Here is a 55,309-nt window from a genome sequence, read left to right as displayed (position 1 = left end):
AGCAGTTCTTCGATCCGTTCGCGAGTTTCGTCCGGCACCGTGATCCGGGCCAGTGTGCGCTGGGCTGCATTGAAGGCCATCGGGTCTTCCTCGATGGTGATGCCAAGGCGCTTTTTCATCGGTCCAGGCAATGTGTTGTCGAGCGTCATGGCGAACCATTCGCCCTTGCCGGTGGAAGCGTCGATATCCTGGAACTGGAAAAAATGCGTGCCGAGTGCGACTTCCGGCCGGTCGATCAACACGGGTGTTTCGAACAACGGCTCGAAATCGCGGCGAACGAGAAGCTGGCCGTTTGGCGGCTTGCCCTTGCCCGCCTTGGCGTAGAGTGCATCGATGAAGGTGGCGGTCATCTTGCCGTCGACAGCTAGTTGTTCCGCAGTCTGGAACGCTTTGATGGCGTCAGCGGTCTGCATACCGGCATAGCCGTCGGCGAGCCCGGCTGCATAACCAAGCTCGTTGAGCAGGCTCTGGATGTCCATGGTGATTTCGCGTGTGCCGCGATGGGTGATCAGCATCCGGATCGGCGGCTGCTTTTCCATCTCGACGGCGGCCGGTTTTTCCGGCGGGGGCTCGATCGTGGCAACTTCGACGGATTGCGTCTGGACCTGCGAAACGCTCAGCCGCAATGTAGCGTCCGATAGCAGTTCCGGCTCTTTCCCTTTGGGCTGGAACAGGAACGGATCGGAGATGGCGGCCGGCGTCAACTGGCGATCGGAGACCAGCACATGCAGGCCACGGCCGGTCATCTTGAAGAGTTGCTTGGCAAAGGCATCCGGCATCCGTATGCAGCCATGCGAGGCCGGGTAGCTGGGAACGTGGTTGGAGGCGTGCAGCGCAATGCCTGACCAGGTCAGCCGCTGCATGAACGGCATCGGCGCATTCGAATAAATGTTCGACTTGTGGGAGCGGCGTTTTTCAAGGATCGAGAAAATGCCGGTTGGCGTCGAATGGCCGGCCTTACCGGTCGAGACATTGGAGGTGGCGACCACCGTATCGCCGTCATAGACCACGAGTGACTGCTGGTCCCTGGAAACCACGATCTGCAGAGGAGCTTGCTCGCTTGCAAACGCAACGCTGGCAGACAAGGCGAGGGCGAAGCCGAGACCAAATGTAAAACGCAAAACCATCAGGAACATCCGGACGCAAGAGACAGAAGATGAGCCTAGTTTGATAGGTTTAAGGAAGCTTTGCCGTTCCGTCTGGAACACGAGAATGTGAAGCCTGCTACTTTCGCCGGTCCTTGCCGAACGTATAACCGGTCTCGACCGTCGCCTTGCCGAACTTATCGCGCAGCGTATTGATCGCAGCTTCCGCAGCCGCGCGCCGCGTCGCCTGCGTATCGACGAGATCCGGCGGATCGGCCAGATCGGGATTGGAAAGGTCGGAGACGCCGATCCCGATCAGCCGGAATTTTGTCCCGTCGGTTTCCTTGTCCAGAAGCTGCATGCCGGTGCGGAAGATGCGGTCGGCAAGCCGGGTCGGGCTGTCGAGGCGGCGGTTGCGCGTCCGGCTCTTGAAGTCGGCGGTCTTCAGCTTGAGCACCACCGTCTGGCCGGCAATGTCGGCCTTGCGCAGCCGGTGGGCCACCTGTTCGCTCAACCGGCGCAGATGTGTGACCAGATCGTCATAGTCGCACAGGTCATCGTTAAAGGTGGTCTCCGAGGAAACGCTCTTGGCTTCGCCGTTGATTTCAACGCTGCGCTCATCCTGGCCACGCGACAGCCGGTAGAGACGCTGGCCCAATGTGCCATAGCGCTTCATCAGGACGGTTTCGTCCATTGTCTGCAACTGGCCTATGGTGCGGATGCCGTCGCGCTCCAGGGTTGCCGCAAAGGCCTTGCCGACGCCCCAGATCAGCGTCACCGGCCTGTCCTTGAGGAAATCCAATGCTTCGGCAGCGCCGATCACCGAAAAGCCGCGCGGTTTCTGCAGGTCGGACGCCACCTTGGCGAGGAATTTGCAATAGGACAGGCCGACCGAAACAGTAATGCCGATCTCCTGTTCGACCCGGCGGGCAAATCTGGCCAATGTCCGGGCAGGGGGATCATGATGCAGCCGCTCGGTGCCCTGGAGCTCCAGAAATGCTTCATCAATCGACAACGGCTGCACCAGCGGCGTCAGTTCCTGCATCAGAGTGCGCACCTGGCGGCCGACCCGCACGTATTTTTCCATGTCCGGTTTGATGACAACGGCTTGCGGGCAAGCCTCCAGCGCCTTGAACATCGGCATGGCGGACCGTACCCCGTGAATGCGAGCGATATAGCAGGCGGTAGAGACGACGCCGCGCTTGCCGCCGCCGATGATCACAGGCTTGTCGGCCAATTCGGGATTGTCGCGTTTTTCGACCGAAGCATAGAAGGCATCGCAATCGATATGGGCGAGTGTCAGCTGATAGAGTTCGGAATGATAGAGCAGGCGCGGGCTGCCGCAGGCCCGGCACCGGCGAATGCCGGCCGGTTGGCCTGTGAGGCAGTCTCGGCAAAACCCCGGAAATTGCTGCGCGTCTGTTTGCATCGATCGGAACAAAAGTTGAACATTTTCACGATACGCCCTAAGCTGACGAGTCTCAAGGTATGGAGAGGCAATCTTGATGGGCTTCAAGGGAAAGATAAACGGCGGCTGTTCTTTTGCCCGGGATCGGTTCGTTGCCCGCCGTTTAACCCACCAGATGGGCACGGATGATCCTGTCCGCATCCGTCCAGCAGTCCGCCTTGGCGATTCCGCCGCCCGGGTCCGGCGCCATGGCCCGGAATTGGGCGTTTGCCATCAGGTTGATCAGCAGACAATCAGGCGCATGGGTCTGAACGGACTGCAGGTTGCGCAGGATATCATCGATGAAGACCAGCGGCACATCCCTGGCATCGTGCAGGCGCTTGATGATCGGGCCCTTGGGTTCTTCGCTGGCAAGCAGGGGATAGTTCAGGCCATGGCGGTCGAGCAGTGCCCGGCGCACGCTGGTGTGGCGGGGTGGCATCGCCGTGAGAAAGACGACATCGGCATCGGTGGAAAGCCCGGCCAAGGTATCGACTGCGAGATCGGCAGGTGTCTGCCACTGGCCCTGCAGGCGAAAGAACGTCTCCAGCAGTTCGCTCGTCATCGCATCGTCGACCGGCAAACCAGTGTCAAGGTCGATGACATTGCCATGCAGGCGGAAGGAGCGGGGCAAAAGATCACGGCCGCAGGAGCGCAGGAAGTTGCGAAACGGCGTCAGGAATTCGAGCACGAATTCGTCGATATCGCAGACGATCAGCGGCCTGTCCGTCAGACGGATATGGTCGAAATCGAGGATATCCGTCACGGTCAGAAATCCCCGGGATTGTCTGGTCCCGACAGCATGAGATGCGCCCGCACCACATCCTCGGGCCGTGTGCCGGTTGTCTCGCAAAAGGCCAGCAGCGTCGGTTCGTGGCCCATCAGGAAATCGACGACGCCGGTAAGGAAGCCTGTATCGGCGGCGGCGTGGCGCAGCGACGATGGATCAGTGCCCGTCAATGCCAGGAAACGCCCCAGCAGTTCCGGCTCGTTTGCAAGCCAGCCGAGGATGGCAATCGCTGTTTCTTCGGATGAGGTCACGCGCATTCGTCCTTGTCGGATTGAGGTAATTTTTTACCGGATATTACCGGTTTTTCAACCAAATCGCTGTAGCTTCAAGCTTCCGGGGCCGTGAGCTCAGTCGCGCCGCAACTTATAGCGATGTGATGGTCATGCAAGCCGGAACCGTAAATCAAGGGATCGAAATGCCCAAGCAGGTTATGATTGTTGAAGACAATGAGCTGAACATGAAGCTCTTTCGTGACCTGATCGAGGCATCGGGGTACACGACCATTCAGACCCGAAATGGTATGGAAGCCCTTGATCTTGCTCGTAAACATCGGCCAGACCTGATCCTTATGGACATCCAGCTTCCGGAGGTTTCCGGGCTTGAGGTGACGAAATGGCTGAAAGAAGATGACGAATTGCATGTCATCCCCGTGATAGCCGTTACGGCCTTCGCGATGAAGGGTGATGAAGAGCGTATCCGGCAAGGAGGCTGCGAAGCCTACGTTTCCAAGCCGATCTCGGTGCCGAAATTTATTGAGACGATCAAAACTTATTTGGGCGATGCCTGATGCGGCGCCAGGGGCTTCCAATAAGAAGCCCCTTAACGATATTCTTGCGCATGAGACGAATTTGAAAGTTGAACCGGCTTTCTGTTTCAAGCGCTTATAGGCAGGAAAGATTGCATGACTGCACGGATCCTTGTCGTCGATGACATACCGGCCAACGTCAAGTTGCTCGAGGCACGGCTTGTCGCCGAGTATTTTGACGTCCTGACGGCATCCGATGGTTATGAGGCTTTGGCAATCTGCGAGAAGCAGCCGGTGGATCTCATCCTGCTCGATATCATGATGCCGGGCATTGATGGATTCGAGGTCTGTGAGCGGCTGAAGTCGAACCCGCGCACCGCGCATATTCCCGTCGTCATGGTGACAGCTCTCGATCAGCCGTCGGATCGGGTGAGGGGGCTGAAAGCCGGCGCCGACGATTTTCTGACCAAACCGGTCAACGACCTGCAGTTGATGTCACGGGTCAAAAGTCTCGTCCGGCTGAAGAATGTTAGCGACGAACTGCGCCTTCGCGCCGAAACTGCCCACAATGTCGGCCTGCAGGATATGACCGCATTGGATCGGCCCGACGAGTTCGGCAATGTCCTGCTTGTCGATGGCCGGGGGAGCTCGCAGGAGCGCATCATCCGGGCCTTGAAGCCGATTGCGGAAGTGACGGCGATGTCGGATCCGCAGGCAGCCTTGTTTGAGGCCGCCGAAAACAGTTTCGATCTCGTCATCGTCAACTCGAATTTCGATGACTACGATCCGTTGCGGCTCTGCTCGCAACTTCGTTCGCTGGAGCGCACGCGCTATATTCCGCTCCTCATCATCGCCGAGCAGGGGCATGACGAGATGGTGGTTCGCGCACTCGATCTGGGCGTCACCGACTATTTGATGCGGCCCGTCGATCCGAACGAACTGGTTGCCCGCAGTCTGACGCAGATCCGCCGCAAGCATTGCAATGACCGGCTGCGCGCCAGCGTCAAGCAGACGATCGAGCTGGCGGTCACGGACGGGCTGACCGGCCTGCACAATCGCCGCTATCTCGACAATCATCTGAAGCTTCTGATCGATCGCGCTCTTGCGCGCGGCCGGCCGCTGTCGATCTGCATCACCGATATCGATCGCTTCAAGAGCGTCAATGATACCTATGGTCATGACGCTGGAGACGAGGTTCTGCGTGATTTTGCTCATCGTGTGCGCTCGACGGTGCGTGGCGCCGACCTTGCCTGCCGGTTTGGCGGCGAGGAGTTCGTTGTCGTGATGCCGGATACACCGGCGGATGCGGCCGCAGCGATCGCCGAGCGCTTGCGCTCCATTGTCGAAGACAGGAGCTTCGTTCTGCCGAATTCCGATAGGCGTCTCTCGATAACGGCGTCACTTGGCATTGCGACGCTAAACCCGGAAGGCGATACAGCGGAGGCTTTGCTGAAACGTGCGGATACGGCGCTGTATCAGGCCAAGAACAATGGCCGCAACCGGGTAGTAGCCGCTGCTGCCTGAGAGGGATTTGAGCGGGATATCGGCCTTTTGCGCGGTTTTCCACAGGAAAAAGACGGGCTTGTTCGGACGGCGCGATAAGCTGACCGGAAAGCGTGCTCGTGGATGGTTTGTCGCGCAAAAGTAGTCAGATTGGCCCGTAATCTCTGCCATGTAGACGGGAAAAATCACGGGTGATTTCTAGTATCACGAAATAAAATATACAATTCAAATATTTAAACATTTCGATTGCCTTAATGAGGCTTTTCGCATTGCCATTTCGTCATTCTATGAAAAAGTAATACTACATTTAAAAACAATCTTTCGAGGATCGGCTCACCGCAGAATCAGCTCTGGATGGTCCATTAGGTAATGGTTAAATTAACCATGGCCGGGCGCTCTTGCGCGCCGTAGTTAAGAATTCATTGATTTTTTTTTGTTTTCAGTCAATTCTCTGGGGCAAGGGAGAAAGCAACTCCCATCAGTTACCCCATGATGTCAGGTCCGCCGCATCTCCTGGGTCGTGGGGTTTGTCGGCTGATCTGTTGCCAATGCGGTTCCTCGTGCCGCGGTAGCGGTCAGCCGACGCCCATTAAAACGCTGTCCCTGTCGTGGGGGCAGCGTTTTTGTTTTAGGGCCTAATCCCGGCTGTATCGCCGTTTCACCCGTACCACACTGGGCGACAAGAAAAAGGCGCCAGGCTTTTCAGCCGACGCCTTCTTAACTCCACAAGAAAAACCAGATCTTACTTGATCTTGGTTTCCTTGAATTCAACGTGCTTGCGTACGACCGGGTCGTACTTCGTGAAGGACATCTTGTCCGTCTTCGTACGGCTGTTCTTCGTGGTCACGTAGAAAGTACCCGTGTCGGCCGTCGACAGCAGCTTGATCTTGATTTTTGCAGCTTTCGCCATGGTCGTCCTGCCTTTATAAAAAAACAAAGCCGCGGACTTCCAAGGGAAGGGTCCCGGCAAACTTGGCGCGAAACTACAAATCGCACCCGAAAAGTCAAGTCCGTTTTGGGTTGAAAACGATTCTCACCACGGAAAGTACCACATAAAGCCCGAAGAATCCGGCGATTGCCCAGGCAAAACCGTTATTCCCAGAAATATCCATGGCGGCACCGATGGCCTGCGGTCCTGCCACCGTTCCCACCGCATAGGAGAAGATGAAGGCGGCATTGGCGGCGGCGAGATCGGCACCGGTCAGGCGCGAACCGAGATGGCTGAGACCGACCGTATACAGGCCGGAGACGCTGCCGCCCCAGAACAAGAGCACGACAGCCATCAGCCACCAGTTGCCCTGCAGGAGGGGCAGGCACAGCGCGCCGATCAACCCGACAACGGTCATCAGGGCCAAAAGGTTGCGCCGGTCCTTCATGCGGTCGGACAGCATGCCCAGCGGAATCTGAAAAATCACATTGCCGATGCCCATGACGGTCAGGAGCAAGGCTGCCTGCGATTCGGTGAAGCCACTGCGGGTTCCGTAAATTGGAAAGAGTGACAGGCCACCTGATTCGACAGCACCGAAAATGAACACGGCGGCGGTGGCGGTCGGCACCAGGAACACGTAACGCATGAAATGCAGTTCGGGTTTTTCGTCCAGAACCGGGCTTTCGTTGCGGGCTAGGAAGATCGGTATGGCTGCCAGCAGAATAACGCTGGCGCCAAAGGCAAATGGCAGGATGCCCTCGCTGCCGAGGATTGAGAAGAGCAGGGGGCCCGCGGCAAAGCCGAGCGACAGGACAGTGCCGTAAATCCCCAGGACGAGCCCGCGGCGGCTCGGTGGGGCTGTGGCGTTGATCCAGAACTCGGAAAGGACAAACAGCACCGTGATCGCGCCGTGAAAGACGACACGCAGCGGAAACCACAGCAGGAAATTTTGGATGTAATAGAAACCGAGCGCACTGATCGCGGCAAGGACGATAGCGAGCAGCATGGTATTGGCGACGCCGAAACGGTGGGCGATCTTCGCCGTGACGGTCGCTGCCGCCATCGAGGCAAGACCTGCCATTGCCGAGTTCAGGCCGATCATCGTCGAGGAGATACCGCGCTTTTCCATGATGATGCTGAGCAGCGGCAGGCCGAGGCCGATTGCGATGCCGACGGCCGTGATGGCGGCAACGGCGGCAACCAGCGATGGCCAGTGTATTTCCTCAACCGGCGCAGGCGTGCCGGACGGCGGCTGTGACATGCAATGAAATTCCCTAAAGGAGGTCGCGGACAAAGCGCCCATGACGGGTGTAATAGAACGGTACCGGTCTTCCGAAGGGCAGAGATGCGTCCGATTGAAGGCTTGCCCTCAAGTCGCCAAGGATGATTTCGGTAATGTCCGGCAACTGCACTGCCGAAACATCGTTCACATCAATCCATCTCAAGTCTTCAAGCTCCCGGCTGTCGCGGATATCACCCGGATCGATCCCCGCTTCGTCCGTGAACAGGGCGAAGAAATGGGTGTCGAAACGGCGCGGATGTCCCGGCGGCGTAATCGCCCGTGCCATATAGCGCAAGTTTGTCAAATCGGGAAGGAAAGGTAACAGAGTGTTTCCGCAGCCTGAAGAACCGACTGCGATGCTCGCCTCTTCATGCAGTTCGCGAATGGCGGCAAGCGCGATGGCGCGAAGGCGGCTATGGGAGGCAGAATGCTTGTAACCGGTTTTCAACCGCTCCAGCACAGCGGGTTGCATATCGCCGCTAAAGGGGAGCTTGTGGTCGTCCCTGTCCCGGCGGCCGCCGGGAAAGACATGCAGGTTTGGCATGAAGACATGCGCCTTGTGCCGGCGCCCGACGAGGACGCGCACATGAGCCTGCGAGCGGTCGAGCAGCATGATCGACGCGGCATCGCGCGGCCGCGGCGACCGTATTTTGACATTATCGAGGGAGGGGCCGTCGTCCGGCCCGCCACTACTGGCTGTCACGCAGTCCGGTCCGGGACCGGCAGGGCGTCTGCCGGTTCGTCAGCATGGCCGCCGAATCCGTGCATCTTCAGAGCCCATTGCAGGCCGACGACACCGCCCTTGACCGGCTGCATCATCGCGAGCGAGCCGATGATCGTGATCGGCACCCAGATCGCCAGATGACCCCAGTTCGACATCGGCAGCAGCATTTCGGTTGCCATGAAGCCGCCGAGCACGATGTGGCCCATGATGGTGACGACGATATAGGGCGGAAAATCATCGGCGCGATGCTGGTCCAGCTGCTCGCCACAGGCCGAGCATTCATGCACGGTCTTCAGGAAGCGGCCAAACAGCTTGCCGCTGCCGCAGGCCGGGCACTTGTTCAGAAGTCCGCGCTTGATCGATCGTCCAACCGGACGATCGGCTTCGCGTGTCTGCTCGAAGCGGACTGTTTCCGGAGTGCTGCCAGTTGCCTGCATGTCCATATCCTCAACCTGTGGACGCAAGGCGCATCCCTCACATCCTCTATCGCTTGCCGCGCGGTGGTCGCGTTCCCGGCATCTTGCGAGCGCCGCTGCGATCCCTGCGGCCGGACTTGTGGAAGGAGCGCGTTGCCGTCGGCATCTTGCGTCCTTCGCTGATCATCTCGAAGCGGAGCGCGCCGGCAAGCGGCACGGCTTCCACCAGTTTGACGCGGATCTGATCGCCAAGACGATAGCCAAGTCCGGTTTTTTCGCCGGAAAGGGCCTGGTGGGCTTCGTCATAGATGAAATAATCGCGTCCCAGCGTAGATATAGGCACGAACCCGTCTGCGCCATAGGCCGGAAGAGTGACAAATAGTCCCGCCTTGGTCACACCTGATATGCGTCCGTCGAATTCCTCGTTGACCCGGCCACTCAGGTGATGGGCAATCAGCCGGTCGATGGTATCACGCTCGGCGGCCATTGCCCGGCGTTCGAACGTGGAAATCTCGGCTGCAATATCATTGAGTGCCGCTTCCTCGGCCGGCGTGATGCCGCCTTCGCCAAGCCCCAGCGTACCGACCAGCGCACGATGCACGATCAGGTCGGCATAACGGCGGATCGGCGAGGTGAAATGGGCGTATTTCATCAGGTTGAGGCCGAAATGGCCGATATTTTCCGGGCTGTAGATTGCCTGGCTCTGCGAACGCAGCACCATCTCGTTGACCATGGTCTCAAACGGCTTGTCTGCAGCCTGCGACAGGATGCCGTTGAAATGGTTGGAACGCAGGTTGCCGCCCTTGACCAGCGAAAGGTCGAGCGTCGCCAGAAACTCGCGCAGCGTCTCCTGCTTGGCGAGCGACGGCGCATCATGGACACGGTAGACCAGCGGCTGGCGCTTGATCTCGAGCGTCTCGGCTGCGGCCACATTGGCCTGGATCATCATCTCTTCGATCAGCTTGTGGGCATCGAGCCGGTCCGGCACGAAGACGCGATCGACAGTGCCGTCGTCTTTGAGGACGATCTTGCGCTCGGGCATGTTGAGTTCGAGCGGTTGGCGCCGGTCGCGGCCGCGCGTCAGGATCGCATAGGCGTTCCAAAGCGGCTTCAGGATCGGCTCCAGCAGCGGTCCGGTCTGATCGTCCGGATTGCCATCGATCGCGGCCTGCGCCTGGTTGTAGGAGAGCTTGGCAGCACTCTTCATCATGATGCGATGGAAGGTGTGGCCAGCCTTGCGGCCTTCCTTGGAAAACCGCATGCGAACGGCAAGCGCCGGCCGATCGACGCCCTGCTTGAGCGAGCAGAGTTCATTGGAAATCCGCTCCGGCAGCATCGGCACGACGCGGTCGGGGAAATAGACCGAATTGCCGCGCTTGGCTGCTTCCTGGTCGAGCGCCGATTTCGGCCGCACATACCAGGAGACATCGGCGATCGCGACGGTGACGATGACGCCGCCTTCATTGTCGGGCGACGGGTCGGGCTCGGCATGTACGGCGTCATCATGGTCCTTCGCGTCGGCCGGGTCGATGGTGATCAACGGCAGCGAACGCCAGTCCTCGCGGTGCGACATGCTGGCGGGGCCAGCGGCATCGGCTTCCTTGATGACGCTGTCGGGGAAGATGTAGGGAATGCCATGCGCATGGATGGCGATCATCGAGATCGCTTTTTCGGTAGCAACGGAGCCGATGACGTTCTTGACTGCGGCGCGCGGCAGACCAAAACGGCCGGAGCGGACGATTTCGACCTCGACCAGGTCGCCGTCCTTGGCCGGTCCCTGGTGCTCGGCATCGACCTGCATTTCCTCGCCGCGCTTTTCGATCGGCATGATCCGGCCACCGCCGCCGGGCATTTCCCGGAAGACGCCCAGTGCTGCGTTGTTGTTGCGCTTGCGGTCGAGCACCTTGATGATGCGCGCCGTATAGGCCGGACCGCCGCGATCCTTGGCCGGGAAAATCTTCGCCAGAACCCGGTCGCCGATACCGCCGACGGGCGTCTTGCCCTTGGACTGGCCGACACTCGACTGACGGATCGAAACGGCGGGTGCCACGCCCGCATCATCCGGCCATTCGGCCGGACGGCCAATCAGCTCGCCATCCTTGTCGCGGGTGGTGATGTCAAGAACCGTGACGGGAGGAAGGGCGCCGGGGCGCACAAGCGAATTACGCTTCTTCTCCAGGAGCCCATCCTGCTCCATCTCGCGCAAAAGGGATTTCAGCTCGATGCGGGTTTCGCCCTTCAGGCCAAAAGCCTTGTAGATCTCGCGTTTCGACGCCTTGTCCGGATTTTCCGAAATGAACCGCATCAGCACATCACGCGGCGGCACAGCGCCGTGAATGATCACGGTGTCGTCTGTGGGCATGATGACCTTCTTGCCCGCGCGTCCGATCCGGACTGCGGGTTTTCCGGGCCGTTCGGTTCGATCGCGCGGGTTTCTGGTCACGTTCAGTCTTTCTTCGCTTTTGCAGCTGTCTTGGGCTTGGCCGCAGCCTTAGGCTTTGCCGCGGCTTTCGGTTTCGCCGCTGCCTTGGGCTTGGCCGATTTGGCGGCCGCCGTGTCGGTTTTCGCTGCAGCTTTTGGTTTGGCAGCGGCTTTGGTTGCCTTGCCCTTGGCCGGCTTGATGCCACCCTTGGCTATGCGCTCGGCAATCAGCAGCAACGCATCTTCCATCGACACCGACACCGGATCCTTGCCCTTCGGCAGGGTCGCATTAACCTTGCCCCAGTTGACGTAAGGGCCGTATTTACCGTCCTTGACGGTAATCGGTCCGCCATCCGGGTGGTCGCCGACTTCCTTCAAAGGAGCAGCCGATGCGCCGCGTCCGCCCGGTCCCTTCGCCTGCTTGTCGGCAAGCACCGAGACCGCGCGGTTGAGACCAATCGAGAATACGTCCTCGATGCTTTCGACATTGGCGTACTTGCCGTCATGCAGAATGAACGGCCCATAGCGGCCGAGGCCGGACGAGATCATCTTGCCGGTTTCGGGGTGCGCGCCGATATCGCGCGGCAGCGATAGCAGCGCCAGTGCCTTTTCATGGTCAATGCTGGCCGGTGTCCAGCCTTTCGGCAGGCTAGAACGCTTGGCTTCCTTGCCATCACCACGCTGGACATAGGGGCCGAAGCGGCCGGAGCGCAGGGTGATTTCCTCGCCCGTATGCGGATCCTTGCCGAGTGCCAGCGGCTCGTTCGAGACTGCCGCTTCATCGCCGCCATTGCTGTCGGATGACAGTTGACGGGTGAAGTTGCATTCCGGGTAGTTCGAGCAACCGACGAAAGCGCCATACTTGCCGAGTTTCAGCGACAGCTTGCCGGTGCCGCAGACCTGGCAGATGCGCGGATCGCTGCCATCCTCGCGCTTGGGGAAGACCAGCGGTGCCAGTTCTTCGTTCAGCGCATCGAGCACGTTGGTGACGCGCAATTCCTTGGTGTCTTCGATCTGGGCGAAGAAATCCTTCCAGAAATCGCGAAGAACGTCCTTCCAGTCGAGTTCGCCGGCAGAGATCTGGTCGAGCTTTTCTTCCAGCGACGCCGTGAAATCATATTCGACATAGCGCGCAAAGAAGCTCTCAAGGAACGCCGTGACCAGCCGGCCCTTGGCTTCGGGGATCAGCTTGCGCTTGTCGTTGACGATGTATTCGCGATCAAGCAGCGTCGTTACGGTCGCGGCATAGGTGGAAGGGCGGCCGATGCCGAGCTCTTCCATCTTCTTGATCAGCGATGCTTCCGAATAGCGCGGCGGCGGCTCGGTGAAATGCTGGGTCGAGTTGATCTTCTGCTTGGCGAGGTTTTCGCGTGCGTTGATTTCCGGCAGGCGGCCATCTTCATCGTCGCTCTGCTCGCCATCTTCCTTGGCATCGGTATAGGCCGCAATGAAGCCATCGAAACGGATGACCGATCCGACGGCGCGCAAGCCAGCCTTCTCGCCCTTGTTGTCGGCGGTGATCTCGGCCGTGGTACGCTCAATCTCGGCTGACGCCATCTGGCTGGCAATACCGCGCTTCCAGATCAGGTCATAGAGTCGTAGCTGGTCAGCGTCGAGAAAGTTGCGCACCTGGTCGGGAGTGCGGGTGAAGTCTGTCGGGCGAACCGCCTCGTGGGCTTCCTGGGCATTCTTTGCCTTGGTCGAATAGAGGCGGGCCTTTTCCGGCACATAGCGGCTGCCGAACTGGTCGCCAATGGCGCTGCGCGCAGCATCGATCGCTTCAGGCGCCATCTGCACGCCGTCGGTACGCATATAGGTAATGAGACCGACGGTCTCGCCGCCGAGTTCCACGCCTTCATAGAGCTTCTGCGCGACCTGCATGGTGCGCGACGCTGAAAAGCCGAGCTTGGAAGACGCAGCCTGCTGCAGCGTCGAGGTGGTGAACGGCGGCGACGGATTGCGTTTGACCGGCTTGGCTTCGATGCTCTCGACCGTATAGGCGGCCCCATCCAGCAAGGCTTTCAGCTTGCCGGCGTCCTCGCCATTGGTCACGCCGCGGGGCGGCAGACGGTTGCCGCCGGTGGAAACCAGGCGGGCCTCGAACTCGTCGCCACGCGGTGTCTTCAAAAGCGCCGAAAGATTCCAGTATTCCTCGGACACGAAACGCTCGATTTCGGCTTCGCGGTCGCAGACGAGGCGCAGCGTGACAGATTGCACACGCCCTGCCGAACGGGCACCCGGCAGCTTGCGCCACAAGACCGGCGACAGGTTGAAACCGACGAGATAGTCGAGCGCCCGGCGCGCCAGATAGGCGTCCACCAGCGGGATATCGATGTCGCGCGGATTGGCCATCGCGTCGAGCACGGCCTTTTTGGTAATCGCATTGAAGACGACGCGCTGGACAGGCTTGCCGGCGATCAGTTTCTTCTTGTTCAGAAGATCCAGCACGTGCCAGGAAATGGCTTCCCCTTCGCGGTCCGGGTCGGTTGCGAGAATGAGACGATCAGCCGATTTCAGGGCGTCGGCGATATCTTTCATGTGCTTGGCGGATTTGGTGCTGACTTCCCAGAGCATGGAAAAATCATCATCCGGAAGAACCGAGCCGTCCTTGGCCGGCAAATCGCGGACGTGACCGAAGGAGGCGAGAACCTTGTAACCGGGGCCCAGATACTTGTTGATGGTCTTCGCCTTTGAAGGCGATTCCACGACGACGACATTCATGGTCATATTCTCAAAGCAACCGTTCAAAGCTGTGCCAGGCCGGGAAGAGGCGGCACAATGGGAAATATCGATGCCCCGACATGGACAGGGATTCGTCTGCGGTCAAGTGCTGCGCCCAAAATAACCGGCCACAACGCGATGCAACCTATAAGTGATTACGTGCGTATTGCAATTAAAGATAAATACGATATCGTCTTTGAAGTGTAATTTCCATCTCGCGGGGCACTGGCAGAAAGCGATGCTTCTGCACTCTTGTCTCGCGGTGGCAGTCCACACGACCGAACGGTGCTGTATGGCGTTCCGCTCGACCAATGCGTGCCTGTCTACGGGCGGATTTTGAATGCACCACAGGGAAAACCGATGATTCCGAATTCAACGGGGGCCGGCAGACGAGAAGCACAGGCTCGCGAAAAGGTCGCCTATATCCGGCATATGCTCGGAGAACTCCGTGGTGTCGCCGCCAACGAGCGCGCCGATATGCTGTGCTACCTGATCGAAATGGCGTTTGTCGAAGCCGGCGATATCCTGTCCGGCAAAAGGCAGTTGTCATTCTCCAATGCTGAGGGAAACAAGGCCGCCGGGATGCCGGTGAAGCCGTCCGGCAAGATCCAGTTCTAAAAGCACCAGATAGACGGCCGATGCCGAAAGGCCGGTGTGGCGGATGATGTCGTCGATCTCGACGGGCGTTGGTCCCAGCGCATCGGTGATCTGCGCCCGATCGTTCTCGTTCGGCGGCGGTGCCATCGGTCCAGCATCATGTTCGCCCGGCTCCTCCGCCTGCGGTGGCGTGAACAGATCGATGCGGCTGAGCGGTGCAAGCGCCTGCAATATGTCCGCCGCTTCCGTGGTCACGATCGCGCCATCCTTCAAAAGCCCGTTGGTACCGTGACAGCGCGGATCGAGCGGCGAACCCGGCACGGCAAAGACCAGCCGGCCGAAATCGGCGGCATAACGCGCGGTAATCAACGAACCGGACCGTGAGGCCGCTTCGACGACGGCAAGCCCGAGGCTGACACCGGCGATCAGCCGGTTGCGCCGGGGAAAATCGCGGGCACGGGGTTCCCAGCCGAATGGCATCTCGCTGATCGCGAGGCCATTACCATCCGTGATCTCGTCCAGAAGACCGATATTTTCGGGCGGAGGGTTGATCCAGACCACCGGCCAGCGCTGCGATCGTTCCGGTCTCCAGGCTGGCGCGATGCGCTGCCGTGTCGATGCCCCGCGCTAACCCCGATATAATGGAGTATCCGGCCCGTCCCACATCGCGCGCGATCATAGCCGCAAATTTCGTGCCGCTGATCGAGGCATTACGCGAGCCGACGAGGCCGAGGGAAGGGACGGTGCCGGTGATCGCGTTGCCCTTGACCGCCAACAACGGTGGTGCGCCATCGATCTGGCGCAGGGCCGGGGGGTAATCGGGCTCGCCGATGCCGATGAAACGGGCGCCGAACCGATGGGCGGCCGCGAGTTCTTTCTCAGCCTCTGCCACAGAGGCGATGCGGATCGTACGGGTTGAACCACCGCGCCGCGACAGTTCGGGCAGCATTTCAAGCGCTGTTTCGGCTGAGCCGAAATGGTTGATGAGGTCGCGAAAGGTCGCAGACCCGACATTGTCGCTGCGGATCAGCCTCAGCCAGGCCGTTCTTTGTCGTTCCGAAAGCGCAATCCCGTTTCGTCCTGCGCTGCCGTTCGACATTCTGACCTATCCCTTTTCGCCGATCCGGCCTTCCGTCCCGGCCAGGAGCCGCCGGATGTTTTCGCGGTGCTTGATCCAGGTGATGATGCTCATCACCACGAACAGCAGGCCGATCTTTCCGTAGCCTGAGGCTAACAATACAACCGGAACGATCACGGTTGCAACCAGTGCCGAAAGAGAGGAATAATGGGTGAGTTTGGCCATAGTCAGCCAGATCGCGGCAAACACCAGAACCATGATGGGGGCTAAGCCGAGCAGGACGCCGATATAGGTTGCAATGCCCTTGCCGCCCTTGAAGCCGAGCCAGACAGGATAGAGATGGCCGAGGAAGGCGGCAAAGCCGGCGGCAATACCCGCTTCGATCCCCCAGCGTGAGGCAATTGCCGCAGCGGCAGTTCCTTTCAGGGCATCCAGTAGCAGCGTGGCCGCGGCGAGCTTCTTGTTGCCGGTGCGCAAAACATTGGTCGCGCCGATATTGCCGGAGCCGATCTTGCGGACGTCGCCAAGTCCGGCCATGCGGGTGAGGATCAGGCCGAAGGGGATGGAGCCGAGCAGATAGCCGAAAATCGCAACACCGGCCGTCAGCGCCAGCCCGAGTTGCCAGGAAAATATGTCAGACACCTATTGCCTCCCCAATTCCGCCGCGACGGATATTGCCCCTCATCCTCTCCCCGCAAGTGGGACGAGGGAACGACGAAGCTTGCCGTTTTTCCTTCTCCCCGTCTGCGGGGAGAAGGTGCCCGTTAGGGCGGATGAGGGGCAAGCCACGCGCTCAATTAAAGCGAATGAACCAGTTTTCCGGCAACATAGGTTTGAACGGCCCGGCCGGTAAAGCGGGCATTTTCAAACGGTGTGTTTTTCGAACGGGACACGATCGCATCCTTGCCGAAAATCCAGGGCTCTTCCAGATCGATCAGCGTGATGTCGGCCTTGGCGCCGGGTTTCAGTGTGCCGGCATCGAGCCCGAAAATCTGGGCTGGGCGTGTCGATAGGGCATCGATCAGCCGCATCAGCGGCACGGAGCCGCTGTGATGGAGGCGGAGCGCAGCAGCCAGCAACGTCTCCAGCCCGATCGCGCCGTCGGCAGCGTCGGCAAATGGCAGACGCTTGGTGTCGACGTCCTGCGGATCGTGCGATGAGACGATGATGTCGATCGTGCCATTGGCCAGCGCCTCGACCATAGCGACACGGTCGTCTTCGCCACGCAGCGGCGGCGAGAGCTTGAAGAAGGTCCGGTATTCGCCGATGTCGTTTTCGTTGAGGGTCAGGTGATTGATCGAGATGCCGCAGGTAACGTTGGCGCCGCGCTTGCGAGCGGTGGCGATCGCTTCTGCCGATTCCGGCAGCGAGATCTTTGCCGCATGATAGGCGCCCTTGGTCAGTCCGGCGATGCGCAGGTCGCGCTCCAGCGGAATAATCTCGGCTTCGCGCGGCACGCCGGAAAGGCCGAGCCAGCTGGCAAGCAGTCCTTCGTTCATGACGCCACCGGCACCGAGATATTTGTCGCGCGTCTCGAGCGAGATGACGGCGCCGAATTCGCGGGCATAGGTCATGGCGCGGCGAAGGACGAGCGTGTCGTGCACCGGGCGGCGGCCATTGGTGAAGCAGACGGCACCGGCTTCGCGCAACAGCCCGAATTCGGTCATCTCTTCGCCATCGAGATGTTTGGTCAGTGCTGCGGCCGGGTAGACATTGACCAGCGCCTTGTCGCGCGCCGTCTTCTGAACGAACTGCACCAGCGCGATATCGTCGATGACCGGATCGGTATCCGGCATGGTGATGATAGAGGTGACGCCACCGGCAGCGGCAGCCCGCGATGCTGATTCTATGGTCTCGCGATATTCGCCGCCGGGTTCGCCAACAAAAACGCGGGCATCGACCAGGCCGGGCACGGCAACGAGGCCGGTGCAATCCTTGACCTCAGCACCATCCGGAACACCCTGGTTCTGGGCGGATTGTCCGGCAGCAACGATCAGGCCGTTTTCGACAATAACAGTGCCGGTTTCATCGAGATTGCGGGAGGGGTCGATGATGCGCAGGTTTTTCAGGACGAGGGCGTTGCTCATGTGCGTGGCCCCTGGTTCTGCGAAAGAAGAAGCGTTTCCATCACCGCCATGCGCACCGCGACCCCCATTTCAACCTGCTGCTCGATGACGCTCTGCGGCCCGTCGGCGATTTCCGAGGCGATTTCGACGCCGCGGTTCATCGGGCCGGGATGCATGACGAGCGCGTCTTCCTTGGCAGCTTTCAGCTTTTCGGCATCAAGCCCATAATAGCGGAAATATTCGCGCACCGAAGGAACGAAGGAGCCGGCCATGCGCTCACGCTGCAGGCGCAGCATCATCACCACGTCGGCGTCCTTCAGGCCTTCTTCCATCGAGTGATAGACCTCGGCACCCATGTCGGCGATGCCGGAGGGGAGGAGAGTTGCCGGGGCAACGACACGGACGCGGGCGCCCATCTGGTTCAGCAGAAGAATGTTGGAGCGGGCAACGCGCGAATGCAGGACGTCGCCGCAGATGGCGACGATGATGCGCGACAGCTTGCCCTTGGCGCGGCGGATGGTCAGCGCGTCGAGCAGCGCCTGGGTGGGATGCTCGTGTTGTCCGTCGCCGGCATTGACAACGGAGCAGGAGACCTTCTGGGCAAGCAGCGCTGCCGCACCGGCGGACGAATGGCGCACCACCAACACATCCGGATGCATCGCATTCAGCGTCATCGCCGTATCGATCAGCGTTTCGCCTTTCTTTACCGAGGAATTGCTGACCGACATGTTCATCACGTCGGCACCCAGCCGTTTGCCCGCGAGTTCGAAGGAGGATTGTGTCCGCGTCGAGGCCTCGAAGAACAGGTTGATCTGCGTCAGGCCGCGCAGAGTCGTTGTCTTCTTCTCTCTCTGGCGGGAAATCTTGACGGCTTCGTCGGCCCGGTCGAGCAGGACGGTGATATCCTGTTCGTTCAGGCCCTTGATGCCGAGCAGGTGGCGATGCGGAAAGAAATCCATGGGGAGCCGCCTCATTTGGTGAAGTTGCGAGGGTCTATAATGACTGCGGCGTCACCCGGCAAGGCAAAGGCTGCGCAAACCCGCCGCATACCCACGCTTTTGTGGCCATAACGCACCGCGCGCAAATTGTTGCGGGAAGCGGCATTTATCCCGTCGCGATGCTGTTCCTAAGCATGTGGACTTGGGTTAGAAACGCGGCATGACTCTGAACCGCACCGAACAGAAACTCGCCGATCTGAACCAGCCGAAACCCTGGTCGGGGATCAATGCCTTCCGCTCCGACCCGCTGCTGGTCGACATTGCCGCGTCGATGCCGCGCTCCTTGCGCGACGATTTCGAGACGATCGGCCGTTACGTGACCTCACCGGAAGCGCAGGATCTGGCGCGCATGGCCAATGAGGGCGTACCGAAGCTGCGCACCCATGGGCCGCGCGGCGAGCGGCTGGATCAGGTGGAATTCCACCCCGCCTGGCACGCGCTGATGCGCCGGTCAGTAACATCTGGTCTGCATGCGTCTGCCTGGGAAAACATCGCCGATGAGCGCGGACGTTCGCACAAGGCACGGGCGATGCGCTTCTATTTGACGGCGCAGTTGGAATGCGGCCATCTCTGCCCGTTGACCATGACCAGCGCGTCGGTCGCCGCGATCTCGGCGTCGCCGGCTGTTCAGAAGGAATGGGCTCCAAAAATCCTGTCGCGAAAGTATGATTCGTCCAATCGTCCGTGGATGCAGAAAGCCTCCGTGACCGTTGGTATGGGCATGACGGAAAAGCAAGGCGGTACGGATGTGCGCGCCAACACCTCGACGGCGGAACGGGTGGGCGAGGGGATCTATCGCCTCAACGGCCACAAGTGGTTCATGTCGGCGCCGATGAGCGATGCCTTCGTCATGCTGGCACAGACCCGTGATGGTCTCGGCTGCTTCCTTGTTCCGCGTCTTCTCGAAGATGGGTCAGCCAATGGCCTCCGCTTCCAGCGCCTGAAGGACAAGCTCGGTAACCGCTCGAACGCTTCATCCGAGGTGGAATTTTCCGATACGTTCGGTTTCGTGCTTGGCTCGCCGGATGCCGGCATCCGCACCATCCTCGACATGGTGACGCTGACGCGGCTGGATTGCGCGTTGGCCTCCGCCGGTATGATGCGGGCGTCGCTGGCCGAGGCGGTGCATCATGTGCGCGGCCGCAAGGTCTCCGGCAAGCCGCTGGTCGCTCAGCCGATGATGACGCGGGTTCTGGCCGATATGGCGCTCGATGTCGCTGCCGCCAGCGCCTTGTCGTTCCGTCTTGCGGAAGCCTTTGACAAGGCGCGCGACAGCGCAGAAGACGCGGCCTATGCGCGGATCATGACGCCGGTTGCGAAATACTGGAGCTGCAAGATTGCGCCCGGGCTGATCGCCGAGGCGATGGAATGCATCGGCGGCAGCGGTTATGTCGAGGAACGGCCGATTGCCCGGCATTATCGCGAAGCTCCGGTCAATGCGATCTGGGAAGGCTCCGGCAATGTCATGGCGCTGGATGTTTTGCGCGTGCTCACCCGCGGCAAGGATCTGTTCGAACTGCTGTTCCAGGTGATCAGCCGCGATCTCGGCCCATCCGCCAAGAAGACCGTCGACGTGCTGCGCGCGGCGGCATCACTCTGCGAGCGTGACGAAGGGGCCGCCCGCATGCTGGTCGAGCAGCTGGCACTGGCTGCCGCGGCCGCAGAACTTTACCGTCTGGGGGCAGGGCGGATTGCCGACGCGTTCCTGGAATCGCGGTTGGCTGCCGGTTGGCGCTCGACCTATGGCATGCTCGATTCGCGTTTTGATTCCACCTATATCGTCGACCTGCTTTATCCGGCGGCGATATAACCGGTCACCGTCAGGACGAGCGGAATCGTAAAGAACGACACGACTGTCTGGATGGTGGCGACAGCGGCATAGAGCGGCGCGTCGCCACCCATCTGTTTGGCCAGCAGATATCCGTTCATAGCCGTCGGTACGCTGGCGCCAAGCGCGATCACCAGCAGGGCATCGCCGCGAATGCCGAGAGAATAGGCGGCACCGACCATGAACACCGGCATGACGATCAGTTTTAGAAAGACCGCGAGCAGGGCGGTCATGCTTGGCCGCAGCGCGTCGGAAACCTTGAGACCCGCCCCGACCATCACAAGGCCGAGGCTGAGCGAAGCGCTCGCCAGCATCTCGACGGCGGTCAAGATTGGCCCGTAGACGGGAACCTGGACGAAGTTCAGCACGATACCCAGCACCGAGGCGACGATCAGCGGGTTGGTGGCGATCTTGAAGGCAAAGAATCGCAAGCCCTTCGGACCGCCGTTGAAGCCGATCAGCACGCCGATATTGTAGAGATTGATCGGGATGATCACCAGGGTCATCACCAGCGCCGTCAGGCTGAGGCCCAGTGGCCCATAGAGTTTCTGGGCGATCGCCAGCGCCATGAAGCCGTTCCAGCGCGTCGCCGTCTGGAAGATCGAGGTGAAGGCGGCGGACGAGACGTGGCGGGCACGCAGCAGCGGCCAGAGCAGCAGCAAAAACGCCGACATCAACGTGATGCTGCCGATTGTTGCCAGTGCTGTCGCATCCGTCTTCATACCGGCAAAGTCGGCCGTCGCCAGCGTCGAAAACAACAGGGCCGGGAACAGGACGTAGTAGCCGAGCTGTTCCAGCCCTTCCCACAATGTGTTGTCGACCAGCGATGAGCGTTTCAGCCAGACGCCCAGCGAGACGAGCAGGAAGATCGGCAGGATGCTTTCGAAGATGATCGTCATGAAAAAGGCGGCCTGAATAAGGGAGGAGCCCACCGATAGCCGCTTGCTCACAAAGCGGCAACCGCGCCGCCCGGAAATTAACCTTAACAATTGGTTTACGTTGCGCGGACAGGGTTAACGGGCAAGAGTGGCACTGAAGAGATTTTTAACGCTTTCGGAATGGAGCACGTTCGGTGAGAACTGGCTTGGTCATCATCATGACGATGTTTTTTGTAAGCCTTGCGCTCGATCTGGCGGTTCCGGCTCTAATCCTCGTGAGCTTGCTCGCTCTGGATTGGCTGTCGGCGCAGATCAAGCACGGCATATTCGTGGAGGGGAGAACAGTATGAAGTGGTTCCTTATCCTCTGGGCCTGCCCGGTCATCCTGCTCACCGGCTGGTACGGGCTATCCTATTACGACATGAGCTTCGGCATCTTCATGCTGACGCGTCAGGCGCATGATCTGGTGTTTGCGATTTATGGCAATGTGCTCGGTATTCCGCCGGAAACCATTCCGCCGCTGGTGGCGCGCGCCATCGTCTTCGACAGCTTTTTGGTGTTTGCCATCATTGCCTACCGCAAGCGCCGCGACATCCGCGCCTGGTATAACAAGCGTTTTCCGCCGGCTCAGAAGGACGAATCGGGTTCCGCAGCCTTTGCCAAGGATGCCAACCTGTCGAGCGCGCCCTGAAGAATGAACGAGGCGGCGGCCGAATCGATCCGGTCCGCCCGCTTCTTCCTCGAAACGTCCATCTCGATCAGCACCCGCTCGGCCGCCACCGTCGATAGCCGTTCGTCCCAGTAGATGAACGGGATAGCGGTTTTTTTCGCCATGTTGTGCACGAATGCCCGGGTCGCCTGGGCGCGGGGACCGGCGGAGCCGTCCATGTTGATCGGCAGGCCGATGACGAAGGCGGCAATCCTTTCCTTCTCCGCGACGGCAAGTAGCGCTTCCGCATCCAGCCCGAACTTCACCCGCTTGATCACCTCACGCGGCGTTGCAAAGCGGCGTCCGAGATCGGAAACCGAAATGCCGATAGTCTTGGTGCCAAGGTCGAGCCCGGCGATGGCCTGATTGGGCAGGAGGGCGGTTGCGAGGTCTTCGATGCTGAGAACAGCCATGTGATTTGCCGATTCGGTCTTTTAGGATTACTCGGGTGATCCATATCCCTATCCTGCCGCCAAATCATCCCCGCTGTAAATCAAGGAGTATTGTCATGAAGATCAAGTGGCTCGGACATTCCGCGTTCCATCTGGAAACCGCCAAATCGAAAATCCTCATCGATCCGTTCTTCACCGGCAATCCGTCCTTTGACGAATCTTCGCGCAAGGATGCGGCTGCTGGCCTGACCCACATTCTTCTGACCCACGGTCATGGCGACCATGTCGGCGATACGATTGCGCTTGCCAGGGAAACCGGTGCGACCGTCGTTGCCAATGCTGATCTCGCGGCATGGCTGGGCTCGAAGGGCGTCCATGCGCTCGAAATGGGCAATACCGGTGGCACCATCCATCTCGATGGTTTTTCGACCACCTTCGTCAATGCGCTGCATTCCTCGGCGCAACTGACTGAAGATGGCGTCTCACATTCGCTCGGCAACGCCAACGGTCTTGTCCTGCATTTCGAGGACGAACCGACGCTGTATCATATGGGCGATACCGACATCTTCTCTGACATGGGATTGATCCACGAACTGCACCAGCCGGAAATCGGTCTCGTTCCGATCGGCGACCGGTTTACCATGGGCGGTGCCGTGGCAGCCCTTGCCTGCCAGCGCTTTTTCAAGTTCGCAACGGTTCTGCCTTGCCACTATGGTTCGTTCGGCATCATCGACCAGACGCCGGATCTGTTCATCGCCGGCATGGATGGCGCGTCAGTGAAGGTGGAAGCGCCGGCTGTTGGCGGCATTGTTGCCGTCTAAGACGGCTCGGCATGCATTCCCCCGTTGCGTGGGCGCACCGCGGCTATTATAGCGGGGGGAAAGTTCCTTGAAGACCGGAGACACCCATGTCCGTAGACCTCGCCACCGTGAAGCGCGTCGCGCGCCTTGCCCGCATTGCCGTCACCGAAGAGGAAGCGCAGCGCATGACCGGCGAACTGAACGGCATTCTCGGTTTCGTCGAGCAGCTTTCCGAGGTCAATGTCGATGGCGTCGAGCCGATGACATCCGTAACTCCGATGGCAATGAAGAAGCGCACGGACGCCGTAACCGACGGCAACAAGGCGGATGACATTGTCGCCAATGCGCCGATCGAGGATCGCAATTTCTTCCTCGTCCCGAAGGTTGTCGAGTAATCTTTGCCGCTGCCGCCGCCCGAACGCACCCGATTTTGAAAGCCTGCCCATGACCGACCTGACCCGCCTGACCATCGCTGAAGCGCGTACCAAGCTGAGCTCCAAGGAAATCTCCGCCGTCGAACTGACCGAGGCCTATATCGGCGCGATCGACGCGGCCAATGGCGCGCTGAATGCCTATGTCGTCACCACGCCGGACAAGGCCCGCGAGATGGCCAAGGCGTCGGATGCCCGTATCGCCAGCGGCAAGGCCGGCGCGCTCGAAGGCATTCCGCTCGGCATCAAGGATCTGTTCGGCACAGAAGGTGTCCACACCCAGGCCTGCAGCCACATTCTCGACGGCTTCAAGCCGCGCTATGAGTCGACCGTCACCCAGAACCTGTGGAACGACGGTGCCGTCATGCTCGGCAAGCTCAACATGGACGAGTTCGCCATGGGTTCGTCGAATGAGAGTTCCTATTACGGCCCGGTGAAAAACCCCTGGCGCGCCAATGGCTCGAACCTTGATCTGGTTCCGGGTGGCTCCTCCGGTGGTTCCGCTGCTGCCGTGGCCGCCTTCCTCTGCGCCGGTGCGACCGCGACCGACACGGGCGGCTCGATCCGCCAGCCTGCCGCCTTCACCGGCACCGTCGGCATCAAGCCGACCTATGGCCGCTGCTCGCGCTGGGGCATCGTCGCCTTCGCGTCGTCGCTCGATCAGGCTGGCCCGATCGCCCGCGACGTGCGCGATGCGGCGATCCTGCTGAAGTCGATGGCATCGGTCGATGCCAAGGATACGACCTCCGTCGATCTACCGGTCCCCAATTACGAAGCCGCGCTCGGTCAGTCGCTGAAGGGCATGAAGATCGGTATTCCGAAGGAATACCGCGTCGATGGCATGCCGGGCGAAATCGAAACGCTCTGGCAACAGGGCATTGCCTGGCTAAGGGACGCCGGTGCCGAGATCGTCGATATCAGCCTGCCGCACACGAAATATGCGCTCCCGGCCTATTACATCGTCGCCCCGGCAGAAGCCTCGTCCAACCTTGCCCGCTATGACGGCGTCCGCTACGGCCTGCGTGTCGATGGCAAGGACATTGCCGACATGTATGAAAAGACCCGCGCTGAAGGGTTCGGAACCGAGGTCAAGCGCCGCATCATGATCGGCACCTATGTCCTTTCGGCAGGCTACTACGATGCCTATTACCTGCAGGCCCAGAAGGTCCGCACGCTGATCAAGCGCGACTTCGAGCTGGCCTTCCACGCCGGTGTCGATGCGATCCTGACACCAGCAACCCCGTCCTCCGCTTTCGGCATTGCCGACGAGGATTTGGCATCCGATCCGGTCAAGATGTACCTCAACGACATCTTCACCGTGACGGTCAACATGGCCGGCCTGCCGGGCATCGCCGTCCCCGCCGGTCTCGACCACAAGGGCCTGCCGCTCGGCCTGCAACTGATCGGCAAGCCGTTCGAGGAAGAAACGTTGTTCAAGACAGCGCATGTCATCGAACAGGCCGCGGGAAAGTTCCAGCCTGCCAAGTGGTGGTAAAGACGGCCTTCCATCTTCGCAACATGACTGCCTCGGACGCCGGGGCAGTTGCGCGGATCGGATATGAAGCCTGGAAATCGAACCGTGTTCACCAGAGCTGGTTTGAACCCAACGTCGAAACGCGTGTCGAAGATGGTTTTCTGACCTTCGCCGGCAATCCGGATGCTGACGTCATTGTCGCTGTAGCTGCAGGCGAGATTATCGGCTGGGGCGCCCGCGATAGCCGCGAACATCCCGGTGACCGGTCTCGCGGCTGGAATTATATCTCAGACATCTGGATTGCTCCGCATTGGCAGGGCAAGGGAGTCGGCTCGGCGCTGATTGGCGAACTTCTTGCGCGGATGCGGGTTGAAGATCTCGGTGTCGCCGGCATCGAGACTGATGCGTCCAACGATGCGGCTCTGTCTCTCTATAAAAGACTGGGATTTATGCAGGTCTGGCACGGCACCGATTTTTCTCCGTCGCTCGGTCTCGATCAGACCAAGGTGCGTCTGGAAAAACCGCTTCCGTGATGCTCTACTTGCGGCGGAAGGGGATCGCTGCATGATGATTGTTCGCCTCGCGCGCGAAAATGAGGTTCCGGCTCTGGCCGCGATCGGGCTTGATGCCTGGGAAAAGGCGGTTTCCGGTGTTGCCGATGCGCAAGCCATGCGCCGCGTCGCCGAATTGTCCTTCCTGTCCTTCCTGCGTTCGAACTGGTTTTCGGTGAGCGTCATTGAAACGGGCGGTGCCGTGGCGGGATGGGCCGCGCGTGAAGATAAGGACGGCACGATCTCTGATCTCTGGGTTGAGCCATCTCTGCAGCGAAACGGCCTTGGCTCGTCGCTGCTTGCCGATCTGGAGCAGAGGATTTTCACCGGTGGTTTCGAGGCTGCCATGATCAGAACTCATGTGCAGAATGCCCAGGCTATCGGTTTCTTCCAAAAGCACGGATACGCGATCAGCTCGCTGTCGACCGCCTACGCGCCGAAGCTCGATCGCGATGTCGAGTCTGTTGGTATGACGAAGATGTTTGTGGAGGTGGCTGCTCAACAGGGCCAGCAATGGTTCTGAAGAGAAACCGGCGAGACCGAATGAACGGCCCCGCCGGTTTTGTTTTGTCAGCGGTTGTTTAACTGCGCACGCACGAGAAGGAGGCCGCGCTCAGTAATCCGATAGGGCTTGCCACCGGACGATGAGATCGCCTTCTTTCGTTTCAATTTACGAAACATCTCCAAACCGAAACCGGGATAGAGCCAGCCGTCACGGGTGAAGCACCGGGCGCCGCCGATGGTTTTACCGTCCAGGCGCAGGATTTCGATGCGGCCGCCTTGGGCCATAAGGTGAAGAATACGCTGTTCGTCGCGTGAAATATCCATTGATGTTGAGATCCGAAAAGCGTTCGCATGAACGCATGAAAACGGGTCTGCCGTTCAGTCGAACGTCAGGGCTTCGTTTTCGTGGCCCGAGCGCACAAGCAAACTTGCGCGCAGGGGCCTTCAGGCAATCTCGGATATCGAGAACATCAAAACTCCAAAAGGGACGGTCACTTTTAAGCAAAGCACAACGATGCCGTCAAGAATGCCCTGCGAACATGAGCGATTGATGCATACCAAGACCGGCCATGACGCCATCGGCGGAAACAAGCGTGATGTTGCCGAAGGCGCGGGCATTATCCCCGGCCGCGTAGACCCCGGCGACGTTGGTTGCCTTGACGGCATCGATTGTGAGGATCTTTCCGGCAGGTGTGTCCTGCAGGGTGCAGCCAAGGCATTCGGCGATCGTACCGCGGATATGCAGTTCAGCCGCGACGAAGAGTGCCTTGACGTCGAAGGTCCGGCCACTCTCCAGCCGCACGCGCAGCCTGTCGCAGGTGCCTGCCTCGACCACGCTGACCGTGCCGGGCTGGAGCCTGACGTTGCGGCGTTCGAGAAGGGCAAGTGCCTCCTCGTCCGGCTCCGGCATGCCATTGGTAAACAGGGTGACATCGCCCCAGTCGGCAACCACAGCTGCCTGATGCGCCGACATCGGCTGGGTCGCCAGAACCCCGATCGGCCCGCCGCCGATTTCGTAACCGTGGCAATAGGGGCAATGCAAAACCGTCTTGCCCCAACGCTCGGCCAGGCCGGGGATGCCGGGCAGGCGGTCTTCGATGCCGCTGGCCAGAAGCAGTCGTCTTGCGGCAACCGTGCCGTGGCCGGCTATGCTGACATGAAAGTCATCGATCTTGCCTCCCGCAGAGTCAGCCTCGCCCTCGATGAAGGTTACGGTGGGGTAGGCAGCCAGCTGAGCCCGCGCATCGGCCAGTATCTCCAGGCCGGATTTGCCATCATGTCCCAGAACGCCGTGAGAATGGGCTGCGAAACGGTTGCGTGGCGTACCGCTGTCGATGATGGTGACGTGGCGCCGGGCTCGGGCGAGGATATAGGCGGCGGATAATCCGGCGAAACCGCCACCGATGATGACTGCGTCCTGTTGCATGCTTGTTCCTTCCATAGCTCCGCCCGCCGGAAGTTTTGGGAAGTCCGGGGGCGGGAGACTTTTTGTCGGTGTTGAATGTCAGCCGGGCTGGTTCAGTGCGGCCCGATGTTCGGCAAAGCGCCGTTTGAAGTCAGCGGCGAGGGTTGCGAGCGTCACCTCGCCAAGCCGTGCAATCAGCATGGCCTCGGCATCGCGAAAAGCGTCGTCAAGCGCGTGGTTGACCGCCTGTTCGACAAGGCAAGCAGGGTTTTCCATGGCGTTGCCCATCTGGAAGAGCATCGGTTCGCCAAGTGCTGTATAGATGTCGCGCATGGTTACATCGTCCAACGGCCGTGCAAGCGTCCAGCCGCCGCCATGGCCGCGGCCGGAGGTGACGAGACCTGCTTCGCGCAGTCCGGCCATGGTACGCCGGACAACGACAGGATTTGTCTGCAGGCAGGCGGCCAGCTCGTCCGACGTCATCGGGCGCTCGCGTTCTGCCATATGGAGCAGCGCATGCAGCACTGCGGAAAGTCGGCTGTTTCTTTTCATGTAATAATAATAGTTACGAATCGAGGCGTAAGTCAAGTTGCGATGGCCAGGTGAGGGAAATCAGTCAGCGGTGAGGCAGCCTTCAAGAATGAAAAACATGGCCGGCGAGCACCCATGGCAGAGCCAGAAGTCCCACGGAGGCAACGGCGGCGTGCAGAACGAGGATCGCCGTCAGTCGGGTGCGGAAGGGTTCCTTGCGCGTCTTGTGACGCAACAGCCGCTGGGCGGCAAAGGCGCCGAGGCTTCCTCCGAGAAACGCCAGGCTTAAAAGCTTGTTTTCCGGAACGCGCCATTTTCCGCCGCGCGCCGCAGCCTTATCCCACCAGAAGACGCAGAACGTCACGATGTTCAAGACAAGAAACAGGGCGATGAGCGAGAGACAGGTGGTCATGCCGATAGAGTGCCGCAAAAAATTGAACAGATCGCAAACGCCCGGCGATAAGGCCCAAACCGTCACACCGGATGTGACAAGCCTTGCACGCCATAGCCAATTGTTCTACCCAGAGACACACGAATTGAAGCTTAAAGAAGAGCATTCCATGACACTCGTCGACGTCCGCATCTCCGAACCGAAACGCTATATTCCTGGCGCCACTGGCGATTGGGAAGTTATCATCGGCATGGAAGTCCATGCGCAGGTGCTCAGCAATTCGAAACTGTTCTCGGGTGCCTCGACAACGTTCGGCAATGCGCCGAATTCCAATGTGTCGCTGGTCGATGCCGCCATGCCTGGCATGCTGCCCGTCATCAACGAAGAATGCGTCAAGCAGGCCGTGCGCACCGGTCTTGGCCTCAAGGCGCAGATCAACAAGCGTTCGATCTTCGACCGCAAGAACTATTTCTATCCGGATCTGCCGCAGGGCTACCAGATTTCCCAGTTCAAGGATCCGATCGTCGGCGAAGGCCAGATCGTCATCTCGGTCGGCCCGGACCGCCAAGGCCAGTTCGAGGATGTCGAGATCGGCATCGAACGCCTGCATCTGGAACAGGACGCAGGCAAGTCGATGCACGACCAGAGCCCGACCATGTCCTATGTCGATCTTAACCGGTCCGGCGTGGCGCTGATGGAAATCGTCTCCAAGCCGGACATGCGCTCGTCGGATGAGGCCAAGGCCTATATGACCAAGCTGCGCTCGATCGTGCGCTATCTCGGCACCTGTGACGGCAACATGGACGAAGGCTCGATGCGCGCCGACGTCAACGTTTCCGTGCGCCGCCCGGGCGAAGGCTTTGGCACGCGCTGTGAAATCAAGAACGTCAACTCCATCCGTTTCATTGGTCAGGCGATCGAATACGAAGCCCGCCGTCAGATCGGCATTCTGGAAGAGGGCGGCTCGATCGATCAGGAAACCCGCCTGTTCGACCCGAACAAGGGCGAGACCCGCTCGATGCGCACCAAGGAAGATGCGCATGATTACCGCTATTTCCCCGATCCGGACCTGTTGCCACTGGAATTCGACGATGCGTTCGTTGAGGCGCTGAAGGCCGATCTGCCGGAACTGCCCGATGACAAGAAGGAGCGGTTTGTCCGCGATCTCGGTCTCTCCGTCTACGATGCTTCCGTGCTCGTTTCGGAAAAGGCGATTGCGGATTATTTCGAGGCTGTAGCCGCTGGCCGCGACGGCAAGATTGCCGCCAACTGGGTGATCAATGACTTGCTCGGCGCCTTGAACAAAGCTGGCAAAGCCATTGAAGAGACTCCGGTTTCGCCGGCCCAGCTCGGCGGCATCCTGGACCTTATCAAGTCGGAAGTCATCTCCGGCAAGATCGCCAAGGACCTATTCGAAATCGTCTGGACCGAGGGCGGTGACCCGGCCGAGCTGGTCGAAAGCCGTGGCATGAAGCAGGTGACAGACACTGGCGCCATCGAAAAGGCCGTCGACGAAATCATTGCCGCCAATCCGGATCAGGTCGCCAAGGTTCAGGCCAAGCCGTCGCTGGCCGGCTGGTTTGTTGGTCAGGTGATGAAATCAACCGGTGGCAAGGCCAACCCGCAGGCCGTGCAGGCGCTGGTCAAGGCCAAGCTCGGCATCGAGGACTGAGCAATTCCAGGAAAAGTGTGACGCGGTTTTCCGTCCGGAATTGCGATTGAAAGGCCCAAAACATGTTCTTCGTCCGCACAGCCACGGAGCGGGATCTGGCGAAAGTCTCGGCGCTTCTCGGCGAGACTGCCCACGCCACCTATGATGCGCAATACGGTGCCGAAAAAATCAACGAGATGACGGCGAAGTGGCACTCCGTGGCGGCGCTGAAGGCCAATCTTCAACGCAAGAACGGCGAATTCCTTGTCGCCGACGACGGCAAGGTGCTCGGCGGTATGGGCTTTGCCTCCATGTCGGAAACGCTGCATGAAACTGCCGTGTTGCACCAACTTTATGTCCTGCCGCAATTCCAGCGGCAGGGAATTGCCCGCGATATCTTCGCCGAACTCGAAACCTGTTTCCCTTATGCAGGTACGATGCTGGTGGAAGTCGAGGAGAACAACGCGAAAGCCATCGGGTTCTACGAGGCGCATGGCTTCGTCAGGGCAGGGACCGGAACAGATACCTGGGGCATTGCGACGATCGTGATGGAAAAGCCTCTCGACTGAGGCTGAGCTGAGTGCTGGCCGCGCCCTTGTCACATTTCCTTCTTCATCCGCTGGCAAGCCACGGGTAGAAATCGGGAATCGGAAGACATGCACGCACCAAAGCTCAATGTGTCGATCAGGCTGGCCAAACGCGAAGACCTCACCGACATCATCGCCCTATTCGCTGCCGACATGATCGGCGGTCATGGCGATACCACCGCTCCAGATGCCTTCCCTGACTATCTCGCAGCATTTGACCGGATCATCGCCACACCGAACGAGTCGCTCTATGTCGCCGAACTTGATGGCGCGGTGGTCGGTACGTTTCAAACCACGGTGCTGACGACACTCTCCGGCCGGGGTAGCTCCAACCTGCTGATCGAAGCGGTGCAGACCCGGAAGGATATGCGTGGCAGGGGGATTGGAGAGACAATGATGCGGTTTGCCATCGAATCAGCCCGTCAGCAGGGTCTTTCCAAGATCCAGCTGAGTTCAAACAAGGCGCGTGTCGATGCTCACCGGTTCTACGAGCGGGTCGGGTTCGAACCTTCGCATCTGGCCTTCAAGATTCGGTTGAAATAGCGGCTTTGCCACGGAAACGCTGGACAAGCGGCGGCCTGCGCGGCATAAGCGGGGCAGTATTCTAGGACATTCCGCGCATTGTTTGGCGCGGTCAAGGACGGACATCATGAAGTCTCTGCTGCAGATTTTTACCTGGTGGAATGGACAGACGATCGGTACCCGCTTTCACACCTGGCGCTTCGGCAAAAGGGTGGGCGAAGATGCGGCCGGTAATGTCTATTATCAGGGTGGCAAGGACTCCGAAGGCCGCACGCGCCGCTGGGTGATCTACAACGGTTATGCCGACGCTTCCGCCATCCCTCCGGGCTGGCACGGCTGGATGCATCACCGCACCGACGTTTCGCCGGCTGATGAAAGCTACAAGGCGCGCGAGTGGCAGAAGCCGCACCAGCCGAACGGCACTGGCTCCGCTCAGGCCTACCGGCCGCCGGGCTCGATCAACGCCACCGGCGAGCGTCCGCGCGTCACCGGCGACTATGATGCCTGGACGCCACGCTCCTGAACCGGATCTGCAAACAGTTGTTCGCGATTGCACCGCAGGCATCATGCCGCGGCCACATTTGATGTTTAGCGCCTGATACCCGGTGATATGGCCGGGGATTGCGCGGGAGACGGGCGTTAGAATGGTAGTTTCAAGTCAGCGAATTCTAAAGCGCCGGTTTTTTGCGGCAGCCTCGCTGTTCGCGATTGCCGGCACCGCCGTTCTTTCCATGGTGACGGCCGCCGACGCAGCCCGAATTACCAATCCGGTCGCCGTCTTTTCCGGCATCGATAAGATCACCGGCCGCATTACCACCTTTGATGTCTATATCGGCGAAACCGTGCAGTTCGGCGCGCTGCAGGTGACGCCGCGCGTCTGTTATAGCCGCGACGATACCGAAGCGCCGAAGACCGACACGTTCGTCGAAGTCGACGAGATCACGCTCGACCGCAAGATCCGCCGCATCTTCACCGGCTGGATGTTTGCCGACAGCCCGGGCCTGAATGCCGTCGAGCACCCCGTCTACGACGTCTGGCTGAACAGCTGCAAGGCAAAATCCGACCTGCCGCCACCGGATTCCGCAGCCAAGCAGTAAACCGGTTTTCGGCAACCCAGTTTTCGATTGTCAGAATTTCAGATGCGGCGTTGCGATTGCGCGCGCCAGCATCTTTTCATAGCGCGCCTTCGGCACGTCGATCGCGCCAAAATTCTTCAAATGCTCGGTGGTGAATTGTGTGTCGAGCAGGAGAAAGCCCCGCTTTCGCAAACGTTCGACCAGATGCACAAGGCAGATCTTCGAGGCGTCCGTGCGGCGTGAAAACATGCTTTCGCCGAAGAAGGCCGAGCCGAGCGAGACGCCGTAGAGGCCGCCGACCAGCTCATCGTTCTCCCATGCCTCGACACTATGCGCGTGGCCCATGCTGTGCAGCGTCGTGTAGAGCGAGCGGATCTTGGCGTTGATCCAGGTGGTCGGGCGATCCGGGGCAGGGGCGGCGCATCCTTCCATGACATGTTCGAACGCCGTGTCGTAACGGATATCGAACGGTACGCGGCGGATCGTCTTGGCAAGGCTTTTGGAAACGTGGAAATCGTCGAGCGGGATGATGCCGCGCAATTCGGGCTCGACCCAGAACAATTCGGGATCGTCAGCGCTGTCGGCCATCGGGAACAGCCCGATGGAATAGGCCCGCAACAGCAAATCCGGTGTAATGTCCGGCTGCCTGCTGCGGGTCCCTTTCATTCAAAACCTCATTCGGCCGATTTGGCCAGGTAGTTTTCCAGCCAATGGATATCGTAGTCGCCGTTGGCGATGTCCTGATTGTTGATCAGGTCCTGGAACAGAGGCAAGGTCGTCTTGACGCCATCGATGACGAATTCATCGAGCACGCGGCGCAGGCGCATCATGCACTCGACGCGGGTGCGTCCGTGCACGATCAGCTTGCCGATCAGGCTGTCGTAATAGGGCGGGATCTTGTAGCCCTGATAGACGCCCGAATCGACGCGAACACCAAGGCCACCCGGCGCATGGAAATGCGTGATCGTGCCGGGCGAGGGCACGAAGGTGCGCGCATCCTCGGCATTGATACGGCATTCGATGGCATGGCCGGAAAAGACGATCTCGTCCTGCGTCACCGAGAGACCACCGCCGGAAGCAACGCGGATCTGCTCGTGAACGAGGTCGATACCGGTGATGGCTTCGGTGATCGGATGCTCGACCTGCAGGCGGGTGTTCATCTCGATGAAGAAGAACTCGCCGTTTTCGTAGAGGAATTCGATCGTGCCGGCGCCGCGGTATTTCAGCTTGCGCATGGCATCAGCGCAGATTTCGCCGATCTTCATCCGCTGCTCGACATTGAGCGCCGGTGAATTGGCTTCTTCCCAGACCTTCTGGTGGCGGCGCTGCAGCGAGCAGTCGCGTTCGCCGAGATGAATGGCATTGCCTTCACCGTCGCCGACGACCTGGACCTCGATATGGCGCGGCTTGCCGAGATACTTTTCCATGTAGACGGCGTCATTGCCGAAAGCGGCAAGCGCCTCGGCACGGGCGGTCGATACTGCCTCGGAAAGTTCTTCCTCGTTCTTTGCCACTTTCATGCCGCGACCGCCGCCGCCGGCAGTCGCCTTGATCAGCACGGGGAAGCCGATTTCGCGGGCGATTTCCAGCGCGTTTTCCGGCTTCACTTCGCCGGCAGAGCCCGGAACGACAGGAATACCGAGCGATTTCGCGGTTTCCTTCGCGGTGATCTTGTCACCCATGATGCGGATGTGATCGGCGGTCGGTCCGATGAAGGTAATGCCGTGCGCGTCGAGGATATCGGCGAACTTGGCATTTTCCGACAGGAAACCGTACCCCGGATGCACGGCGTCGGCGCCGGTGATCTCGCAGGCGGCAACGATCTGGTGAATGTTCAGATAGCTGTCGCGCGATGGCGGCGGGCCGATGCAGACGCTCTCGTCGGCAAGGCGCACGTGCATCGCATTGGCGTCGGCGGTCGAATGAACCGCAACGGTGGCGATGCCGAGTTCCTTGCAGGCGCGCAACACCCGAAGGGCGATTTCGCCGCGATTGGCGATGAGGATCTTTGAAATCATCGGCGCGGCCTATTCTATGACGACAAGCGCTTCGCCGTATTCGACCGGTGCGCCGTCTTCAACGAGGATTTCGGTGACCTTGCCGGAGCGCGGCGCCGGAATCTGGTTCATCGTCTTCATGGCTTCGATGATCAGGATGGTCTGGCCTTCCTTGACGGTCGCGCCGACTTCAACGAACGGACGCGAGCCGGGGGCAGGCGACAGGTAGGCCGTGCCGACCATCGGTGCGGTAACCGCGTTCTTGGAGGTCCGTGCGGGTTCCGCAGCCGAAACCGCGGAAATGCCAGCGGAGGCGATCTGGGCCGGTGCTGCGACCGGAACCGGAGCGGACACGTATTGCGGCGTACCGGCGCGCGAAACGCGGATACGCAGATCGTCCTGTTCCACTTCGATCTCGGTGAGATCGGTTTCGTTCAGGATGTTGGCGAGATCGCGGATCAGCGACTGGTCGATGCCGGGTTTCTTGTCAGCCATGGGATATGAGCCTCGTGTTCTTTTTATTTCGTCTGTTGTGTGAGTGTCTTTAGCGCATTGAGCGCCAGAATGTAACTGTCGGCGCCAAAGCCGCAAATCACGCCCTTCGCCGCTGGTGCCAGCATCGATTTGTGCCGGAATTCCTCGCGGGCATGAACATTGGAGAGATGTACTTCGACGACCGGAATGCCGATCGCCTTGGCCGCATCGTGCAGCGCGATCGATGTGTGGGTGTAGGCACCGGCATTGATGGCGATGCCCTGTGCGACGCTGCCTGCTTCATGGAACCAGTCGATGAGGTCGCCTTCATGATTGCTCTGGCGGCAGACAACATTGAGCCCCAGCAAATTGCCATGCTCGACGCACATCGCCTCGATGTCGGCCAGTGTCTGGCCCCCATAAATACCGGGCTCGCGTTTGCCGAGCGCGTTGAGGTTGGGGCCGTTCAGCACGAAAATGGTCGATGGCATATGGGATCCGGTCCGATAGTCGAGCGCTACCTATAGACCGGCGAACAGCCGAGGAAAAGCCCTTTGACCCCCCTCGGCATTTGTCCACAAGCCATAACGGGCTGCTTTGCTCAAAGTGGGCTTAGCAAACGGTCTTGCCGCAGGTACGGACGTTGGTGACTTTCGTTTCAATCTCTTCGGCGCCGACGGCACCGTAGACGGCTTCCTTGCCGATCACGTAGGACGGAGTGCCCGTGATGCCGAGATCGTTGGCCAGCGTATAAACTTCCCTGACGGCGTCGTCCTGCGTGTTTTCTGCCATCTTCTTGCGCAGATCCGCTTCGGAAACGCCAAGGCCGGTCGCCACCGCCATTGCGGTCTCCTCGTTGGCGCGGTCTTCTCCGCCGAGCAGGGCGCGATGGAAATCACCGTATTTTTCCGGCGCGATGGCGCGGAATGCGGTACTGACCTTATGCGCCGCCATCGAGTCCGGTCCGAGAATCGGCAGCTCCTTCAAGACGAAGCGGACGTTCTTGTCCTTTTCGAGAATGGTTTCCATGTCGGACAAGGCGCGTTTGCAATAGCCGCAATTGTAGTCGTAGAATTCGACGATGGTAACATCGCCGTTGGGATTGCCGAGCGTCACGTCATAGGGCGACTGGAAGATCGCCTTTTCATTGTCGGTGATGGCGGCCTGCGCCTGCGCCGACTGTTCGTCGGCCTGCTTCTTCTTCAGCGACTGCTGGGCCTCGAGCAGGATTTCCGGATTGGCGACGAGGTATTCCCGGATGAAGTCACCGATTTCCTGCTTCTGTTTGGCATCCAGCGCGTAAGCTACCGGAGTGGTCGCGGCGCTTGCCGTCAACAGGATAAGCGAAGCGGTGATGATCTTGCGGGCGTTAAATGCCATGATGGTCCTCGTTGTCTTTCGTTGCTGCAGTCTGTCGTTCAAGTACTAAGGCCACGTCAACAGGCGTGTTTGAAGGACAACAGAATATCGCCGCCGACCATAGGGTGGCGCGGCGCCAAACGAAACCGCAAAATCGGCGGAAATGCGGCGCTCGCGCACTTGTGAAGCCCTTTGCGATCAGGCACATGCCTGTCACGTCAAAAATATCGAGGATGTGCCGTTGAAGCCCCTTTCCGTTCGCAGTTCCGTCGAACCGTTCCATGCCATGGACGTTCTGGCCGAGGCTACAAAACGCCGCGAGGCGGGTTATCCGGTGATCTCGATGGCCGTTGGCCAGCCGAGCCATCCCGCACCGAAGGCCGCACTGGAGGCCGCGCGAACCGCACTCGATCACGGACGCCTCGGCTATACCGATGCGCTCGGCACCTCGTCATTGAGGCTGGCAATCGCTCGCCATTATCGCACCCGCTATGGCGTCGATATCGACCCGCAGCGCGTTGCCGTGACAACGGGATCGTCGGCCGGCTTCAATCTGGCCTTCCTGGCGCTGTTCGATCCAGGTGATTGCGTGGCCATCGCCCGCCCGGGTTATCCGGCCTATCGCAATATCCTGGCAGCCCTCGGCCTGACTGTTGTGGAAGTCGAAGCGGATGCCGAGAGCGGTTTCACGCTGACGCCGCAGAACCTGGAAGCTGCGGCCAAGAAGGCGGGAAGGCCGCTGAGCGGCGTTCTGCTCGCCAGCCCGGCCAATCCGACCGGCACGGTCACGGGCAGGGCAGGGTTGAAAGCACTTGCCTCCTATTGCCACGACAATAATATCGCCTTCATCTCGGACGAGATTTACCATGGCCTGACATTCGCCGGCGAAGAGACGACTGCACTTGCGGTGACAGGCGAGGCCGTGATTATCAACTCGTTCTCGAAATACTACTGCATGACCGGCTGGCGGATCGGCTGGATGGTCCTGCCCGAATCCCAGGTCCGCGCCTTCGAGCGGATCGCCCAGAGCCTCTACATCTCACCGCCGGAACTGTCGCAGATCGCTGCTGAAGCGGCACTCGGCTGTGAGACGGAACTGGATGTCTACAAGGGGTCCTATAGCGTTAATCGCGACCTGCTGCTGAAGCGCTTGCCGGAGATCGGCTTTACCATCGCCTCGCCGATGGACGGGGCTTTCTATGCCTATGCCGATGTCAGCCGTTTCACCAATGACAGCATGGATTTTGCCCGCAAGATGCTGGCTGAGATCAATGTCGCGGCAACGCCGGGGCTGGATTTCGATCCTGTCGAAGGCCATCGCATGATGCGGTTTTCCTATGCTGGTGCACGCGCCGACATGGTCGATGCGATGGATCGCATCGCCCGCTGGCTGGCGTGATCCCGTAGAAATTTCAGGCTGTTAGCGGACTTTCCGGATTCTGTCTGTCACGGCTGTGAATCGGATTGGGAAGTGGCCTGACTTCGATCCACCCGTGCTCATGCGCGCCCAGCGGACGCGCATGCCGGCAATGGATGTCTAAGGGGCTAGCTCAGCGGCAAATGCGAATCTTCCGGATGACGCGGTTACCGTACTCGTCCGTCTTGCGGACTGTCCTGATCACACAGACTGGTTCAAAGGCCGTGTCATAACTCTTGTAGTAAAAGTCGTTGTAGCGCTGGCGGCTCGTGCTGTCAGCTTGTGATGTCGCTGCAAGCGAAATCGTGGGAATGGCGACGAGCGCGGCTGCGACAAGGAAACGTCGCATGATTGCCTCCTCCTGTTGGCACTGGACGAGCCCATCTCGTCCAACAGAGAACACTCTGCCGCAGCCGATGTATTTTCACAGTTCCTGATGTAACAGGCCGAAACATGAAAAAACCGGCCAATCGCTTGGCCGGTTTTTCATCTTTCAGATATCTGTTTCGGCTCAGAAGAAGCCGCGCTTCTGCCACCAGCCGCCCTTCTTGGGCTTTGCCGGCTCGGTATCACCTTCGTCCTTCTTGACGGTGGACGACTTGACGACCGGCTCGCTGGCAATCGCGTCGATGTCGCGGTTGGCGCGCACCGGCTTGGTATCTTCGAGGTCGGCAGCAGCCTTCTCGACAGCCGGTTCCTCGATGGCGGCAACCGTTTCCGGCTTCGCTTCGACTGCAGCCTGAGCATCCGCATCGGCAGTCATCACAGGTGCCTGTTCGGCAACGGCCTCTTCAACAGCAGCGACGGCTTTCTTGCGGCTGCGCTTCGGCTTGGCGGGCTTGGCTTCTTCCACGGCAACAACCGGGATTTCGACGATTTCTTCGGCGGCTACAACTGAAACAGCGTCTTCGGCTGAAACGGTAGCCACGGCCTCCGCTTCCGGTGCATCCACCGAGGCTTCTTCACCAGCGGTCTCGTCGTCGGCTGCCAGATTTTCACCTTCTGCCTCGTCCGGACGGTTGCGGCGACCACCACGCTTGCCACGACGGCGGCGTTTGCGCTTCTGACGCTCTTCTTCGCTCAGGCCTGCGTCCTGTGCGTCTTCGGCACCCGCCTGTGCTGCAACGTCATCAGCTTCGTCCTCGTCGCCATCCTCATCGGAGGCATCCTCGGAGCGCACACCGGCCTCAGCACCCTGGTCGCCGCCCGGGCGGCCACCACGCCGGCGCCGGCGGCGCTTGCGCTTGCGGTTGCCCTGTTCGTCGCCCTCGGCGGCAGGTGCCCGTTCGCTGCGCTCGGCCCGTTCTGCGCGTTCCGGCTTGGCTTCGGCCACGAGTTCTTCATCGTCCTCGATATCCTCTTCGATGATGATATCGTCGTCTTCATCGATTTCCGGCTCGAACTGGATGATCTGCTCGATCTTGACCGGGTTCTCGACAGCTTCGCCGCGATCGATGGCAAAATGCTGCGCACCGACATGGGCGTCCGCCTCGATGATGATCTGAACGCCAAAGCGCTCTTCATAATCGATGATCGTGCCGCGCTTGTGGTTGAGCAGGTAGAGCGCAATATCCGGCGTTGTGCGCACGGTGATGTTGTGCGTGGTGTTCTTCAAGAGATATTCTTCGACGCCGCGCAGGACATGCAGGGCAACAGAGGACTGCGAACGCACGTGGCCCGTGCCGTTGCAATGCGAGCAGACCTGCATCGTCGATTCGAGTACCGAGGCGCGAATCCGCTGGCGCGACATTTCGAGCAGGCCGAAATGCGAGATGCGGCCGACCTGGATGCGGGCGCGGTCGTTCTTCAGATGATCCTTCAGACGCTTCTCGACAGCGCGGTTGTTGCGCTTTTCTTCCATGTCGATGAAGTCGACGACGACGAGACCGGCAAGGTCACGCAGGCGCAGCTGGCGGGCGACTTCTTCGGCAGCTTCGAGGTTGGTCTGGAGGGCCGTGTCTTCGATCGAGTGCTCGCGGGTCGAACGGCCCGAGTTCACGTCGATGGCGACCAGCGCTTCGGTCTGGTTGATGATGATGTAGCCGCCGGACTTCAGCGTTACTTGCGGCACCAGCATGCGGTCGAGCTGGGCTTCGATACCCGAGCGCGAGAAGATCGGGTGGACGTCACGGTAAGGCTGAACCACCTTGGCGTGGCTCGGCATCAGCATCTTCATGAAGCCCTTGGCTTCCTTGTAGCCTTCTTCACCGGCGACGATGATCTCGCTGATATCCTTGTTGTAAAGGTCGCGGATCGAGCGCTTGATCAGTGAGCCTTCCTCATAGACGAGGCAAGGGGCAGTGGAGGAGAGCGTCAGGGTGCGAACATTCTCCCACAGGCGCATCAGGTATTCGAAGTCACGCTTGACTTCGACCTTGGTGCGGTTGGCACCGGCGGTGCGCAGGATGACGCCCATGCCCTGCGGCACGTCGAGCGCGCGGGCAATTTCCTTCAGGCGCTTGCGGTCCGGCAGGTTGGTGATCTTGCGAGAAATGCCGCCGCCACGCGCCGTGTTCGGCATCAGGACCGAATACCGGCCGGCCAGCGACAGATAGGTGGTGAGGGCTGCGCCCTTGTTGCCGCGTTCTTCCTTGGCCACCTGCACCAGAAGAATCTGGCGGCGCTTGATGACTTCCTGGATGCGGTACTGCTTGCGCGGACGGCGGTTGACCTGCCGGTCCGGCACTTCTTCCATCGCGTCTTCGGCGCCGACGGATTCGATGACTTCCTTTTCTTCGTGATGACCGTCGTCATCATCGTCGTCATCATGGCCGCGGCGTCCACCACGCGTGTCTTCCGAAATGCTGTCGGTATCGACCATGGCAGCCATTTCGCCGCCATTACCTTCTTCGCCATCTGCGTCGGCAGCAGCGGCTTCGGCTTCGGCGGCGGCAGCCTTCTTGGTGCGGCGCGGACGCTTGGCCTTTGCTTTCGGCTTTTCTTCTTCGGTCTCAGCGGCCATTTCCACGGTCTCGACCGGCTCGGCCGCCGTTTCAATGACCTCGACGACGTTCTCTACAACCGCCTCGACTGTTTCCTCTTCGGAATCAGGGCCGAGATCCGTGCCGGTTTCGACATGCTCGATGTCGTCGTCACGGCGCGCTTCCTCGGCTTCCTGCCGCAGGAGGGCCTGACGATCGGCGAGCGGGATCTGATAATAGTCGGGGTGGATTTCAGCGAACGCTAGGAAGCCGTGGCGGTTGCCGCCGTAGTCGACAAAGGCCGCCTGCAGCGACGGCTCTACGCGCGTTACTTTCGCGAGATAGATGTTGCCGCGGATTTGTTTCTTGTGTTCGGATTCGAAGTCGAATTCTTCTATGCGGTTTCCGCGTACGACAACGACGCGCGTCTCTTCAGCGTGAGACGCATCGATAAGCATTTTCTCTGCCATGGAAGTGGTGCTCCTCGGCGCACCCTGGAAACAGCAGGAAAATAGCGTCCCGGAGGAGACTTTCCATGCAGTTCAGGTTTTTCGCCGGATGTGAATGTTCCTGTAAGGTTGGGGAGATCGTCCAACAGCCAGACGGCAGCCGGAACACTTGCGTTCCGGGGCCTGTTTACTTCTGACCGATACTGCTGGGACAACGTTAATGACCAAACAAGAATGCCAATGTAGTAGGCCCTGAAGGCCCGATGAATGTGCCCGGTCACGGGCCTGCGGTGATCGTCACCATAAACGCTCCGGCCACCGCCGGAATTTCTCGATTCAGCATGCGAAGAAAAAGTGGAGCGACGGCGGATGAAGCGCGACTGCTTGTCCGAGACGTGATCTGCGTTGAAGCGGTTTTACCCGTCCCGATCACGCTCTGGCGCCAGGGTTTTAAACACCCTTTGGCTGCCGGTCGTCGATTCTATCCCGTCAACACTTTCTCCCTGCAAGGCTTTTATGTTTTCTATGTCACAATGGCAAGGGAAAAGCCGGAAGCGCCATAATATTGATTGATTCGCTTGTCGGGGTGTGTACTGGCGAAGTGCTGGTTTGCTGCGGTCTTGAGGCTCGTTAACGGCGCTGGAAAAGGGCAGGCGGCGTCCCTTGAATATGGAGAGCGCAAGGTTTGGTTAACCATATGGCGTCATGGATACTGCAGGCAGCAACGCGCCAAGTGTACGGGCCATGTCCCGAAATGAGATGTCGCGACCTGGTCGTCGGCGACGCTACCACCGCGGTACCGGTGGGCGTATGCAACAAGGAAGAGCGGATTTGATCCTGTCAGCGATGATACGACGGTGCCTGCTGGGCCTCCTGCTTCTTTCGGCGGCGCCGGTCGCTCATGCTGCCGATGCACCATTGCTCGCTTACGGTGCGCGGATTGCCGGCGACGACGCCCGCACCAGGGTGGTGATTGATTTCGACCGCAAGCCCGTTTTCTTCGTCCACTATGTCGCCAATCCGCCCCGTGTCATCGTCGATTTGCCTGAGACCTCCTTTGGTCTGAAACCCGAGGATCTGAAAGCGCGCGGTCTGTTCACCGAAATTCGCTATGGCGCGATGGGGCCGGGCAGCGCCCGCGTGGTGCTCACTGCAAGCAAACCCGTCGCCGTCACGGTCGCCGATGTGAAGGCGGATGAGGAAGGCAAGGGATTTCGCCTGGTGCTTGATGCGGAACGGGTGACCGAGGCGCGTTTTTCCAGCTTGATCGCAGAGCAGACATGGACCGGTACTGTCAGCGCTGCAAAGACCGACAGGCTGGTCGAGCCGGCCGCACCCGGAGCATTCATTATTGCCGTCGATGCTGGTCACGGCGGTATCGATACCGGCGCCATCGGCAGCGAGACCAAGATGGAAGAGAAGAGCGTCACGCTTGCCTTCGCCGCGCAGCTTGTCGAGACGCTCAACAAGGAGAAGGGCGTCAAGGCATTCCTGACGCGCGACAAGGATGAGTTCCTGTCCTTGCCGGAACGCGTCCAGGTTGCCCGTCAGCACAGCGCCAACCTGTTCATCTCCATTCACGCCGATACGCTGAAGCAGCGTGATATTCGTGGCGCCACCGTCTACACGATCTCCGACAAGGCATCCGACCATCTGGCAGCCAATCTTGCAGCCCGCGAAAACCTGTCGGATGAGATTGCCGGGGTCACCTTCAAGAGCGAACCGGCCGAAGTCGCCGACATTCTGATCGATCTGACGCGCCGCGAAACGCAGGCGTTCTCGGTCAATCTCGCCCGTTCCGTCGTTTCGTCCTTCGAGGGGCAGATCAACCTGATCAACAATCCACACCGCCATGCGGGATTCCGGGTTCTGCAGGCGCCGGATGTGCCATCGATTCTGCTGGAATTGGGTTTTTTGTCCAACAAGGAAGATGAAAAGCTCCTTGTCGATCCGGTCTGGCGCAGCAAGGTTGCAGATCTTATTGCGGCTGCCGTGCGCGGCTATCGCGGCGAGGCCGTCGCAAACGGTGGTTGAGCACGGTTTGGAGGAAGTTCCATCCGTTGCCGCTCAATGGCGTGAACCGGTAATAACGTCTGTTGTGATTTGTGTCGCCGGAGTAACAGCGATATCGTTTTCAACGGGATGACCCATGTTTAATCTGCTGCAAGCCCTATTTTACTCACAATCCGGTCGCTATCCGGAAGTCTGAATTGCACGGCGGTGATCCGAAAGACGATCGCTGGCCGTAAACATGCAACGTGGGGAAGCGCCGCCGGCCATCCGGAACGCATTTCATTCGTTGTTTAATGCGTTGGCGTGATTGCATTCGGGCAAGGTGCGGGGTAGGCCCACCGGCAGCGTATGTTCCGCATAGATAAACGATAACTGGATACCGGTACCTGGCTGATGATCAGACTGATTGGATATTTCTTCGGCATTGGCGCATTTCTGGTGCTCGGCGTTGCCGCAGCCGCTGCCATCTATCTTGGCCATGTGACCAAGGACCTGCCAGACTATGAGGTCCTCAACAGCTATGCGCCTCCGGTAACAACCCGCGTCCACGCCGGCAATGGCGCGCTGATGGCTGAATATGCCCGTGAACGCCGCCTCTATCTGCCGATCCAGGCCATTCCCGATCGCGTCAAGGCGGCCTTCATCTCGGCCGAAGACAAGAACTTCTACCAGCATCCAGGCGTCGATATCACCGGCCTTGGCCGCGCCATCTTCGTCAACCTGCAGAATTTCGGCTCCGGCCGCCGTCCCGTCGGCGCTTCGACCATCACCCAGCAGGTTGCCAAGAACTTCCTTCTCTCCTCCGACCAGACGATCGACCGCAAGGTCAAGGAAGCCATCCTGTCGTTCCGCATCGAGCAGGCCTACAGCAAGGATCGTATTCTCGAACTCTATCTCAACGAAATCTTCTTCGGTCTGAATTCCTACGGTATCGCTGGCGCCGCACTGACTTACTTCGACAAGTCGGTCACCGAGCTGACCATTGCTGAAACGGCCTATCTCGCAGCACTGCCGAAGGGGCCGGCTAATTATCATCCATTCCGCAGGGCCGAAGCTGCCATCGAGCGCCGCAACTGGGTCATCGATCGCATGGTCGAAAACGGTTACGTCGCCAAAAGCGATGGCGATGAGGCAAAGAAGCAGCCACTGGGTGTCAGTGTTCGTCGCGGTGGATCGCATCTGTTCGCGTCTGACTATTTCGCCGAGGAAGTTCGCCGCCAGATCATCCAGCGCTACGGCGACAACGCGCTTTACGAGGGCGGCCTGTCGGTCCGCACATCACTCGACCCGCGCATTCAGGTGGAAGCGCGCCGGGCGCTGCAGAACGCGCTGGTTTCCTATGACGAGCGCCGCGGTTTCCATGGCCCGATGAAGTCGATCGAAATTGGTGGAGACTGGGGCGAGCCGCTCGGCAAGCTGAATGCTTTGTCTGATGTGCCCGAATGGAAACTGGCCGTCGTACTCTCCGTTGACGGTAACGGTGCCGACATCGGCATCCAGCCGGAAAAAGAGGCCGGCGGCAAAATCGGCGCCGACCGCGTGACCGGCCATATCACCGCCAAGAACATGCAATGGGCCTACCGCTCTTCGACCGGTGAGCGTAAGACGGCAAAGTCGCCGGAAGGCGTCGTCGGTCCGGGCGATGTCGTTTATGTCGAGCCGACTGATGCTGCCGGAGAATATCGCCTGCGCCAGCCGCCGAAAGTGCAGGGCGGCCTTGTCGCCATGGACCCGCATACGGGCCGTGTTCTGGCCATGACGGGTGGCTTTTCCTACGGCCAGTCTGAATTCAACCGTGCAACGCAGGCCATGCGTCAGCCGGGATCGTCCTTCAAGCCCTTCGTTTACGCGGCAGCACTGGACAACGGCTATACGCCCGCATCCGTCATTCTCGACGCGCCATTCGAACTCGTAACCGGCGGTCAGGTCTGGCGTCCGGAAAACTATGGCGGCGGTTCGGCCGGCCCTTCGACACTGCGTCTCGGCATCGAAAAGTCGCGTAACCTGATGACGGTGCGGCTTGCCAACGACATGGGCATGAACTTGGTGGCCGAATATGCCGAACGTTTCGGCATCTACGACAAGATGCTGCCGGTGCTCGCAATGTCGCTCGGTTCAGGCGAAACGACGGTTCTGCGCATGGTGTCGGCCTATTCGGTGCTCGCCAATGGCGGCAAGCAGATCAAGCCGTCGATGATCGACCGCATCCAGGACCGCTACGGCAAGACGATCTTCCGCCACGAAGAGCGCACCTGTGACAATTGCAATGCGGCTGATTGGGAAGATCAGGAAGAGCCGGTTCTCACCGACAACCGCGAGCAGGTTCTTGACCCGATGACCGCCTACCAGATCACATCGATGATGGAAGGCGTGGTTTCCCGCGGTACTGCGGCCGGCAAGATCAAGCTCGACCGTCCGGTTGCCGGCAAGACCGGAACGACCAACGACGAAAAGGACGCCTGGTTCGTCGGCTATACGCCGGACATGGTGGCTGGCCTCTATCTCGGTTTCGACAGCCCGGCGCCGCTCGGCCGCGGTGCAACAGGTGGCGGTCTGGCGGCTCCCGTGTTCAATGATTTCATGCAGGCCGCAACGCAGGGTACCCGCCCAAGCAAGTTCGTTGTGCCGGAAGGCATGAGCCTCATCCCCGTCAACCGCAAGACCGGTATGGCGGCGGCAGACGGCGATCCGGATACGATCATCGAGGCCTTCAAGCCCGGCACCGGCCCGGCCGATACCTTCTCGGTCATCGGTGGTGCCGATCAGTACATCCCGCCGGAAGAAATCCTGAAGGCGTCGCCGCAGGCCAATGATGCGATCAATCGCGGTTCCAGCGGCCTGTTTTAACCAGCCCCTTCCCATTCACCGGCGCCCGCCGCTGTTTACACGAGCGGCGGGCGCCGTTATTCACGGCGCACATTCCATACGAACGCAAGAAGCGGAACCATGCGGACTGAAATCGAGAACATTGTCGACGAAATCAAGCAGGCCATAAGCCTGCTGAGGAGGCATCTTTGACTGGGATCAGGCGGTAAGACGGCTGGACTGGTTGAACAACAAGGCAGAGGATCCAAACCTCTGGAACGACGCGTCGGAAGCTCAGAAGCTGATGCGCGAACGCCAGCAGCTGGATGACGGCATCAATGGCGTTCGTGCTTTCGAGCGGCAGATGCAGGATGCCATCGACCTCATCGAACTCGGTGAGGAAGAGGGTGACGCTGACATCATCAAGGAAGCCGAAGATGCGCTGCGCGCACTGAAGGTTGAAGCCGCCCGTCGCCAGGTGGAAGCGATGCTCTCCGGCGAAGCTGACAGCAACGATACCTATCTCGAAGTCCATTCCGGTGCCGGCGGTACCGAGAGCCAGGATTGGGCGAACATCCTCTTGCGTATGTACACGCGCTGGGCTGAGCGCCAGGGTTATAAGGTCGAGCTTCTCGAAGTTCATGACGGTGAAGAAGCGGGCATCAAGTCGGCGACGCTGCTGGTCAAGGGGCACAATGCCTATGGCTGGCTGAAGACCGAATCGGGTGTTCATCGCCTTGTTCGTATTTCGCCATTCGACAGCAATGCCCGCCGCCACACCTCGTTCTCGTCGATCTGGGTCTACCCGGTCATCGACGATTCGATCCAGATCGATATCAACGAGAGCGATTGCCGTATCGATACCTACCGTTCGTCCGGCGCCGGCGGCCAGCACGTCAACACCACCGATTCGGCCGTGCGTATCACGCATATTCCGTCCGGAATCGTCGTGCAGTGCCAACAGGAGCGTTCGCAACACAAGAACAAGGCCAAGGCCTGGGACATGTTGCGTGCCCGCCTCTACGAAGCGGAGCTGAAAAAGCGTGAAGACGCGGCCAATGCTGAAGCCGCATCGAAGAGCGATATCGGCTGGGGTCACCAGATCCGGTCCTACGTGTTGCAGCCGTATCAGCTGGTCAAGGACTTGCGTACCGGCGTCGCCAGCACAGCGCCTGACGATGTGCTCGATGGCGATCTGAACGAGTTCATGGAAGCTGCACTCGCACACCGTGTCAACGGCGGCGCCGATGCCGTGGTCGACGATCTGGCCTAAGCCGGGTTTCCATCTCCAAAAAAATAAAAAAAGCCGGGCGCATCCATTGCCCGGCTTTTTCTTTTGGTTATGTCCGTGTGGTCAGTTCGTCTCCCGCTCGACCTTGATATCGCCGATATCATCGATCAGCACGGTCCAGGTCTCGGGTTCCAATGCGGTCGGGTCCGTTTTCAGATAGACCGTGGCAAACAATCCCGGCTGGGCGGCAACGCCATCGGATGTGTCCGGCCTGATATCCGTGACATAGGCCTTCATCGCAGAAAATTCCTCAAGCTCCGCTGAGGAAATAACCTTGGGACCTGCAGCATCCAGTACCACCTGCTGCAGGAATATGTGCGCGTTGCCCTCCGGCTGGCGCACCGCAACGAGCTTGTAATAACCCCGTTGCGTGGGAGATATCGTTGCCGATTGATTGTCTGTAGCCGTGCCGGCCTTTGGATCCAGGGCGGATAGCGGATCGCCGCTTTCCTCCCAATATCCCGTGCTTGTCACGAAGATAATGTTGGCAGGCATCAGGACGGTTTCATCCGCGCGGGCAGCGGATCCCTCAGCAAATGGCAGAAACAGAACAAGGGCTACAAGACACTGAATGGAAAGCAAGGCTGTGCGCGGCGTGGCGCCAGACACACGCAGCTCAGGCGTGTTGAAACGTTGGATAGGGAGCATCTTCGTCGCCTTAGATAGGTTCGTGTAAACAGCTGGATGCTCTCACCTCGATCCGTTGCAGGCATCAAGGCACGCTCAACTCTGCCACAATTTTTGGCGGGAATCGATTCGAAATCAAGGCATTGCGGCAGGAGACCGCGTCTATCGCTTCTAGTTGGAAAATTGTTCGGCCAGGATACGGTCCGACCAGGAGTAATCCGGATCGGAAAGGATGTGCGCCGTCTTGTTTTCCGATTCAGCAATGCGAACCTTCACCACCGATTTGACCTCGACATGATCGGCGACCGCGTTGACCGGACGTTTTTCGGGTTCGAGAATGTCGATATCGACGGTGACCTTGTTGGGCAAAAGTGCGCCGCGCCAGCGCCGTGGCCGGAATGGACTGACCGGCGTCAGGGCAAGAAGGGGGGCTTCCAGCGGCAGGATAGGCCCATGGGCGGAGAGATTGTAGGCTGTCGAACCGGCGGGCGTGGAAAGCAGGACACCGTCGCAGACAAGCTCTTCGAGCCGCACCCGGTCGTCAACGACGACCCGGAGCTTGGCTGCCTGATAGGATTGCCGGAAAAGATAGACCTCGTTGATCGCCAGCGCCTTGAACGTGTTGCCGTCAGCGTCTGTGGTTTTCATCTCAAGCGGCCGGAACGTATTCTCGACGGCCGCAGCCAAGCGCTCGTGCAGATTTTCCGTGCTGTAACGGTTCATCAGAAAACCGATCGAGCCACGGTTCATGCCGTAGATCAGCTTGCCGGAATTCATCGTCTTGTGCAGCGTCTGCAGCATGAAGCCGTCGCCGCCAAGCGCCACGATCACATCCGCTTCCGCCGGGTCTTCCTGGCCGTACAGAGCGATCAGTGCCGCTTCTGCCGCCTGTGCCTCGTCGGTTGCCGAAGCGGCGAAGGCGATGGTTTTGAACGTGCGAGCCATGAAATGCCTGTCTGTTTTATAAAATGGGCCGCTCAATGAGGAGAGGCCCGAAATATGGTCCACCTGTAAGTCCGACAGAAGGCGTCGCTGCGGAGAATGCCGCCATTATCATGCACAAAAGAACATTATGGGGAAGGGAGGATTGAGGCTATTCCCGCCAATGATCGGCGACCCACGGCGTTGGAAGGATATACTGGCGCAGGTATTTGAACGGCGCCTTGCCTTTCCTTCGGCTGGCATCAAACACCCCCAAAACGTGGTTGAGAGGGGTTGTGGCACGTCCCTTCAAGCCGAATTGGCCGTCGATTGCATGCTGCGGGAAAAAGTTGCGCGGGAATAGGACGACCCTGGCATCCGAGGGGAGACGCGGAGCGAGGAAATAGTTCAGAGGAAACGGCCAGCGGCAATCCTGTTTGAAATGCAGGACCCAGCGGCGCGGGAAAAACTTGACGCCGCCCGGCGCGTTTCGGGTAACGAACCGCTGCTCAAATTCATATTTGTCGGCGACGCCCTGCGGGTCGGCGCGGAACTTTTCCTGTAGCGGAACAAGTTTGCCGACCGGGAACCGGAACAGCGACGTCTGGCCGAGACGCTCGAATGGCGTCGTCTGATTCTGGGCGATCATCACGTCATCCGGTCCGCCTGTTTCGAAGAAGGCATCAAGCGAGCCGACGATCACCAGGTCGAGGTCCAGGAACAGGACCGGGCCGCTGAGGTTGCTGAGTTTCGGTCCCCAAAGGCGTGCCTTGGGCCAGATACCCTTGGTCTTGACCGGCATCTTTTCGATGTCCAGCGGCGGCAAGTCCTCCAGGTGAATTTCCGGCCGCAAGCCCTCCCTGTTATCGGTGAAGCAGGTGAATGTGAAAGGGGGAGTGATGTTGCGTGCCACCATTGCATAAAGCCGGTTGATAAACGGCGCGCCGTACTTTGTACCCCAATTGATGCAGATAATCTGCTTCACGCCGCCGCTTGCAGCCAGAACGTCCGCCGTCATGCTTGTCATTCCTCATTTCGCGCCGGGCTTGCCGCATCCGCGCTCAAGCCCATACCGGCGGTATATCGCGATTGCATATAGGCTTACAGCGCTCTGATTCTAAGTGGGGGGTGCAAATCCTGCAGAGGCGCGAAAATCTGGCAAAATAAACAGCAAGCTTGCCAAAGAAGTCCGATAGCCGGGAAATTTAAGCAGAAAAAAATGGTGCCCCCACCAGGACTCGAACCCGGGACCCCCTGATTACAAATCAGGTGCTCTACCAACTGAGCTATAAGGGCAGCACTTGCGGCAGGGAGTTACCATATTCTGATCGCGTGTAAAGCGAAAATACGGCTCGGCGGCTGCTTTTCCAGTGATTGACCTGTTTGGTGCGCGGTGGGCTGCTGCACGGCACCCTGAATCGAAGTGAATTTTGGGAGTTATGCAGCGAATCTAAAGCGCTGCGGCGCGTCGTGCACGCCATGAATACCGTGCGGCCCTGGTTGTCTTTGCACTCGTGTGGGACTGGTGGTCAAAGGCCAGGTCTTGCTGGCCGAAAATTTGTGGCTTGGGGCGGCGTACGCAGGGCGAGGCGTTTCTGCAGCCGCGGTGGGATGAAGAACGCAAGAATCGCAAATACCGCCGCAAAGGCGGATATTATCCACAGCGCATCCGCGCCTAGCGCCCGTTCGAGAAACGCGCCGCAGATGCCGCCGGATATCATTCCGAGCCAGGGAACGATCTGCAGGCCCCAGTCTGGCCGTGCCGTCCCGATTATCCAGTTGCCGATGCCTTTGCCGAAGCGGGAGAGGGCGCCGGTGACATAGGTCAGCCCGACCGGCAATCCCGCCATATGTTCGACTGCGGCATTGACCAGCCCCATGGCCAGCACGATTGCGTAGAATTGCAGTGTAGCAAGGCCCGGTTCAGTGATGATGGCAGCCAGCGCCAAAAGCAAGGCCGCGCCGATGAGGATGCGGAACGCACGCCGGGCTGCATTGTGGGCAATGACGACCCCAAGTGCGTTGCCAGCGACGAACATGGCAAGACCACCCACCAGAATAGCCGCCCCAACTGCTTGCCCATCCACAAGCGCCACGGCGGCGCGGGTGGTATTGCCGCTCATGAAGGAGACAAAGCTACCGGCGATCAACAGGCCGGCAGCATCCGTCATGCCGGCCAGAAACGAGATGGCTGCGACGAGAATGATGCCGGTGACCGTGCGCTGTCTTAAGATGATGCCCCGCCGCCGCTCTCGAGTCATGACTATGACTTTCCCCCGTCAATTCTGATTCGGTCGTCTGAAACGTCCGTCATCATATGTTGGGCAGCCTGAGAGGCGCTATCTATTCCGCAGCGTCGAGCATTGCCGGTTTAGGGTCGATTTCCGTGCAGCGCGACATTGCGCCCGGCAGATTGTCGGCCAAGAAGTCGATGAGCGCGCGGACCGACGGCAGCAAGCCATGGCGCGACGTGAAGACCAGATGGGCGATGGTGGTGTTCGAGCACCACTCCGGCAATACCGGCACCAGCACACCGGTCCGGATCCCCCGATTGCAAAGATGATCTGGCAGGAGCGCAATGCCGACGCCTTCGATGGCTGCCCGTTCGAGAATGCCGAAATCGCCACATCCAATGACGGGTTGATGACTGATGTCGCGTTTCGTTCCGTCGGTATGGTTCAGCTGCCAGGTATCGGTTGGATGCTGCTCGTTCATCGACAGCGTCGGCATGCTGCCCAGCGTATCGATCGTTACATTGCCGATCCGCGCCATCAGCGCTGGACTTGCCACGAGAAACTGGCTGGCTTCGCCGAGCTTGCGGATGATCAGGTTGTGGTCCGTGTCCAGTTGAGCGCGGGCGCGGAGCGCGATGTCGATGCGTTCTTCGACCAGATCGATCCGGCGGTTGGTGGTGGTGATCAGCAGGCGGACACCCGGATAGTGACGATGAAAGGCCGGCAGGATGGCGGCGACCATCGGCGTGAAACCGATCGGGCAGGCGAGGCGAACTACCCCGGCCGGTTCACTTTTGGCCGCAGCCACCACTGCTTCAGCAGCCTCGACGCCAGACAAGATCATTTCGCAACGTTCATAGAAGGCCTGCCCGATCTCGGTTACCCGCAGCTTGCGGGTGGACCGTTCGAGAAGACGTACGTCAAGCTGCTGCTCCAACCGGGCAACATGCTTGCTGAGTTTGGACTTCGGAATGTTGAGGGCACGGGCAGCGGCGGAAAAACCCTTGTTTTTCACCACGGCGGCAAACAGCGCGAGATCGTTCAGGTCCTGCATGTCACACCTTCATGTCCATCGAAAATTGACCATCATTGTTTCTATCAGGAAACGGCTTGTCGAAAAAGGGCCGGCTTATCAGTCGATTGTTTTAAAATCATATGTGATGCACCAAACGCCACCCGAGCGTACACCAAACAATCAAACGAAGGTGCCTACCATGAACATTCTCCATATCGACTCAGGTATTCTCGGCGATCATTCCGTTTCCCGCCGCCTGACCGCATCGATCGTCGCACGGATCAAGGCAGAGCGTCCCTCTGACACTGTTACCTATCGCGACCTTGCCGCCGCCCCACTTGCCCATCTCAGCGGTTCGCACCTGATGGCCGCTTCCGCCAATCCGGAAGGTCTCGATGCGACGCTGGTTTCCGAGCTTGATGCCGGCCGCGCCTCGCTCAACGAATTTCTTGCCGCTGATGTCGTCGTCATCGGCGCACCGATGTACAATTTCGCCATTCCGAGCCAGTTGAAGACCTGGATTGACCGCATTCTCGTTGCCGGCACCACATTCCGCTACACCGCGGAAGGCGTCGAAGGCCTTGCCAAGGGCAAGAAAGTGATCGTCGCTTCGACCCGTGGCGGCCACTATTCCGGTTCCTCGCCGATCAGTGCCATGGACCACCAGGAAACCTATCTTAGCACGGTATTCGGTTTCATCGGTATCACTGATGTCGAATTCGTCCGCGCCGAAGGCCTTGCCATCAGCCCGGATTCCAAGGAAGCCGCGATTACCGAGGCTGAAAAGGCCATTGCCGGCCGCGGCCATTTCGATATCGCCGCCTGATCCTTCATCCTGATCCCTGTGATAGAAAGCCGGGCACCGTTCGTTGCCCGGCTTTTTCGTTGCGCGCTGCACCCACGGTAGCAGAGGCTGGACAGGCCTGCATTGAGGGGATAGAGCCGCACCGAAGGGCCTTGCCCTCAGATTAAAGATTGGAATGACACTGACGGATGTCAGGGACAGCAACGGCACAATCCTCTCCGAGGGAGACAATGTCAGCCTGATCAAGGATCTCAAGGTCAAGGGCACTTCCGAGACCTTGAAGCGCGGCATGATGATCAAGGGCCTGGTGTTGCGCACGGAGTTTCTGAAGAAGGCCTGAGTTGCCGTCGGTCTGCAGACTAGCACCGGCGCGCCGTTGCGTACCGGGCGCCAATCCGCTGGACGTCCGGATTTTTTGTATTACACTTCGCTTATGAAAAGCGTTCCGGCACTTTTGATGGTCGCGCTTGTTCCGGTCCTTGCCGGAACGTCTTCTGGCGCGTCCTTTGCCGCCGATCCGATCTGCACCTGCAGAAACAAGGATGGTTCGAAACTCGAACTTGGACAGACCGCGTGCATCCGCGTGGGCGACACCGCCTATCTGGCGCGGTGCGAAAAAGAACTCAATGTCATGACCTGGCGCAAGCTGCGGGACGAATGTCCCGAAGCGCGATTGTCGGTTGCCGCGTTGCCTTTGACGCAGTAGCGGCCGGTCAGGCCTTGGTCAGGTGACCGCGGGCCGCATACATGGCGATCGCGGCCGCATTGGAGACGTTCAGCGACTTGATGGCGCCGGGCATGTCGAGGCGGGCAAGCGCGTTGACGGTCTGGCGGGTCTTCTGCCGCAGTCCCTTGCCCTCGGCTCCCAGAACAAGCGCGATCTTTGCGCCAGAAAATGTCTGTTCAAGTGGCGCCGGCCCTTCCGAATCAAGACCGATCGAGACGAAGCCGAGCTTGTGCAGTTCTTCCAGCGCATCGGCGAGATTGGTGATCTGGATATAGGGGATCATTTCCAGGGCGCCAGAGGCCGATTTGGCCATGACGCCTGATTCTGTCGGGCTGTGACGCTGCGTGGTGATCAGGGCGCCGGCGTTGAAGGCAACGGCGGAGCGCATGATGGCGCCGACATTGTGCGGATCGGTCACCTGGTCGAGGACGAGAATCAACGGGCTGTCGTTGAGTGCCGAAAGACGGCGCACAGGCAGCGGAACGGTTTCCAGCATTGCGCCCTGATGGATGGCGTCCGGTCCGAGGATCTTGTCGAGATCCTGCGGCGTGACGATCTCCACCGGAAAATCCAGTTCTTCGACCGGGCCTGTTTCCAGCCGCACCAACGCATTCTGCGTCACCGAAAGCTTGGTGATTTTGCGCTCGGGATTGTCGAGGGCGGCGCGCACCGTGTGAATGCCGTAGAGCAGCACCTGGTCGGGCGCCAGTTGCGGCGCCTTCCAGTCAGGTGCAGCACTTCTCTTGCGCTTGTCCTGTACGGGGGTCGGGATTTCGCCGCGTTCGCGCTTGGCGTCGCGATGCGCACGGCGAAGAGTGGCGTAATGGGTGTCTTTGGCGTTCTTGTCGCCCGGATTATCTTTGCTCATGCTTGTCTTATACTGATGATGCCGTTCGCGTGGAACCGTTTTTCGCGAAATCGGCGGCTTGCAATCTTTATCACGATTTTCCCAACTTTTTCTGAGGCGCCGTGTTGACAGGATGAAACGGGGCCGTCATATACCCGGCGCAGATTGAGGGAACGGATTGCCCCGGCAAACAACACCTTGATCTGCAATACTTGGTCGATTGATCCCGACAGAATAATGGAGGGATGCCCGAGTGGTTAAAGGGGACGGACTGTAAATCCGTTGGCTCAGCCTACGTTGGTTCAAATCCAACTCCCTCCACCATTCTGTCACACGGATCTTGACCCGCGGGTATAGCTCAATGGTAGAGCAGCAGCCTTCCAAGCTGAATACGCGGGTTCGATTCCCGCTACCCGCTCCACTAAATGCCCCAATATCTCCGGTCTTTGTTGTGCTGCTTTAAGACAAGCCGGCAAATGGCTGATTTGATCGCGTTTCCGCGTTTGGCGTGATGGCCATTGGAAATGTATCCTGTCATCCCCACATAGGCATCATCCGGGCCTTAAGGGCCTGACGGAGCGCAAAATAATTAAGTCTTGCGCATTCCGCCCGAAACCCTTAAACGCCTCCCCAAACCGGCGCCGCCGGTATGGTGCATTTTCATTGATCACAGGAAACTTGACCCCATGGCAAAGAGCAAATTTGAGCGCAATAAGCCGCACGTTAACATTGGCACGATCGGCCACGTCGACCATGGCAAGACGTCGCTGACGGCCGCGATCACGAAGTATTTCGGCGAGTTCAAGGCGTACGACCAGATCGACGCAGCACCGGAAGAAAAGGCCCGCGGCATCACCATCTCGACGGCACACGTCG

General features: G+C 59.6%; 58 protein-coding genes, 3 tRNA genes and 1 pseudogene (1 of these 62 cut by a window edge). 28 read left to right on the top strand and 34 right to left on the bottom strand.

The features are described from left to right. The 4 genes from ASD36_RS29325 to ASD36_RS29310 form a co-directional block, all read right to left on the bottom strand. On the bottom strand, positions 1-1,121 hold the 5' portion of the coding sequence (locus ASD36_RS29325; protein ID WP_082511970.1) for a L,D-transpeptidase family protein. 103 nt of this gene lie to the left of the window's left edge; only the first 1,121 of its 1,224 coding nucleotides appear in the window; it begins with the start codon at positions 1,119-1,121; its stop codon lies off the left edge, out of view. A 103-nt stretch (positions 1,122-1,224) separates the two neighbouring features. Then, positions 1,225-2,514, bottom strand: a complete 1,290-nt coding sequence (locus ASD36_RS29320) for a DNA polymerase IV (RefSeq protein ID WP_060502115.1) — start codon at positions 2,512-2,514, stop codon at positions 1,225-1,227. A gap of 142 nt (positions 2,515-2,656) precedes the next feature. Beyond that, positions 2,657-3,298, bottom strand: a complete 642-nt coding sequence (locus ASD36_RS29315) for a hypothetical protein (protein ID WP_060509954.1) — start codon at positions 3,296-3,298, stop codon at positions 2,657-2,659. A gap of 2 nt (positions 3,299-3,300) precedes the next feature. Next, positions 3,301-3,573 (bottom strand): DUF3572 domain-containing protein, encoded by a 273-nt coding sequence (locus tag ASD36_RS29310; RefSeq protein WP_060502223.1) that lies wholly within the window; start codon positions 3,571-3,573, stop codon positions 3,301-3,303. A gap of 164 nt (positions 3,574-3,737) precedes the next feature. On the opposite strand from ASD36_RS29310, the gene ASD36_RS29305 reads away from it, so the two are divergent. Then, entirely contained in the window at positions 3,738-4,109 is a 372-nt protein-coding gene (locus tag ASD36_RS29305; RefSeq protein ID WP_003547430.1) for a response regulator, read from the top strand. A 114-nt stretch (positions 4,110-4,223) separates the two neighbouring features. Next, positions 4,224-5,591: a PleD family two-component system response regulator gene (locus ASD36_RS29300; RefSeq protein ID WP_060502113.1), complete on the top strand. Its 1,368-nt coding sequence runs from the start codon at positions 4,224-4,226 to the stop codon at positions 5,589-5,591. Positions 5,592-6,312: 721 nt separating this feature from the next. On the opposite strand, the gene rpmG is transcribed toward ASD36_RS29300, so the two are convergent. The 6 genes from rpmG to topA all read right to left on the bottom strand — a co-directional run bounded on the left by rpmG (position 6,313) and on the right by topA (position 14,062). Next, positions 6,313-6,480 carry a 50S ribosomal protein L33 gene (gene rpmG, locus ASD36_RS29295; RefSeq protein ID WP_060502112.1) on the bottom strand — a complete coding sequence of 56 codons (168 nt, stop codon included), beginning with the start codon at positions 6,478-6,480 and terminating at the stop codon, positions 6,313-6,315. A gap of 94 nt (positions 6,481-6,574) precedes the next feature. Next, positions 6,575-7,759: an MFS transporter gene (locus tag ASD36_RS29290; protein WP_060502111.1), complete on the bottom strand. Its 1,185-nt coding sequence runs from the start codon at positions 7,757-7,759 to the stop codon at positions 6,575-6,577. Between the two features lie 13 nt (positions 7,760-7,772). Next, complete coding sequence (locus ASD36_RS29285) at positions 7,773-8,393, bottom strand: NUDIX hydrolase (RefSeq protein ID WP_060502222.1); 621 nt, start codon at positions 8,391-8,393, stop codon at positions 7,773-7,775. A gap of 86 nt (positions 8,394-8,479) precedes the next feature. Continuing rightward, a complete protein-coding gene (locus tag ASD36_RS29280; RefSeq protein ID WP_060502221.1) occupies positions 8,480-8,941 on the bottom strand; it encodes a DUF983 domain-containing protein in 462 nt (153 codons plus the stop codon). A gap of 46 nt (positions 8,942-8,987) precedes the next feature. Then, positions 8,988-11,363 (bottom strand): ribonuclease R, encoded by a 2,376-nt coding sequence (rnr, locus tag ASD36_RS29275; protein WP_060502110.1) that lies wholly within the window; start codon positions 11,361-11,363, stop codon positions 8,988-8,990. Positions 11,364-11,365: 2 nt separating this feature from the next. Then, positions 11,366-14,062, bottom strand: coding sequence for a type I DNA topoisomerase (topA, locus tag ASD36_RS29270; protein ID WP_060502109.1), 2,697 nt, complete (start codon positions 14,060-14,062; stop codon positions 11,366-11,368). A gap of 57 nt (positions 14,063-14,119) precedes the next feature. On the opposite strand from topA, the gene ASD36_RS30880 reads away from it, so the two are divergent. Continuing rightward, on the top strand, positions 14,120-14,269 hold the full coding sequence (locus ASD36_RS30880; protein WP_156393936.1) for a hypothetical protein: 150 nt from the start codon (positions 14,120-14,122) through the stop codon (positions 14,267-14,269). 153 nt (positions 14,270-14,422) lie between these two features. Then, positions 14,423-14,680, top strand: coding sequence for a hypothetical protein (locus ASD36_RS29265; RefSeq protein WP_060502108.1), 258 nt, complete (start codon positions 14,423-14,425; stop codon positions 14,678-14,680). On the opposite strand, the pseudogene dprA reads toward ASD36_RS29265, so the two are convergent. From dprA to ASD36_RS29245, 4 genes and pseudogenes are all read right to left on the bottom strand, one after another. Then, positions 14,609-15,758: pseudogene (gene dprA / locus ASD36_RS29260) on the bottom strand (DNA-processing protein DprA). The gene ASD36_RS29265 and the pseudogene dprA overlap by 72 nt on opposite strands. Positions 15,759-15,764: 6 nt before the next feature. Then, positions 15,765-16,379, bottom strand: coding sequence for a glycerol-3-phosphate 1-O-acyltransferase PlsY (gene plsY, locus ASD36_RS29255; protein ID WP_060502106.1), 615 nt, complete (start codon positions 16,377-16,379; stop codon positions 15,765-15,767). 155 nt (positions 16,380-16,534) lie between these two features. Continuing rightward, a complete protein-coding gene (locus ASD36_RS29250) occupies positions 16,535-17,824 on the bottom strand; it encodes a dihydroorotase (protein ID WP_060502105.1) in 1,290 nt (429 codons plus the stop codon). Continuing rightward, complete coding sequence (locus ASD36_RS29245) at positions 17,821-18,762, bottom strand: aspartate carbamoyltransferase catalytic subunit (protein ID WP_037107845.1); 942 nt, start codon at positions 18,760-18,762, stop codon at positions 17,821-17,823. The genes ASD36_RS29250 and ASD36_RS29245 overlap by 4 nt, the downstream gene beginning before the upstream one ends. A gap of 199 nt (positions 18,763-18,961) precedes the next feature. Here ASD36_RS29245 and ASD36_RS29240 point away from each other — a divergent pair, with 199 nt between their 5' ends. Beyond that, complete coding sequence (locus ASD36_RS29240) at positions 18,962-20,611, top strand: acyl-CoA dehydrogenase family protein (RefSeq protein WP_060502104.1); 1,650 nt, start codon at positions 18,962-18,964, stop codon at positions 20,609-20,611. Here ASD36_RS29240 and ASD36_RS29235 read toward each other — a convergent pair. Next, complete coding sequence (locus ASD36_RS29235; protein WP_060502220.1) at positions 20,593-21,528, bottom strand: AEC family transporter; 936 nt, start codon at positions 21,526-21,528, stop codon at positions 20,593-20,595. The two genes, ASD36_RS29240 and ASD36_RS29235, sit on opposite strands and share 19 nt — an antisense overlap. Before the next feature lie 185 nt (positions 21,529-21,713). On the opposite strand from ASD36_RS29235, the gene ASD36_RS30875 reads away from it, so the two are divergent. Then, positions 21,714-21,857, top strand: coding sequence for a hypothetical protein (locus tag ASD36_RS30875; protein WP_156393935.1), 144 nt, complete (start codon positions 21,714-21,716; stop codon positions 21,855-21,857). Beyond that, positions 21,854-22,198 carry a DUF6105 family protein gene (locus ASD36_RS29230; RefSeq protein ID WP_060502103.1) on the top strand — a complete coding sequence of 115 codons (345 nt, stop codon included), beginning with the start codon at positions 21,854-21,856 and terminating at the stop codon, positions 22,196-22,198. Before ASD36_RS30875 ends, ASD36_RS29230 begins: the two co-directional genes overlap by 4 nt. Here ASD36_RS29230 and ruvX read toward each other — a convergent pair. Continuing rightward, a complete protein-coding gene (gene ruvX / locus ASD36_RS29225; protein ID WP_060509952.1) occupies positions 22,135-22,629 on the bottom strand; it encodes a Holliday junction resolvase RuvX in 495 nt (164 codons plus the stop codon). The genes ASD36_RS29230 and ruvX overlap by 64 nt on opposite strands. A 95-nt stretch (positions 22,630-22,724) precedes the next feature. Here ruvX and ASD36_RS29220 point away from each other — a divergent pair, with 95 nt between their 5' ends. The 5 genes from ASD36_RS29220 (at position 22,725) to ASD36_RS29200 (ending at position 26,387) form a co-directional block, all read left to right on the top strand. Further along, complete coding sequence (locus ASD36_RS29220) at positions 22,725-23,429, top strand: metal-dependent hydrolase (RefSeq protein ID WP_060502101.1); 705 nt, start codon at positions 22,725-22,727, stop codon at positions 23,427-23,429. 86 nt (positions 23,430-23,515) lie between these two features. Then, positions 23,516-23,803, top strand: a complete 288-nt coding sequence (gene gatC, locus ASD36_RS29215) for an Asp-tRNA(Asn)/Glu-tRNA(Gln) amidotransferase subunit GatC (RefSeq protein ID WP_060502100.1) — start codon at positions 23,516-23,518, stop codon at positions 23,801-23,803. A 49-nt stretch (positions 23,804-23,852) separates the two neighbouring features. Beyond that, positions 23,853-25,334 (top strand): Asp-tRNA(Asn)/Glu-tRNA(Gln) amidotransferase subunit GatA, encoded by a 1,482-nt coding sequence (gene gatA, locus ASD36_RS29210; RefSeq protein ID WP_060502099.1) that lies wholly within the window; start codon positions 23,853-23,855, stop codon positions 25,332-25,334. 23 nt (positions 25,335-25,357) lie between these two features. After that, on the top strand, positions 25,358-25,846 hold the full coding sequence (locus ASD36_RS29205) for an N-acetyltransferase (protein ID WP_156393934.1): 489 nt from the start codon (positions 25,358-25,360) through the stop codon (positions 25,844-25,846). A gap of 31 nt (positions 25,847-25,877) precedes the next feature. Further along, positions 25,878-26,387: a GNAT family N-acetyltransferase gene (locus tag ASD36_RS29200; protein WP_060502097.1), complete on the top strand. Its 510-nt coding sequence runs from the start codon at positions 25,878-25,880 to the stop codon at positions 26,385-26,387. Positions 26,388-26,434: 47 nt separating this feature from the next. Here ASD36_RS29200 and ASD36_RS29195 read toward each other — a convergent pair whose 3' ends face one another. The 4 genes from ASD36_RS29195 to ASD36_RS29180 all read right to left on the bottom strand — a co-directional run bounded on the left by ASD36_RS29195 (position 26,435) and on the right by ASD36_RS29180 (position 28,716). Beyond that, a complete protein-coding gene (locus ASD36_RS29195; protein WP_060502096.1) occupies positions 26,435-26,692 on the bottom strand; it encodes a YjhX family toxin in 258 nt (85 codons plus the stop codon). Between the two features lie 196 nt (positions 26,693-26,888). Next, on the bottom strand, positions 26,889-27,794 hold the full coding sequence (locus ASD36_RS29190; RefSeq protein ID WP_060502095.1) for an NAD(P)/FAD-dependent oxidoreductase: 906 nt from the start codon (positions 27,792-27,794) through the stop codon (positions 26,889-26,891). 78 nt (positions 27,795-27,872) lie between these two features. Then, complete coding sequence (locus ASD36_RS29185; protein WP_060502094.1) at positions 27,873-28,325, bottom strand: Rrf2 family transcriptional regulator; 453 nt, start codon at positions 28,323-28,325, stop codon at positions 27,873-27,875. An 82-nt stretch (positions 28,326-28,407) separates the two neighbouring features. Next, positions 28,408-28,716, bottom strand: coding sequence for a DUF1294 domain-containing protein (locus ASD36_RS29180; RefSeq protein ID WP_200954933.1), 309 nt, complete (start codon positions 28,714-28,716; stop codon positions 28,408-28,410). A gap of 148 nt (positions 28,717-28,864) precedes the next feature. Between ASD36_RS29180 and gatB the strand changes: the two genes are divergently transcribed. The 5 genes from gatB to ASD36_RS29155 all read left to right on the top strand — a co-directional run bounded on the left by gatB (position 28,865) and on the right by ASD36_RS29155 (position 32,552). Beyond that, positions 28,865-30,367, top strand: coding sequence for an Asp-tRNA(Asn)/Glu-tRNA(Gln) amidotransferase subunit GatB (gene gatB / locus ASD36_RS29175; protein ID WP_060502093.1), 1,503 nt, complete (start codon positions 28,865-28,867; stop codon positions 30,365-30,367). A gap of 62 nt (positions 30,368-30,429) precedes the next feature. Next, positions 30,430-30,915 carry a GNAT family N-acetyltransferase gene (locus ASD36_RS29170; protein WP_060502092.1) on the top strand — a complete coding sequence of 162 codons (486 nt, stop codon included), beginning with the start codon at positions 30,430-30,432 and terminating at the stop codon, positions 30,913-30,915. Positions 30,916-31,002: 87 nt separating this feature from the next. After that, positions 31,003-31,476, top strand: a complete 474-nt coding sequence (locus tag ASD36_RS29165) for a GNAT family N-acetyltransferase (RefSeq protein WP_060502091.1) — start codon at positions 31,003-31,005, stop codon at positions 31,474-31,476. 106 nt (positions 31,477-31,582) lie between these two features. Then, positions 31,583-31,978 (top strand): NADH:ubiquinone oxidoreductase subunit NDUFA12, encoded by a 396-nt coding sequence (locus ASD36_RS29160; protein ID WP_037107890.1) that lies wholly within the window; start codon positions 31,583-31,585, stop codon positions 31,976-31,978. 121 nt (positions 31,979-32,099) lie between these two features. Further along, positions 32,100-32,552 carry a DUF2155 domain-containing protein gene (locus tag ASD36_RS29155; protein WP_082511965.1) on the top strand — a complete coding sequence of 151 codons (453 nt, stop codon included), beginning with the start codon at positions 32,100-32,102 and terminating at the stop codon, positions 32,550-32,552. A 30-nt stretch (positions 32,553-32,582) separates the two neighbouring features. Here ASD36_RS29155 and aat read toward each other — a convergent pair whose 3' ends face one another. The 5 genes from aat to ASD36_RS29130 form a co-directional block, all read right to left on the bottom strand. Further along, positions 32,583-33,197: a leucyl/phenylalanyl-tRNA--protein transferase gene (gene aat / locus ASD36_RS29150; protein WP_060502090.1), complete on the bottom strand. Its 615-nt coding sequence runs from the start codon at positions 33,195-33,197 to the stop codon at positions 32,583-32,585. Positions 33,198-33,205: 8 nt separating this feature from the next. Next, on the bottom strand, positions 33,206-34,549 hold the full coding sequence (gene accC, locus ASD36_RS29145) for an acetyl-CoA carboxylase biotin carboxylase subunit (protein ID WP_060502089.1): 1,344 nt from the start codon (positions 34,547-34,549) through the stop codon (positions 33,206-33,208). A 9-nt stretch (positions 34,550-34,558) separates the two neighbouring features. Further along, positions 34,559-35,023: an acetyl-CoA carboxylase biotin carboxyl carrier protein gene (gene accB / locus ASD36_RS29140; protein ID WP_060502088.1), complete on the bottom strand. Its 465-nt coding sequence runs from the start codon at positions 35,021-35,023 to the stop codon at positions 34,559-34,561. A 23-nt stretch (positions 35,024-35,046) separates the two neighbouring features. Further along, a complete protein-coding gene (gene aroQ / locus ASD36_RS29135) occupies positions 35,047-35,493 on the bottom strand; it encodes a type II 3-dehydroquinate dehydratase (protein ID WP_060502087.1) in 447 nt (148 codons plus the stop codon). Positions 35,494-35,614: 121 nt separating this feature from the next. Beyond that, the gene (locus ASD36_RS29130; RefSeq protein WP_060502086.1) at positions 35,615-36,382 is read right to left on the bottom strand and encodes a DsbA family protein; all 768 of its coding nucleotides are present in this window, start codon (positions 36,380-36,382) and stop codon (positions 35,615-35,617) included. Between the two features lie 220 nt (positions 36,383-36,602). Here ASD36_RS29130 and ASD36_RS29125 point away from each other — a divergent pair, with 220 nt between their 5' ends. Next, complete coding sequence (locus ASD36_RS29125) at positions 36,603-37,760, top strand: aminotransferase class I/II-fold pyridoxal phosphate-dependent enzyme (protein WP_112834604.1); 1,158 nt, start codon at positions 36,603-36,605, stop codon at positions 37,758-37,760. Positions 37,761-37,911: 151 nt separating this feature from the next. Here the strand turns inward: ASD36_RS29125 and ASD36_RS29120 are convergent, their stop codons facing one another. Both ASD36_RS29120 and ASD36_RS29115 read right to left on the bottom strand, forming a co-directional pair. Beyond that, positions 37,912-38,127: a hypothetical protein gene (locus ASD36_RS29120; protein WP_060502085.1), complete on the bottom strand. Its 216-nt coding sequence runs from the start codon at positions 38,125-38,127 to the stop codon at positions 37,912-37,914. Between the two features lie 162 nt (positions 38,128-38,289). Then, the gene (locus tag ASD36_RS29115) at positions 38,290-41,169 is read right to left on the bottom strand and encodes a ribonuclease E/G (RefSeq protein ID WP_060502084.1); all 2,880 of its coding nucleotides are present in this window, start codon (positions 41,167-41,169) and stop codon (positions 38,290-38,292) included. 242 nt (positions 41,170-41,411) lie between these two features. Between ASD36_RS29115 and ASD36_RS29110 the strand changes: the two genes are divergently transcribed. The 4 genes from ASD36_RS29110 (at position 41,412) to prfB (ending at position 47,239) form a co-directional block, all read left to right on the top strand. Then, positions 41,412-41,711 (top strand): hypothetical protein, encoded by a 300-nt coding sequence (locus ASD36_RS29110; protein ID WP_060502083.1) that lies wholly within the window; start codon positions 41,412-41,414, stop codon positions 41,709-41,711. Between the two features lie 271 nt (positions 41,712-41,982). Beyond that, positions 41,983-43,182, top strand: coding sequence for an N-acetylmuramoyl-L-alanine amidase (locus ASD36_RS29105; RefSeq protein ID WP_244481904.1), 1,200 nt, complete (start codon positions 41,983-41,985; stop codon positions 43,180-43,182). Between the two features lie 372 nt (positions 43,183-43,554). After that, entirely contained in the window at positions 43,555-46,008 is a 2,454-nt protein-coding gene (locus tag ASD36_RS29100) for a penicillin-binding protein 1A (protein WP_060502081.1), read from the top strand. Positions 46,009-46,107: 99 nt separating this feature from the next. Further along, positions 46,108-47,239 (top strand): peptide chain release factor 2 gene (gene prfB, locus ASD36_RS29095; RefSeq protein WP_112834605.1). Its coding sequence is split into 2 segments (ribosomal slippage): positions 46,108-46,176 and positions 46,178-47,239, totalling 1,131 coding nucleotides; the frame shifts between segments, so codons are not numbered across the junction. An 81-nt stretch (positions 47,240-47,320) separates the two neighbouring features. Here prfB and ASD36_RS29090 read toward each other — a convergent pair. The 6 genes from ASD36_RS29090 to ASD36_RS29065 form a co-directional block, all read right to left on the bottom strand. After that, positions 47,321-47,806, bottom strand: coding sequence for a hypothetical protein (locus ASD36_RS29090; protein WP_347360148.1), 486 nt, complete (start codon positions 47,804-47,806; stop codon positions 47,321-47,323). A 249-nt stretch (positions 47,807-48,055) separates the two neighbouring features. Next, positions 48,056-48,829, bottom strand: a complete 774-nt coding sequence (locus tag ASD36_RS29085; RefSeq protein ID WP_060502079.1) for an NAD kinase — start codon at positions 48,827-48,829, stop codon at positions 48,056-48,058. Between the two features lie 148 nt (positions 48,830-48,977). Beyond that, complete coding sequence (locus ASD36_RS29080; RefSeq protein WP_060502078.1) at positions 48,978-49,823, bottom strand: hypothetical protein; 846 nt, start codon at positions 49,821-49,823, stop codon at positions 48,978-48,980. Between the two features lie 202 nt (positions 49,824-50,025). Beyond that, positions 50,026-50,101: transfer RNA gene (locus tag ASD36_RS29075), tRNA-Thr, on the bottom strand. Positions 50,102-50,334: 233 nt separating this feature from the next. Next, on the bottom strand, positions 50,335-51,066 hold the full coding sequence (locus ASD36_RS29070; protein WP_060502077.1) for a YoaK family protein: 732 nt from the start codon (positions 51,064-51,066) through the stop codon (positions 50,335-50,337). An 82-nt stretch (positions 51,067-51,148) separates the two neighbouring features. Next, on the bottom strand, positions 51,149-52,093 hold the full coding sequence (locus ASD36_RS29065) for a LysR family transcriptional regulator (RefSeq protein WP_060502076.1): 945 nt from the start codon (positions 52,091-52,093) through the stop codon (positions 51,149-51,151). Positions 52,094-52,253: 160 nt separating this feature from the next. Here ASD36_RS29065 and ASD36_RS29060 point away from each other — a divergent pair, with 160 nt between their 5' ends. From ASD36_RS29060 to ASD36_RS29050, 3 genes are all read left to right on the top strand, one after another. Next, the gene (locus ASD36_RS29060) at positions 52,254-52,880 is read left to right on the top strand and encodes an FMN-dependent NADH-azoreductase (protein ID WP_060502075.1); all 627 of its coding nucleotides are present in this window, start codon (positions 52,254-52,256) and stop codon (positions 52,878-52,880) included. Positions 52,881-53,034: 154 nt separating this feature from the next. Continuing rightward, positions 53,035-53,199, top strand: coding sequence for a PhnA domain-containing protein (locus ASD36_RS29055; RefSeq protein ID WP_060502074.1), 165 nt, complete (start codon positions 53,035-53,037; stop codon positions 53,197-53,199). A 93-nt stretch (positions 53,200-53,292) separates the two neighbouring features. Next, complete coding sequence (locus ASD36_RS29050; RefSeq protein ID WP_060502073.1) at positions 53,293-53,565, top strand: hypothetical protein; 273 nt, start codon at positions 53,293-53,295, stop codon at positions 53,563-53,565. Between the two features lie 7 nt (positions 53,566-53,572). On the opposite strand, the gene ASD36_RS29045 is transcribed toward ASD36_RS29050, so the two are convergent. Continuing rightward, the gene (locus ASD36_RS29045; protein WP_060502072.1) at positions 53,573-54,454 is read right to left on the bottom strand and encodes an RNA methyltransferase; all 882 of its coding nucleotides are present in this window, start codon (positions 54,452-54,454) and stop codon (positions 53,573-53,575) included. Between the two features lie 218 nt (positions 54,455-54,672). Between ASD36_RS29045 and ASD36_RS29040 the strand changes: the two genes are divergently transcribed. The 3 genes from ASD36_RS29040 to ASD36_RS29030 form a co-directional block, all read left to right on the top strand. After that, positions 54,673-54,757, top strand: a tRNA-Tyr gene (locus ASD36_RS29040). 23 nt (positions 54,758-54,780) lie between these two features. Beyond that, positions 54,781-54,854: transfer RNA gene (locus ASD36_RS29035), tRNA-Gly, on the top strand. Between the two features lie 265 nt (positions 54,855-55,119). Further along, the coding region (locus ASD36_RS29030; protein WP_006728776.1) for a GTP-binding protein at positions 55,120-55,309 on the top strand (190 nt) is incomplete at its 3' end.

It is taken from the genome of Rhizobium sp. Root1334, assembly GCF_001426665.1.
Lineage (GTDB): Bacteria > Pseudomonadota > Alphaproteobacteria > Rhizobiales > Rhizobiaceae > Pararhizobium.
This window is presented reverse-complemented; position numbering and strand designations above follow the sequence as displayed.

What these genes read in the sequence shown, in the direction of transcription:
- ASD36_RS29320 (WP_060502115.1), bottom strand. Translation starts at nt 2,514, where the DNA reads ATGCAAACAGACGCGCAGCAATTTCCGGGGTTTTGCCGAGACTGCCTC.
- ASD36_RS29305 (WP_003547430.1), top strand. Translation starts at nt 3,738, where the DNA reads ATGCCCAAGCAGGTTATGATTGTTGAAGACAATGAGCTGAACATGAAG.
- ASD36_RS29300 (WP_060502113.1), top strand. Translation starts at nt 4,224, where the DNA reads ATGACTGCACGGATCCTTGTCGTCGATGACATACCGGCCAACGTCAAG.
- rpmG (WP_060502112.1), bottom strand. Translation starts at nt 6,480, where the DNA reads ATGGCGAAAGCTGCAAAAATCAAGATCAAGCTGCTGTCGACGGCCGAC.
- ASD36_RS29290 (WP_060502111.1), bottom strand. Translation starts at nt 7,759, where the DNA reads ATGTCACAGCCGCCGTCCGGCACGCCTGCGCCGGTTGAGGAAATACAC.
- ASD36_RS29285 (WP_060502222.1), bottom strand. Translation starts at nt 8,393, where the DNA reads ATGCTGCTCGACCGCTCGCAGGCTCATGTGCGCGTCCTCGTCGGGCGC.
- ASD36_RS29280 (WP_060502221.1), bottom strand. Translation starts at nt 8,941, where the DNA reads ATGCAGGCAACTGGCAGCACTCCGGAAACAGTCCGCTTCGAGCAGACA.
- topA (WP_060502109.1), bottom strand. Translation starts at nt 14,062, where the DNA reads ATGAATGTCGTCGTCGTGGAATCGCCTTCAAAGGCGAAGACCATCAAC.
- ASD36_RS30880 (WP_156393936.1), top strand. Translation starts at nt 14,120, where the DNA reads ATGGGAAATATCGATGCCCCGACATGGACAGGGATTCGTCTGCGGTCA.
- ASD36_RS29265 (WP_060502108.1), top strand. Translation starts at nt 14,423, where the DNA reads ATGATTCCGAATTCAACGGGGGCCGGCAGACGAGAAGCACAGGCTCGC.
- ASD36_RS29250 (WP_060502105.1), bottom strand. Translation starts at nt 17,824, where the DNA reads ATGAGCAACGCCCTCGTCCTGAAAAACCTGCGCATCATCGACCCCTCC.
- ASD36_RS29245 (WP_037107845.1), bottom strand. Translation starts at nt 18,762, where the DNA reads ATGGATTTCTTTCCGCATCGCCACCTGCTCGGCATCAAGGGCCTGAAC.
- ASD36_RS29240 (WP_060502104.1), top strand. Translation starts at nt 18,962, where the DNA reads ATGACTCTGAACCGCACCGAACAGAAACTCGCCGATCTGAACCAGCCG.
- ASD36_RS29235 (WP_060502220.1), bottom strand. Translation starts at nt 21,528, where the DNA reads ATGACGATCATCTTCGAAAGCATCCTGCCGATCTTCCTGCTCGTCTCG.
- ASD36_RS29230 (WP_060502103.1), top strand. Translation starts at nt 21,854, where the DNA reads ATGAAGTGGTTCCTTATCCTCTGGGCCTGCCCGGTCATCCTGCTCACC.
- ruvX (WP_060509952.1), bottom strand. Translation starts at nt 22,629, where the DNA reads ATGGCTGTTCTCAGCATCGAAGACCTCGCAACCGCCCTCCTGCCCAAT.
- ASD36_RS29220 (WP_060502101.1), top strand. Translation starts at nt 22,725, where the DNA reads ATGAAGATCAAGTGGCTCGGACATTCCGCGTTCCATCTGGAAACCGCC.
- gatC (WP_060502100.1), top strand. Translation starts at nt 23,516, where the DNA reads ATGTCCGTAGACCTCGCCACCGTGAAGCGCGTCGCGCGCCTTGCCCGC.
- gatA (WP_060502099.1), top strand. Translation starts at nt 23,853, where the DNA reads ATGACCGACCTGACCCGCCTGACCATCGCTGAAGCGCGTACCAAGCTG.
- ASD36_RS29205 (WP_156393934.1), top strand. Translation starts at nt 25,358, where the DNA reads ATGACTGCCTCGGACGCCGGGGCAGTTGCGCGGATCGGATATGAAGCC.
- ASD36_RS29200 (WP_060502097.1), top strand. Translation starts at nt 25,878, where the DNA reads ATGATGATTGTTCGCCTCGCGCGCGAAAATGAGGTTCCGGCTCTGGCC.
- ASD36_RS29195 (WP_060502096.1), bottom strand. Translation starts at nt 26,692, where the DNA reads ATGGATATTTCACGCGACGAACAGCGTATTCTTCACCTTATGGCCCAA.
- ASD36_RS29190 (WP_060502095.1), bottom strand. Translation starts at nt 27,794, where the DNA reads ATGCAACAGGACGCAGTCATCATCGGTGGCGGTTTCGCCGGATTATCC.
- ASD36_RS29185 (WP_060502094.1), bottom strand. Translation starts at nt 28,325, where the DNA reads ATGAAAAGAAACAGCCGACTTTCCGCAGTGCTGCATGCGCTGCTCCAT.
- ASD36_RS29180 (WP_200954933.1), bottom strand. Translation starts at nt 28,716, where the DNA reads ATGACCACCTGTCTCTCGCTCATCGCCCTGTTTCTTGTCTTGAACATC.
- gatB (WP_060502093.1), top strand. Translation starts at nt 28,865, where the DNA reads ATGACACTCGTCGACGTCCGCATCTCCGAACCGAAACGCTATATTCCT.
- ASD36_RS29170 (WP_060502092.1), top strand. Translation starts at nt 30,430, where the DNA reads ATGTTCTTCGTCCGCACAGCCACGGAGCGGGATCTGGCGAAAGTCTCG.
- ASD36_RS29165 (WP_060502091.1), top strand. Translation starts at nt 31,003, where the DNA reads ATGCACGCACCAAAGCTCAATGTGTCGATCAGGCTGGCCAAACGCGAA.
- ASD36_RS29160 (WP_037107890.1), top strand. Translation starts at nt 31,583, where the DNA reads ATGAAGTCTCTGCTGCAGATTTTTACCTGGTGGAATGGACAGACGATC.
- ASD36_RS29155 (WP_082511965.1), top strand. Translation starts at nt 32,100, where the DNA reads ATGGTAGTTTCAAGTCAGCGAATTCTAAAGCGCCGGTTTTTTGCGGCA.
- aat (WP_060502090.1), bottom strand. Translation starts at nt 33,197, where the DNA reads ATGAAAGGGACCCGCAGCAGGCAGCCGGACATTACACCGGATTTGCTG.
- accC (WP_060502089.1), bottom strand. Translation starts at nt 34,549, where the DNA reads ATGATTTCAAAGATCCTCATCGCCAATCGCGGCGAAATCGCCCTTCGG.
- accB (WP_060502088.1), bottom strand. Translation starts at nt 35,023, where the DNA reads ATGGCTGACAAGAAACCCGGCATCGACCAGTCGCTGATCCGCGATCTC.
- aroQ (WP_060502087.1), bottom strand. Translation starts at nt 35,493, where the DNA reads ATGCCATCGACCATTTTCGTGCTGAACGGCCCCAACCTCAACGCGCTC.
- ASD36_RS29130 (WP_060502086.1), bottom strand. Translation starts at nt 36,382, where the DNA reads ATGGCATTTAACGCCCGCAAGATCATCACCGCTTCGCTTATCCTGTTG.
- ASD36_RS29120 (WP_060502085.1), bottom strand. Translation starts at nt 38,127, where the DNA reads ATGCGACGTTTCCTTGTCGCAGCCGCGCTCGTCGCCATTCCCACGATT.
- ASD36_RS29115 (WP_060502084.1), bottom strand. Translation starts at nt 41,169, where the DNA reads ATGGCAGAGAAAATGCTTATCGATGCGTCTCACGCTGAAGAGACGCGC.
- ASD36_RS29110 (WP_060502083.1), top strand. Translation starts at nt 41,412, where the DNA reads ATGAATGTGCCCGGTCACGGGCCTGCGGTGATCGTCACCATAAACGCT.
- ASD36_RS29100 (WP_060502081.1), top strand. Translation starts at nt 43,555, where the DNA reads ATGATCAGACTGATTGGATATTTCTTCGGCATTGGCGCATTTCTGGTG.
- ASD36_RS29085 (WP_060502079.1), bottom strand. Translation starts at nt 48,829, where the DNA reads ATGGCTCGCACGTTCAAAACCATCGCCTTCGCCGCTTCGGCAACCGAC.
- ASD36_RS29080 (WP_060502078.1), bottom strand. Translation starts at nt 49,823, where the DNA reads ATGACGGCGGACGTTCTGGCTGCAAGCGGCGGCGTGAAGCAGATTATC.
- ASD36_RS29070 (WP_060502077.1), bottom strand. Translation starts at nt 51,066, where the DNA reads ATGACTCGAGAGCGGCGGCGGGGCATCATCTTAAGACAGCGCACGGTC.
- ASD36_RS29065 (WP_060502076.1), bottom strand. Translation starts at nt 52,093, where the DNA reads ATGCAGGACCTGAACGATCTCGCGCTGTTTGCCGCCGTGGTGAAAAAC.
- ASD36_RS29060 (WP_060502075.1), top strand. Translation starts at nt 52,254, where the DNA reads ATGAACATTCTCCATATCGACTCAGGTATTCTCGGCGATCATTCCGTT.
- ASD36_RS29055 (WP_060502074.1), top strand. Translation starts at nt 53,035, where the DNA reads ATGACACTGACGGATGTCAGGGACAGCAACGGCACAATCCTCTCCGAG.
- ASD36_RS29050 (WP_060502073.1), top strand. Translation starts at nt 53,293, where the DNA reads ATGAAAAGCGTTCCGGCACTTTTGATGGTCGCGCTTGTTCCGGTCCTT.
- ASD36_RS29045 (WP_060502072.1), bottom strand. Translation starts at nt 54,454, where the DNA reads ATGAGCAAAGATAATCCGGGCGACAAGAACGCCAAAGACACCCATTAC.